53 protein-coding genes and 3 pseudogenes (1 of these 56 only partly in view) are annotated in these 56,190 nt (G+C 58.8%); 32 read left to right on the forward strand and 24 right to left on the reverse strand.

Annotated elements, in window-relative coordinates:
- Positions 1–20 precede the first annotated feature (20 nt).
- Genes phnF through phnP form a run of 10 tightly spaced genes read left to right on the forward strand, consistent with a single transcriptional unit; the run spans position 21 to position 7,733 of the window.
- Entirely contained in the window at positions 21–725 is a 705-nt protein-coding gene (gene phnF / locus AC3IX4_RS14270) for a phosphonate metabolism transcriptional regulator PhnF (RefSeq protein ID WP_489261143.1), read from the forward strand.
- An 11-nt stretch (positions 726–736) separates the two neighbouring features.
- Positions 737–1,186, forward strand: a complete 450-nt coding sequence (gene phnG, locus AC3IX4_RS14275; RefSeq protein ID WP_489261144.1) for a phosphonate C-P lyase system protein PhnG — start codon at positions 737–739, stop codon at positions 1,184–1,186.
- The gene (gene phnH, locus AC3IX4_RS14280) at positions 1,186–1,785 is read left to right on the forward strand and encodes a phosphonate C-P lyase system protein PhnH (protein WP_489261145.1); all 600 of its coding nucleotides are present in this window, start codon (positions 1,186–1,188) and stop codon (positions 1,783–1,785) included. The genes phnG and phnH overlap by 1 nt, the downstream gene beginning before the upstream one ends.
- Positions 1,785–2,873, forward strand: coding sequence for a carbon-phosphorus lyase complex subunit (locus AC3IX4_RS14285; protein WP_489261146.1), 1,089 nt, complete (start codon positions 1,785–1,787; stop codon positions 2,871–2,873). Before phnH ends, AC3IX4_RS14285 begins: the two co-directional genes overlap by 1 nt.
- A complete protein-coding gene (locus tag AC3IX4_RS14290) occupies positions 2,866–3,738 on the forward strand; it encodes an alpha-D-ribose 1-methylphosphonate 5-phosphate C-P-lyase PhnJ (protein ID WP_489261147.1) in 873 nt (290 codons plus the stop codon). Before AC3IX4_RS14285 ends, AC3IX4_RS14290 begins: the two co-directional genes overlap by 8 nt.
- Positions 3,735–4,541 carry a phosphonate C-P lyase system protein PhnK gene (gene phnK / locus AC3IX4_RS14295; RefSeq protein ID WP_489261148.1) on the forward strand — a complete coding sequence of 269 codons (807 nt, stop codon included), beginning with the start codon at positions 3,735–3,737 and terminating at the stop codon, positions 4,539–4,541. Before AC3IX4_RS14290 ends, phnK begins: the two co-directional genes overlap by 4 nt.
- Before the next feature lie 28 nt (positions 4,542–4,569).
- Positions 4,570–5,289, forward strand: a complete 720-nt coding sequence (gene phnL / locus AC3IX4_RS14300; protein ID WP_489261149.1) for a phosphonate C-P lyase system protein PhnL — start codon at positions 4,570–4,572, stop codon at positions 5,287–5,289.
- Entirely contained in the window at positions 5,279–6,424 is a 1,146-nt protein-coding gene (locus tag AC3IX4_RS14305) for an alpha-D-ribose 1-methylphosphonate 5-triphosphate diphosphatase (RefSeq protein WP_489261150.1), read from the forward strand. The genes phnL and AC3IX4_RS14305 overlap by 11 nt, the downstream gene beginning before the upstream one ends.
- Entirely contained in the window at positions 6,424–6,993 is a 570-nt protein-coding gene (phnN, locus tag AC3IX4_RS14310; RefSeq protein WP_489261288.1) for a phosphonate metabolism protein/1,5-bisphosphokinase (PRPP-forming) PhnN, read from the forward strand. Before AC3IX4_RS14305 ends, phnN begins: the two co-directional genes overlap by 1 nt.
- Positions 6,984–7,733: a phosphonate metabolism protein PhnP gene (gene phnP / locus AC3IX4_RS14315; protein WP_489261151.1), complete on the forward strand. Its 750-nt coding sequence runs from the start codon at positions 6,984–6,986 to the stop codon at positions 7,731–7,733. The genes phnN and phnP overlap by 10 nt, the downstream gene beginning before the upstream one ends.
- Before the next feature lie 46 nt (positions 7,734–7,779).
- Here the strand turns inward: phnP and AC3IX4_RS14320 are convergent, their stop codons facing one another.
- The 5 genes and pseudogenes from AC3IX4_RS14320 to AC3IX4_RS14340 all read right to left on the reverse strand — a co-directional run bounded on the left by AC3IX4_RS14320 (position 7,780) and on the right by AC3IX4_RS14340 (position 10,790).
- On the reverse strand, positions 7,780–8,892 hold the full coding sequence (locus tag AC3IX4_RS14320) for a Tn3 family transposase (RefSeq protein ID WP_489261289.1): 1,113 nt from the start codon (positions 8,890–8,892) through the stop codon (positions 7,780–7,782).
- An 11-nt stretch (positions 8,893–8,903) separates the two neighbouring features.
- Positions 8,904–9,101: pseudogene (locus AC3IX4_RS14325) on the reverse strand (DUF4158 domain-containing protein); the annotation flags it as partial.
- A 49-nt stretch (positions 9,102–9,150) separates the two neighbouring features.
- Positions 9,151–9,672, reverse strand: a complete 522-nt coding sequence (locus AC3IX4_RS14330) for a cytochrome b (protein ID WP_489261152.1) — start codon at positions 9,670–9,672, stop codon at positions 9,151–9,153.
- A 20-nt stretch (positions 9,673–9,692) separates the two neighbouring features.
- Positions 9,693–10,061, reverse strand: a complete 369-nt coding sequence (locus AC3IX4_RS14335) for a recombinase family protein (protein ID WP_489261153.1) — start codon at positions 10,059–10,061, stop codon at positions 9,693–9,695.
- Between the two features lie 129 nt (positions 10,062–10,190).
- Entirely contained in the window at positions 10,191–10,790 is a 600-nt protein-coding gene (locus AC3IX4_RS14340) for a recombinase family protein (RefSeq protein ID WP_489261154.1), read from the reverse strand.
- Positions 10,791–11,238: 448 nt separating this feature from the next.
- Between AC3IX4_RS14340 and AC3IX4_RS14345 the strand changes: the two genes are divergently transcribed.
- On the forward strand, positions 11,239–12,045 hold the full coding sequence (locus AC3IX4_RS14345; RefSeq protein ID WP_489261155.1) for a pyrroline-5-carboxylate reductase family protein: 807 nt from the start codon (positions 11,239–11,241) through the stop codon (positions 12,043–12,045).
- A 167-nt stretch (positions 12,046–12,212) separates the two neighbouring features.
- Here the strand turns inward: AC3IX4_RS14345 and AC3IX4_RS14350 are convergent, their stop codons facing one another.
- From AC3IX4_RS14350 to AC3IX4_RS14375, 6 genes are all read right to left on the reverse strand, one after another.
- Positions 12,213–12,410, reverse strand: coding sequence for a hypothetical protein (locus AC3IX4_RS14350; protein ID WP_489261156.1), 198 nt, complete (start codon positions 12,408–12,410; stop codon positions 12,213–12,215).
- A gap of 456 nt (positions 12,411–12,866) precedes the next feature.
- Positions 12,867–13,382 (reverse strand): DUF1097 domain-containing protein, encoded by a 516-nt coding sequence (locus tag AC3IX4_RS14355; protein ID WP_489261157.1) that lies wholly within the window; start codon positions 13,380–13,382, stop codon positions 12,867–12,869.
- Positions 13,383–13,556: 174 nt separating this feature from the next.
- Positions 13,557–14,114, reverse strand: coding sequence for an NADPH-dependent FMN reductase (locus AC3IX4_RS14360; RefSeq protein WP_489261158.1), 558 nt, complete (start codon positions 14,112–14,114; stop codon positions 13,557–13,559).
- A gap of 37 nt (positions 14,115–14,151) precedes the next feature.
- Complete coding sequence (locus AC3IX4_RS14365) at positions 14,152–14,703, reverse strand: cupin domain-containing protein (protein ID WP_489261159.1); 552 nt, start codon at positions 14,701–14,703, stop codon at positions 14,152–14,154.
- A 68-nt stretch (positions 14,704–14,771) separates the two neighbouring features.
- Positions 14,772–15,887 (reverse strand): alcohol dehydrogenase catalytic domain-containing protein, encoded by a 1,116-nt coding sequence (locus tag AC3IX4_RS14370; RefSeq protein ID WP_489261160.1) that lies wholly within the window; start codon positions 15,885–15,887, stop codon positions 14,772–14,774.
- A 70-nt stretch (positions 15,888–15,957) separates the two neighbouring features.
- Positions 15,958–16,539, reverse strand: coding sequence for an amino acid synthesis family protein (locus tag AC3IX4_RS14375; RefSeq protein ID WP_489261161.1), 582 nt, complete (start codon positions 16,537–16,539; stop codon positions 15,958–15,960).
- A gap of 125 nt (positions 16,540–16,664) precedes the next feature.
- On the opposite strand from AC3IX4_RS14375, the gene AC3IX4_RS14380 reads away from it, so the two are divergent.
- From AC3IX4_RS14380 to AC3IX4_RS14390, 3 genes are all read left to right on the forward strand, one after another.
- Entirely contained in the window at positions 16,665–17,516 is an 852-nt protein-coding gene (locus AC3IX4_RS14380) for a fumarylacetoacetate hydrolase family protein (RefSeq protein WP_489261162.1), read from the forward strand.
- Between the two features lie 39 nt (positions 17,517–17,555).
- Positions 17,556–18,116, forward strand: a complete 561-nt coding sequence (locus AC3IX4_RS14385; RefSeq protein ID WP_489261163.1) for a VOC family protein — start codon at positions 17,556–17,558, stop codon at positions 18,114–18,116.
- Positions 18,117–18,237: 121 nt separating this feature from the next.
- On the forward strand, positions 18,238–19,884 hold the full coding sequence (locus AC3IX4_RS14390; RefSeq protein WP_489261164.1) for a bifunctional 3-(3-hydroxy-phenyl)propionate/3-hydroxycinnamic acid hydroxylase: 1,647 nt from the start codon (positions 18,238–18,240) through the stop codon (positions 19,882–19,884).
- Positions 19,885–20,003: 119 nt separating this feature from the next.
- On the opposite strand, the gene AC3IX4_RS14395 is transcribed toward AC3IX4_RS14390, so the two are convergent.
- Positions 20,004–20,690 (reverse strand): GntR family transcriptional regulator, encoded by a 687-nt coding sequence (locus AC3IX4_RS14395; protein WP_489261165.1) that lies wholly within the window; start codon positions 20,688–20,690, stop codon positions 20,004–20,006.
- Positions 20,691–21,124: 434 nt separating this feature from the next.
- On the opposite strand from AC3IX4_RS14395, the gene AC3IX4_RS14400 reads away from it, so the two are divergent.
- The 5 genes from AC3IX4_RS14400 (at position 21,125) to AC3IX4_RS14420 (ending at position 28,287) form a co-directional block, all read left to right on the forward strand.
- Entirely contained in the window at positions 21,125–21,541 is a 417-nt protein-coding gene (locus tag AC3IX4_RS14400) for a GlcG/HbpS family heme-binding protein (RefSeq protein WP_489261166.1), read from the forward strand.
- A gap of 108 nt (positions 21,542–21,649) precedes the next feature.
- Positions 21,650–23,302, forward strand: a complete 1,653-nt coding sequence (locus tag AC3IX4_RS14405; RefSeq protein WP_489261167.1) for a DUF1302 domain-containing protein — start codon at positions 21,650–21,652, stop codon at positions 23,300–23,302.
- 23 nt (positions 23,303–23,325) lie between these two features.
- Positions 23,326–24,678, forward strand: coding sequence for a DUF1329 domain-containing protein (locus AC3IX4_RS14410; RefSeq protein WP_489261168.1), 1,353 nt, complete (start codon positions 23,326–23,328; stop codon positions 24,676–24,678).
- Positions 24,679–24,703: 25 nt separating this feature from the next.
- Positions 24,704–25,888, forward strand: a complete 1,185-nt coding sequence (locus AC3IX4_RS14415) for a WD40/YVTN/BNR-like repeat-containing protein (RefSeq protein WP_489261169.1) — start codon at positions 24,704–24,706, stop codon at positions 25,886–25,888.
- Positions 25,885–28,287, forward strand: a complete 2,403-nt coding sequence (locus tag AC3IX4_RS14420; RefSeq protein ID WP_489261170.1) for an efflux RND transporter permease subunit — start codon at positions 25,885–25,887, stop codon at positions 28,285–28,287. Before AC3IX4_RS14415 ends, AC3IX4_RS14420 begins: the two co-directional genes overlap by 4 nt.
- A 210-nt stretch (positions 28,288–28,497) precedes the next feature.
- Here the strand turns inward: AC3IX4_RS14420 and AC3IX4_RS14425 are convergent, their stop codons facing one another.
- From AC3IX4_RS14425 to AC3IX4_RS14435, 3 genes are read right to left on the reverse strand one after another with little or no spacing between them, the layout of a single operon-like run.
- The gene (locus AC3IX4_RS14425; protein ID WP_489261171.1) at positions 28,498–29,571 is read right to left on the reverse strand and encodes a lipocalin-like domain-containing protein; all 1,074 of its coding nucleotides are present in this window, start codon (positions 29,569–29,571) and stop codon (positions 28,498–28,500) included.
- The gene (locus tag AC3IX4_RS14430) at positions 29,561–32,032 is read right to left on the reverse strand and encodes an ABC transporter permease (protein WP_489261172.1); all 2,472 of its coding nucleotides are present in this window, start codon (positions 32,030–32,032) and stop codon (positions 29,561–29,563) included. The genes AC3IX4_RS14425 and AC3IX4_RS14430 overlap by 11 nt, the downstream gene beginning before the upstream one ends.
- Complete coding sequence (locus AC3IX4_RS14435) at positions 32,029–32,697, reverse strand: ABC transporter ATP-binding protein (RefSeq protein ID WP_489261173.1); 669 nt, start codon at positions 32,695–32,697, stop codon at positions 32,029–32,031. The genes AC3IX4_RS14430 and AC3IX4_RS14435 overlap by 4 nt, the downstream gene beginning before the upstream one ends.
- A gap of 114 nt (positions 32,698–32,811) precedes the next feature.
- Here AC3IX4_RS14435 and AC3IX4_RS14440 point away from each other — a divergent pair, with 114 nt between their 5' ends.
- The gene (locus AC3IX4_RS14440; RefSeq protein WP_489261174.1) at positions 32,812–33,747 is read left to right on the forward strand and encodes a DNA-binding protein; all 936 of its coding nucleotides are present in this window, start codon (positions 32,812–32,814) and stop codon (positions 33,745–33,747) included.
- A 155-nt stretch (positions 33,748–33,902) separates the two neighbouring features.
- On the opposite strand, the gene AC3IX4_RS14445 is transcribed toward AC3IX4_RS14440, so the two are convergent.
- Together AC3IX4_RS14445 and AC3IX4_RS14450 are read right to left on the reverse strand one after the other, a co-directional pair.
- A complete protein-coding gene (locus tag AC3IX4_RS14445; RefSeq protein ID WP_489261175.1) occupies positions 33,903–35,483 on the reverse strand; it encodes an aldehyde dehydrogenase (NADP(+)) in 1,581 nt (526 codons plus the stop codon).
- A 38-nt stretch (positions 35,484–35,521) separates the two neighbouring features.
- Positions 35,522–36,775, reverse strand: a pseudogene (locus AC3IX4_RS14450) (UxaA family hydrolase); the annotation flags it as partial.
- Here AC3IX4_RS14450 and AC3IX4_RS14455 point away from each other — a divergent pair.
- Both AC3IX4_RS14455 and AC3IX4_RS14460 read left to right on the forward strand, forming a co-directional pair.
- Positions 36,747–37,661 (forward strand): LysR family transcriptional regulator, encoded by a 915-nt coding sequence (locus AC3IX4_RS14455; protein ID WP_489261176.1) that lies wholly within the window; start codon positions 36,747–36,749, stop codon positions 37,659–37,661. The pseudogene AC3IX4_RS14450 and the gene AC3IX4_RS14455 sit on opposite strands and share 29 nt — an antisense overlap.
- Before the next feature lie 98 nt (positions 37,662–37,759).
- Positions 37,760–38,233, forward strand: coding sequence for an Xre family toxin-antitoxin system antitoxin (locus tag AC3IX4_RS14460; RefSeq protein ID WP_489261177.1), 474 nt, complete (start codon positions 37,760–37,762; stop codon positions 38,231–38,233).
- A gap of 789 nt (positions 38,234–39,022) precedes the next feature.
- On the opposite strand, the gene AC3IX4_RS14465 is transcribed toward AC3IX4_RS14460, so the two are convergent.
- Positions 39,023–39,649, reverse strand: coding sequence for a recombinase family protein (locus AC3IX4_RS14465; protein ID WP_489256142.1), 627 nt, complete (start codon positions 39,647–39,649; stop codon positions 39,023–39,025).
- Between the two features lie 653 nt (positions 39,650–40,302).
- Between AC3IX4_RS14465 and AC3IX4_RS14470 the strand changes: the two genes are divergently transcribed.
- Genes AC3IX4_RS14470 through AC3IX4_RS14505 form a run of 8 tightly spaced genes read left to right on the forward strand, consistent with a single transcriptional unit; the run spans position 40,303 to position 47,277 of the window.
- On the forward strand, positions 40,303–40,773 hold the full coding sequence (locus AC3IX4_RS14470; protein ID WP_489256143.1) for a hypothetical protein: 471 nt from the start codon (positions 40,303–40,305) through the stop codon (positions 40,771–40,773).
- On the forward strand, positions 40,770–40,943 hold the full coding sequence (locus AC3IX4_RS14475) for a hypothetical protein (protein WP_489256144.1): 174 nt from the start codon (positions 40,770–40,772) through the stop codon (positions 40,941–40,943). The genes AC3IX4_RS14470 and AC3IX4_RS14475 overlap by 4 nt, the downstream gene beginning before the upstream one ends.
- A gap of 27 nt (positions 40,944–40,970) precedes the next feature.
- A complete protein-coding gene (locus AC3IX4_RS14480; protein ID WP_489256145.1) occupies positions 40,971–41,918 on the forward strand; it encodes a hypothetical protein in 948 nt (315 codons plus the stop codon).
- A gap of 2 nt (positions 41,919–41,920) precedes the next feature.
- Positions 41,921–45,262: a mediator complex subunit 15 domain-containing protein gene (locus AC3IX4_RS14485; RefSeq protein ID WP_489256146.1), complete on the forward strand. Its 3,342-nt coding sequence runs from the start codon at positions 41,921–41,923 to the stop codon at positions 45,260–45,262.
- The gene (locus AC3IX4_RS14490) at positions 45,262–45,510 is read left to right on the forward strand and encodes a hypothetical protein (RefSeq protein ID WP_489256147.1); all 249 of its coding nucleotides are present in this window, start codon (positions 45,262–45,264) and stop codon (positions 45,508–45,510) included. Before AC3IX4_RS14485 ends, AC3IX4_RS14490 begins: the two co-directional genes overlap by 1 nt.
- Positions 45,503–46,084, forward strand: coding sequence for a hypothetical protein (locus AC3IX4_RS14495; RefSeq protein WP_489256148.1), 582 nt, complete (start codon positions 45,503–45,505; stop codon positions 46,082–46,084). The genes AC3IX4_RS14490 and AC3IX4_RS14495 overlap by 8 nt, the downstream gene beginning before the upstream one ends.
- Positions 46,085–46,087: 3 nt before the next feature.
- Positions 46,088–47,002, forward strand: a complete 915-nt coding sequence (locus tag AC3IX4_RS14500; protein WP_489256149.1) for a hypothetical protein — start codon at positions 46,088–46,090, stop codon at positions 47,000–47,002.
- Positions 46,999–47,277 carry a hypothetical protein gene (locus AC3IX4_RS14505; RefSeq protein ID WP_489256150.1) on the forward strand — a complete coding sequence of 93 codons (279 nt, stop codon included), beginning with the start codon at positions 46,999–47,001 and terminating at the stop codon, positions 47,275–47,277. The genes AC3IX4_RS14500 and AC3IX4_RS14505 overlap by 4 nt, the downstream gene beginning before the upstream one ends.
- A gap of 51 nt (positions 47,278–47,328) precedes the next feature.
- Here AC3IX4_RS14505 and AC3IX4_RS14510 read toward each other — a convergent pair whose 3' ends face one another.
- From AC3IX4_RS14510 to AC3IX4_RS14530, 5 genes are all read right to left on the reverse strand, one after another.
- Positions 47,329–48,249 carry a hypothetical protein gene (locus AC3IX4_RS14510; RefSeq protein ID WP_489256151.1) on the reverse strand — a complete coding sequence of 307 codons (921 nt, stop codon included), beginning with the start codon at positions 48,247–48,249 and terminating at the stop codon, positions 47,329–47,331.
- Between the two features lie 994 nt (positions 48,250–49,243).
- The gene (locus AC3IX4_RS14515) at positions 49,244–49,573 is read right to left on the reverse strand and encodes a hypothetical protein (RefSeq protein ID WP_489256152.1); all 330 of its coding nucleotides are present in this window, start codon (positions 49,571–49,573) and stop codon (positions 49,244–49,246) included.
- A complete protein-coding gene (locus AC3IX4_RS14520; protein WP_489256153.1) occupies positions 49,560–50,999 on the reverse strand; it encodes a primase-helicase family protein in 1,440 nt (479 codons plus the stop codon). Before AC3IX4_RS14520 ends, AC3IX4_RS14515 begins: the two co-directional genes overlap by 14 nt.
- A 195-nt stretch (positions 51,000–51,194) precedes the next feature.
- Positions 51,195–51,503, reverse strand: a complete 309-nt coding sequence (locus AC3IX4_RS14525) for a helix-turn-helix transcriptional regulator (protein WP_489256154.1) — start codon at positions 51,501–51,503, stop codon at positions 51,195–51,197.
- A 162-nt stretch (positions 51,504–51,665) separates the two neighbouring features.
- The gene (locus tag AC3IX4_RS14530; protein WP_489256155.1) at positions 51,666–52,934 is read right to left on the reverse strand and encodes a tyrosine-type recombinase/integrase; all 1,269 of its coding nucleotides are present in this window, start codon (positions 52,932–52,934) and stop codon (positions 51,666–51,668) included.
- Between the two features lie 185 nt (positions 52,935–53,119).
- Between AC3IX4_RS14530 and AC3IX4_RS14535 the strand changes: the two genes are divergently transcribed.
- Together AC3IX4_RS14535 and AC3IX4_RS14540 are read left to right on the forward strand one after the other, a co-directional pair.
- A complete protein-coding gene (locus AC3IX4_RS14535; RefSeq protein ID WP_489256156.1) occupies positions 53,120–53,614 on the forward strand; it encodes an RES family NAD+ phosphorylase in 495 nt (164 codons plus the stop codon).
- Between the two features lie 1,227 nt (positions 53,615–54,841).
- Positions 54,842–55,666: pseudogene (locus AC3IX4_RS14540) on the forward strand (alpha/beta fold hydrolase); the annotation flags it as partial.
- A gap of 27 nt (positions 55,667–55,693) precedes the next feature.
- On the opposite strand, the gene AC3IX4_RS14545 reads toward AC3IX4_RS14540, so the two are convergent.
- Positions 55,694–56,190, reverse strand: the 3' portion of a protein-coding gene (locus AC3IX4_RS14545; RefSeq protein WP_489256157.1) for a LysR family transcriptional regulator. 403 nt of this gene lie beyond the right edge of the window; 497 of the gene's 900 nt are visible here — the last part of the coding sequence; its start codon lies off the right edge, out of view — the gene reads right to left on this strand; the stop codon is at positions 55,694–55,696.

Here is a 56,190-nt window from a genome sequence, read left to right on the forward strand (position 1 = left end):
GCGGGCGCTTTTTTTAAACCATGCAGTTGTCTAGACAAGATGAGCCGGTGTACCGCGAGCTGGCCGACATCCTGCGTCGTGAACTGGTTGACTACCAGGCCGGGGATTTCCTGCCGGCCGAAGTGCAGTTGGCGGAACGCTTCGGGGTCAACCGCCACACCTTGCGCCGCGCCATTGATGAGCTGGTGTTCGAGGGCAGCCTCCTGCGGCTCCAGGGCAAGGGCACCCAAGTGCTGGAACGGCCGTTGATTTATTCGATGGCCGCCGACAGTGCCTACAGCCAATCGTTATCGGCCCAGGGCCATGGCGTCGAAGCGGTGCTGCTCAAGCGCCGTTACTGCTTCGCCAGCCGTCAGGAAGCGCAACACCTGGGGATTGCCGAGATGGCACCGATGATCGAACTGCAGACCTTGCGCAAGCTCGATCATCAACCGGTCAGCCTGATCCGCCATCGCTACTGCGCCAGCCTCGCGCCGCTGCTGGCGGACTACAACGGCGGCTCCCTGCGTCAGTACCTGAGCGAGCGGGACCTGCCGTTGACCCGCACCCTGAGCCTGATCGGCGCCCGTTTGCCCAACCGTGAAGAAGCCGCGCTGTTGATGATGCCCCGGCATTTGCCGGCGCTGAGTGTGTTCACGCTTTCCCGCGACAGCGATGGCCGTCCAGTGGAGCTCGCCCAGTCCACCAGCCGTTCCGATCGCTTCCAGTACCAGGTGGTCACCTGATGGAGAACTCAATGCACAACCCTGTTTCTCACACCGAACGGCAGCACTGGATCGGCGTGTTGGCCCGCGCGCGTTGCAGCGAATTGCAGCCCTATGAAGCCGCGCTGCGCGATGTCGAGTACCAACTGATTCGCGCTCCTGAAATCGGCATGACCTTGGTCCGTGGCCGCATGGGCGGCAACGGCGCGCCGTTCAACGTCGGCGAAATGAGCGTGACCCGTTGTGTGGTGCGCCTGGCTGATGGTCGCACCGGTTACAGCTACCTCGCAGGGCGCGACAAGCTCCACGCCGAACTGGCGGCCCTGGCCGACGCGCATTTGCAGGGCGCGCAACAACGCCATTGGCTGGATGCCGTGATCATGCCGCTGGCCCAGGCCCAGGCCGAACGCCGGGCGCAAAAAGAGGCGGAGACCGCCGCGACAAAAGTCGAATTCTTCACCCTCGTACGAGGAGAAAACTAATGAGCGCACAGCTGTTGCAACCGGCATTCGCCGACCCGGTGCTGGATGCCCAACGCAGTTTTCGCACTGCACTCAAGGCGTTGGCCGGACCCGGTCTGATCCAGACCCTGCACGCCACGCCGAGCCTCGAAGGACTGGCGCCAGCCACCTACGCGCTGTGTCTGTCCTTGCTGGATGCAGACACACCGCTGTGGCTGGCACCGTCCTTCGACACGCCAGTGATCCGCGCCAACCTGGCATTTCACTGTGGCTGCCCACTCACTGCCAAGCGTGAGGACGCACGGTTTGCCTTGCTCGGCGCTGATGATTTGCTGGACTTGAGCGGCTTTGATCAGGGCAACGACCGATATCCCGATCAGTCCTGCACCTTGCTGGTTCAACTGGCAGATTTGAGCGGCGGGACAAGGTTGGCCTGGCGTGGACCGGGGATCGAGACCGAGCAGGGCGTAGCACTGCCCGTGGCCGACGAGCTCTGGCGTGAACGTGAGCGACGCTGCGAATTTCCCCGGGGCCTGGACCTGTTATTCGCCGCCGGCCATGACGTGATCGGCCTGCCGCGCAGTACGCGGATCAGTCGCAAAGCACAGGAGCGTGTCTGATGTACGTAGCCGTCAAAGGTGGTGAACAGGCCATCGACAATGCTCATCGTTTACTGGCGAAAAAACGCCGGGGCGATACTTCGGTCGCAGAGGTTGGCGTCGAGCAAATCCTTCAGCAACTGCCACTGGCGGTGGCGCGAGTGATGAGCGAAGGCTCGTTGTACGACCAGGAGCTGGCCGCGCTGGCCATCAAGCAAGCGGCGGGCGATCTGGTGGAAGCGATCTTTCTGCTACGTGCTTATCGCACCACGTTACCGCGCTTCAGCCCGAGCTTGCCGATCGATACGCAAGACATGCAGCTCAGCCGACGCTTGTCCGCCACGTTCAAGGACGTGCCGGGCGGGCAACTGCTGGGACCGACCTTCGACTACACCCATCGCCTGCTCGATTTCGCGCTGCTTGCCGAAGGCGAGTATCCGGGGCCGCAGGTCACGCCCGATGCACGCCTTGAACCGTGCCCGCGGGTTCTCGGTTTACTGGCGCAGGAAGGCTTGATCAAGCACGAATCCGACAACGGCGAAAGCGTGGCGGACATCACCCGCGACCCCTTGGAACTGCCGGCCAGACGCGCTCAACGCCTGCAAGCTCTCGCCCGTGGTGACGAAGGTTTCCTGTTGGCGCTGGGTTACTCGACCCAACGCGGTTACGGCCGCAATCACCCGTTTGCCGGGGAAATCCGCATCGGTGAAGTGCAGGTCTGGATCGAGCCCGAAGAGCTGGGGTTTCCAATCAATCTGGGCAGCATCGAAGTCACCGAGTGCGAGATGGTCAACCAGTTCGTCGGGTCCGCTACTGAACTGGCGCAGTTCACTCGCGGTTATGGATTGGCCTTCGGTCATGCCGAGCGCAAAGCCATGGGCATGGCGCTGGTTGACCGCGCATTGCGCGCCGAGGAATACAACGAAGAGATCGTGTCGCCGGCACAGCAGGAAGAATTCGTGCTGATGCACTGCGACAACGTCGAGGCTGCCGGTTTCGTCTCGCACCTCAAATTACCTCACTACGTGGACTTCCAGGCCGAACTGGAACTGATCCGCAAACTGCGCAAGCAACCGCACACACCTGCCGAGGGCAGCCAACATGAATGACCTGACCCAGGCGCCCGAGCGCGATGCGGCGTACAACTTTGCCTATCTGGATGAACAAACCAAACGCATGATCCGCCGCGCCTTGCTCAAAGCGGTTGCGATCCCCGGTTACCAGGTGCCCTTCGGCGGCCGTGAGATGCCATTGCCGTACGGTTGGGGCACCGGCGGCATGCAATTGACCGCGGCGATTCTCGGCGCTGACGACGTGCTCAAGGTTATCGACCAGGGCGCTGACGACACCACCAACGCCGTGTCGATCCGCCGTTTTTTCGCCCGCACCGCCGGCATCGCCACGACCGAAATCACGCCAGACGCAACGGTGATACAGACCCGTCACCGCATCCCGGAAACCCCGCTGCATGCCGATCAGATCATGGTCTATCAGGTGCCTATCCCCGAGCCGCTGCGTTTTATCGAACCGTCGGAAACCGAGACCCGGACCCTGCACGCCCTCAATGATTACGGAGTGATGCACGTCAAGCTTTACGAAGACATCGCCACCTTCGGCCACATCGCGACCGCTTACGCCTACCCGGTCATGGTCGACGAGCGTTACGTGATGGACCCGTCGCCTATCCCCAAATTCGATAACCCGAAACTCGACATGAGCCCGGCGCTGATGCTGTTCGGCGCCGGCCGCGAGAAGCGTCTCTACGCGGTGCCGCCGTACACCAAGGTCACCAGCCTCGACTTCGAGGATCACCCCTTCCAAGCGCAGAAGTGGGACGAGTGCTGCGCGATTTGCGGCAGCCATGACTCGTTCCTCGACGAGTTGATCCTCGACGACGCCGGTACCCAGAGCTTCGTTTGTTCCGACACTTATTACTGCGCCCAGCGCGTCAGCCAGCAGGAGCAGGGCCAATGAACCAGGCGCTGAAAAACGATCTATCGGTCGCCACCGAACCTTTGCTGCGAGGGCGTGACCTGTCGCTGTTGTATGGCGAGGAAAAGGGTTGCCAAGGTGTCAGCTTCGACCTGTACCCCGGTGAAGTGCTGGGGATTGTCGGCGAGTCCGGCTCCGGTAAGTCAACGCTGCTTTCGCTGCTCAGCGGACGCTTGGCGCCGCAACACGGCACGATCGGTTACCGCGACAAACAGGGCCAGTGGCTGGACCTGTACAGCGCCAGCGAAGCCGAGCGGCGCACGTTGCTGCGTACCGAATGGGGCTTCGTCGAACAAAACCCCCGGGACGGTTTGCGCATGGGCGTTTCGGCGGGCGCCAACATTGGCGAACGCCTGATGGCCCAGGGCGTACGCAATTACCAGCAATTGCGCGAGGCGGGGCTCGACTGGCTGAGCCAGGTGGAAATCGACCCACAGCGCATCGATGACTTGCCCCGGACATTCTCCGGCGGCATGCAGCAGCGCCTGCAGATCGCCCGCAATCTGGTGTCGAGCCCGCGCCTGGTGTTCATGGACGAGCCCACCGGTGGCCTCGATGTGTCGGTGCAGGCACGTTTGCTCGATCTGTTGCGCGCACTGGTGCGTGAACTGGACCTGGCGGTGGTGATCGTCACCCACGATCTGGCGGTGGCGCGGCTGCTGGCCGACCGCTTGATGGTGATGCGTCGCTCGCGGGTGGTGGAAACCGGGCTGACCGACCAGATCCTCGACGATCCGCAGCACCCTTATTCGCAACTGCTGGTGTCTTCGGTGTTGCAGCCGTAAAGCCCCGTCCAACTGTGGAAACCGAGCGATGAATACCTTGATCGAGGTCCGTGACCTCTCGAAAACCTTCACGTTGCATCAGCAGAACGGCGTGGTCCTCAATGTGCTACGCGCGGTGGATTTCAGCGTGGCGGCCGGTGAATGCCTGGTACTGCATGGCCAGTCCGGTGCCGGCAAGAGTACGTTGCTGCGCACCCTGTACGGCAACTACTTGCCCGCGGGCGGCAGTATTCGCGTGCAACACGACGGTCAATGGCTGGAGTTGGTGGGCGCCGAGCCCCGCGACATTCTCCAGGTACGCCAGCGCACTTTGGGCTACGTCAGCCAGTTCCTGCGAGTGATCCCGCGGGTAGCGTGCCTGGACGTGGTGATGGAACCGGCGCTGGCCCATGGCTGGTCCAGGCATCTGGCGCAATCGCGCGCCGAATCGTTGCTGGCGCGCCTGAATATCCCGCAGCGCCTGTGGCAACTGGCCCCCGGCACCTTCTCCGGTGGCGAGCAGCAGCGGGTCAACATCGCCCGGGGTTTCATGGTCGCTTGGCCGGTGATGTTGCTCGACGAACCTACCGCCTCGCTGGACGACAACAATCGCCAGGTGGTGCTGGAACTGATGAACGAAGCCAAGGGCGCCGGTGCCGCGCTGATCGGCATCTTCCATGATCGGGTCGCCCGCGAAGCGGTTGCCGATCGCTATCTCGACATGACCCCAGCCGCTGTGAACCCAGAGGAATGCGTCGATGCCCAGTGAACAGATCCTCAGCAACGCCCAACTGGTCACTGCTGACCGCGTGTTCTACGGCACCGTGGTGTTGCGAGATGGCTTGATCGCCGAGGTTGACGAAGGCCCGAGCCGCTTGCCCCAGGCCCAGGACCTCAATGGCGACTATTTGCTGCCCGGCCTGGTAGAGCTGCACACCGACAACCTGGAAAAACACATGACCCCGCGCCCTGGCGTGGACTGGCCGTCACGCTCGGCGGTGCTCAGCCATGATGCGCAGATCATCGCGGCGGGTATCACCACGGTGTTCGACGCCGTGTCCATCGGTGATGTGAATCCCAAAGGCAATCGCCTGCAGAAACTGCCGGCGATGCTCGAAGCCATCGCCAGTGCATCCGACGCTGGCCTGACCCGCGCCGATCATCGCCTGCACCTGCGCTGCGAGTTGTGCCACCCGGACACCCTGAGTGTGTTCCGTGATCTGGTGAGCAATCCGTTGGTGAAACTGGTGTCGGTGATGGATCACTCGCCAGGGCAGCGCCAGTTCGTGCTGGAGTCCAAGTACCGTGAGTACTACATGGGCAAATACCACCTGACGACAACGCAGATGGATGATTTCATCACCCTGCAGGTGGCCAACTCACGCCAATACAGCGATCGTTATCGCGCCGCGATTGTTGAACATTGCCTGGCCCTTGGCTTGTCGGTGGCCAGCCATGACGACGCGACCCTGGCTCACGTCGAGGAGTCGGCGCGTTATGGCATGACCATCGCCGAGTTCCCGACCACCGTCGAAGCGGCACGCAGTTCTCGGGAGCAGGGCATGAGCGTATTGATGGGCGCGCCGAACATCGTGCGTGGCGGTTCGCACTCGGGCAACGTGGCGGCCGCCGACCTGGCCGCAGAAGGATTGCTGGACATCCTCTCCAGTGACTATTACCCGGCAAGCCTGCTGCAAGCGGCGTTTGCACTGGCGGCGCAGAACCACCGGATCGGCCTGGCCGAAGCGGTGGGCATGGTCAGCCTGGCACCGGCCCGGGCCGCCGGTTTGAGCGACCGCGGCGAGATTGCCCCCGGTCTGCGCGCTGACCTGGTGCAAGCGCGCAGCCTGGACGGGTTGCCGATGGTCCAGCAAGTATGGCGTCAAGCGAAGAGGGTGTATTGATGGCCGGTCGGTTGATCTATCTCATCGGGCCTTCAGGGTCGGGCAAGGACAGCTTGCTGGAGGCTGCGCGAGCGCGGTTGGCCCAGCGCGGCTGCCACATCGTGCGGCGGGTCATCACGCGTTCGGCGCAAGCGACGGGGGAGGCGGCGCAAGGTGTGAGCCCGGAACAGTTCGCCGAGATGGAGGCTCAGGGCGCGTTTGCCCTGAGCTGGCACGCCAATGGGCTGGCGTATGGTATCCCGAGGGAGATCGACGATTGGCTCGCGGCCGGGCAGGACGTACTGGTCAATGGTTCTCGTGGACATTTACCGGACACCCGTTTGCGCTATCCAAACGTGCGGGTGCTATTGCTGACGGTGGATCAAGCAGCGCTGCGCCAACGTCTGCTCGCCCGCGGGCGAGAGCCCGTGGTCGAGATCGATCAGCGGCTGGCGCGTAATGGGCAATTCAGTGAGCACGTACTCGCCGACAACGACCCAGCGTTGCATGTGCTGGATAACTCCGGGCCGCTGGAGCACACAGTCGAGCATCTGCTGGCCTGCATCGAGGAGCCCGTCGCATGCGCCTGACGTTGCTGGGCACTGGTGATGCCCGACAAGTGCCGGTGTATGGTTGCGAATGCCCGGCGTGTGTCCGGGCTCACATCGATGAGCGCTGGCAACGACAGCCGTGCTGCGCGCTGATCGAATGTGGCGACCAGCGCTGGCTGATCGACAGCGGCCTGCCGGATCTGACCGAACGATTTGCCCCGCGCAGCTTCAACGGCATTTTCCAGACGCACTACCATGCCGATCACGCCCAGGGTCTGCTGCACTTGCGCTGGGGCCAGGGGCTGGTGATCCCGGTGCACGGCCCGGTGGATCCGCAGGGCCTGGCCGACCTCTATAAGCACCCTGGCATTCTCGACTTCAGCCACCCATTCGAGGCGTTTGAAACCCGCTCCTTCGGCGCGTTGAGTGTCACCGCGTTGCCCCTGCTGCACTCAAGGCCGACCCTCGGTTATTTATTGGAAGGCGAGGGGCGACGCATCGCCTACCTCACCGATACGGTCGGGCTGCCAGCGGACACCACCGCGTGGCTGCAACGTCAGCCGCCAGACCTGCTGGTGCTCGACTGCTCGATGCCCCCGCAACCCCAGGCACCGCGCAATCACAATGATCTGAACCTGGCCTTGCAGTGCATTGAACACTTGCAGCCTGAGTCGGCGGTGTTGACCCATGTGGGGCATACGTTCGATGAGTGGCTGATTAAGCACGGCAGAGATTTACCGGCCAATGTCAGTGTGGGTTTTGACGGGTGTGTCTTGTAACAGGAGCCTAATAGGGGAGCCTACAGAATTCGGAAAAAATCGTACGCTAAGGTTTTACAACTTGCCGTAGCGGCCTGAATTTCCCGTCTTCCAGCTTGCGGCTCTGTCGCCAGACGTAATCGCCGGTCAGGTTGATGTGTTCCCAGCCCAACGGCGACAGGTATTGATACAGGTCGGTATTCACCGGCTTTCCGGCGTCAGTCAGCCCCTGGGTTGTCCGCTCCAGGTAAACCGTGTTCCACAGCACAATAGCGGCGGTCACCAGGTTTAGGCCACTGGCCCGATAGCGCTGCTGCTCGAAGCTTCTATCCCTGATTTCGCCGAGGCGGTTGAAGAACACCGCCCTGGCCAGGGAGTTGCGAGCCTCTCCCTTGTTTAGGCCAGCATGCACACGACGGCGCAGCTCGACACTTTGCAGCCAATCCAAGATGAACAACGTGCGTTCAATCCGGCCCAGCTCCCGCAGAGCGACAGCCAGGCCGTTCTGGCGCGGATAGCTGCCCAGCTTGCGCAGCATCAACGAGGCGGTGACGGTGCCCTGTTTGATCGACGTGGCCAGTCGCAGAATTTCGTCCCAGTGGGCACGGACGTGCTTGATGTTAAGCGTGCCACCAATCATTGGGCGAAGTGTCGGGTAGTCCTGGACACTCTGTGGCACATACAGCTTGGTTTCGCCCAGATCGCGGATGCGCGGAGCAAAACGAAAGCCCAGCAGGTGCATCAGGGCGAAGACGTGGTCGGTGAAGCCAGCCGTGTCGGTGTAGTGCTCCTCGATCCGCAGATCTGACTCGTGATACAGCAGTCCATCGAGCACGTAGGTCGAATCCCGCACACCGACATTAACCACGCGGGTGCTGAACGGTGCGTACTGATCGGAGATGTGGGTATAAAACAGCCGCCCCGGTTCGTTACCGTACTTTGGGTTAACGTGCCCAGTGCTCTCGCCTCGACCGCCTGCACGGAAGCGCTGGCCATCGGAAGATGAGGTGGTGCCGTCTCCCCAGTTGGCCGCGAAGGTATGGTTGAACTGGCTGTTGACCAGTTCGGCCAGGGCCGCCGAATAGGTTTCGTCGCGAATGTGCCAGGCTTGCAGCCAAGACAGTTTGGCGTAGGTACGCTGTCGCTGGCCAGCGCGTATCCGGGGTAGCGCAGCAGGCAGGGCTGCACAGCAAAGCCGAGGCGATTGGCATCACCCCGGCGCTGACGGATCAGCGACAGGTCGGACTCGTTGAAGGTGTAGTAGCGGATCAGGTCGTCCTGGCTTTCCGGCAGCGCAAGCAGCATGTCGGACTGCGACCGTCTGTTCGTCGGACAAGGCTTTTTTGCGACCTCGGTTTGGTTCCGTTGCTCCCCCAACCCCAAGACCATTTAGAGCGCAAGGCTGTCGACGGCTGTGTTTACACACCCCACGGCTGAGCTACAGCATCCGTTGAAGCGTATCGTCGCGTTTGATGAAATGGTGGATCAGGGTGATGCCGATATGTCCGATAGTGAGAACAGCCAACCCCCAGGCCAGCGGTGAGTGGAGGCTGCCGAGGCTCGCGGCCCAAGCGACTTTTTCACCTTCACCAAAGATTTCCAGCCCGAAGACGGTCAGTCCATGGCCTCCGCCCAGCATCACCAATATCCCGGTGACCGGCAGCAGCAACATGCCGGTGTAAAGCAGGCCATGTCCGACTTTTACCAGCACGGCGGTTGCCGGGTTCTCCCGTGGGCGTTGCTGGCGTTGACTTATCGCCCAGAGGATTCGCAGAACGATCAAGCCAAATAACAGGGTTCCGATGGAAATATGCCAGGGAACCATCGTTTGCCCGATCCAATGCTCGCCTTCGGCGATACGGTCACCGAACTTCAGCAATTGCCAACCGATCAGGACCGCCATGAGCCAATGCAGGATTTTACTGACGCTTCCATAACGCTCTTTGGAATCGTTGATCATCGAGACCTCCGCAAGGTAGTTCAGATATTGATGGCGAAGTCTTTGACGCTAGCAGGCCGACAAACACCCCACCAGTAAGAGAGCCGGCCCCGGTTGTTTGAACAGTGGGGTTCGCTTAGATAAGTGGATTCCCAGCGGTTTTCAGGCTGCCATGGGCAACGGCAGTGATGGGAAGTAAGCCTCATCTGGCGTCTTGCGATCAAGGGCGCTGTGCGGTCGGCGTCGCCACGACGTAGAGTCGCCAGCAAGGCGGTCAAACCAATCCGCTCAGCCTTGGCGCCGCTGGCGGTGTTTTCGAAGACTTGCTCGCAGCCAGATTTCTCCAACGCATCTCGTTGCAAATCGAGGAGTTGGTCATCAGTCGAGACGCGGGCGTATCCAATCAACATGGCTTTGTCCAACTATTCAGTGAGAGTCCAGTGTAGTCGGATATTGAAAGCTGGAGACTGTAGCTGGATGCCAGCGATGCGGGTTTGCACGAGGGTTGTGTCATTTTCAGAAGACGACTGCACCATTTATCAGGAGTCGCCTGCACTGCCCCTGCCCAGTTTTTCCCGCACTCGCATGATGGACTGCCGGGTGGTGCCGTAGTCGCGCGCCACCTTCGCAACCGATTCGCCAGCCGCAAGGCGTTGCATGGCTTCGGCCTGCTGCACCTTTGTCAACGCTGGCGGGCGGCCCAATTCCTTGCCTTCCGCGCGCGCACGCGCAATGCCTGCCTGGGTTCGCTCGATCAGCAAGTCGCGTTCAAACTCAGCCACCGCACTCAACACGCTCATGGTCATCTTTCCGGCGGCGCTGGTCAGATCGACCCCGCCGAGCGCCAGGCAGTGGACGCGGACACTATCGGCGGCCAATCGCTCAACCGTTGCGCGGACATCCATGGCATTGCGACCGAGCCGGTCCAGCTTGGTCACGATGAGCACATCACCGGGCTCCAGCCGGTCAAGCAACCGGGCAAACTGAGGACGCTCACTGGCCGCGATGCTACCGCTGATGCTTTCGGTCACGATGCGGCGCTGATTTACTGAGAAGCCTGCGGCTTCAATCTCTCGAATCTGGTTGTCGGTATTCTGGTCAGCCGTGCTGACGCGGCCATAGATGAAGGTGCGTGACATTTTTGGAAACCGCCGACCTGTACGAAATGGGTGTACTTATTATATGCCATGTCCGAAACAATAAAATGCTTATTTAAGTACATGCGGTTCGATAGGTGTCGGTAACCGATCGGTTTCGTACATAGCTGAGGTCGATGCGACGATGGTACAGAGGAGTTTTGAGCAGAGACGAAGATCGTGCACACAACTCAGATCAACAGTCGTGTGCACTACGGCGAATTCCCCCAACGGAGTGGTGCAGTCGTCTTCGGAAAATGACCCAGTGCCCAGGAAGCCGCACGCAAGGGCATGGAATTGCTCGCCCGCACCGTCTTCATGGAAGCGGGGTAGATCGTGGAGCAGGGGCCATCGCTGAAGGTGCTGAACACACCCGAAGCCGAACGCTGCCGCAAGTTTCTCAGGGGCCTGACCGGCCATACAAACACATCAACCCAAGGGGAATTGAAACATGCAAATTGACCATCGTATCGGCATTGTCGGAGGCAACGGTTGGCTGGGGAGTGCCATTGCGCAGGCGGCGTTGGCCGCCAATGTGGTTGCATCATCTAGGCTGCTGTTGTCCGGCCGTTCGCACAAGCCACTTCACGCATCCCTTGCAGACGTTGAAGTGATCAAGGACAACCAGCAACTGGTGGATCGCTCGAATGTCGTCGTGCTGTCGGTGCGTCCAGACCAGTTCGCCGATGTGAACATCGATGCCAGCGGCAAACTGGTGATATCGGTGATGGCCGGTGTGCCGGCGAATTACATCGCTGCCCGTACGGGGGCCAGTGAAGTGGTGCGGGCCATTCCCAATGCCGCCGCCAGCCTGGGGAAATCCTTCACCCCTTGGTATGCCACGGTGCCGGTATCGGCGCAAAGCAAGCAGGTGGTGCAAGCGCTGTTCGACGCCTGTGGCGAGGCTGCAGAGGTCCCCGAAGAGGGCTTCATTGATTACTGCGTGGGCATGACCGGCTCGGGCGCGGCGTTTCCGGCGCTCCTGGCTCAGGCCATGGAGATCCATGCCGTGTCGCAGGGCTTGCCGGCCGATTTTGCCCGCCGTGCAGCCCTCGGGGTGGTGGTTGCCGCCAGTCAGTTGCTCGCCGCACCCGGCAGCAACCCTGCGACCGTGGTGCAGGAAATGATCGATTACAAAGGGACCACGGCCGCCGCCCTGTCCACCATGCTCGATCAAGGCTTCGCCCGTGCTGTGGGCGCGGGGTTGCATGCAGCCTCGGCCAAGGCCAGCGCCATGTCGAAGTTGGTCACCGCCTGATGAGGGATCATGCCGAGAAAGGGGGAAATTCCCCGAGCACACCCGGGATATGCGATGGCCACCTCTCAACCGTGGCCACAAAAAACCCGCCGAAGCGGGTTTGATGGTTTCAACACTTGCAGCACGTTGAAATCTGATGCTGCTGCTGGGCAGTAGTACCGCAGATTTCAAGCAGACGCAGGGCGTTGATTGCACTCGAAGCAAGTGCAGGCCATGCCTTCACTTTTGAGCTGAGCGCTTTTCGCGTAGGCCTCGGTATACACCTGGTAGCTGATCCGGTTTTCAGTGTAGATCCGCATGGCCGTATGGGAGTCGTCGTGATAACCGGCAACAGTGATATGCGCAATCGCGTCTTTTCGTTTCATGAGTTCTCGCCCTACCAAAGAGGGGAGCGGCTTGCCGCTCGCTGGCTTCGTTACTGGTTTTGACGTGAGGCCAGCAGCGCAGGTGCTACAACAGCGATAACCGCTTCATGGTCAGCAACTTTTTCGCCAGCAGCGACAAGTATGTGGTGATGGTCAAAACGCACCAATACTACTGCGCCAATTACCAGATACTGGTGTCAGTTGATGCACGGGAAGCGCAGATTCAGCACTTGCCGGGGGGGGCACGACCTCGTTAGCGGCGCTGAGTAAGCAAGCCGCCGGTATGAATGATGACAGCATGACCTGGTGCCCACGAGAAACACCAACAGCGAACCTGCCGCGGTCAGCGCGCAGAGTGGTAGCAGCGCCATTGAAAAGCTGCCGGTTTAGCGTGTCCGCAAACATGGAAATGCGGAGGGTTGCGGCTGGCAAATGGCCGCACCCGGAGAGATAAAGCTACTCTGCTAACGATACTTGCTCATCGAGATGGTTCCTGTTGGCCTTCCGCCCGCTCCAGCGTCTCTTCACTAGGCTGGCCATTAGCCCGGCGATTACACCTAGCGCCGATGCCGTGGCCAGTTCGACAAAGGTGTCGAGCGCCGGGGGCAGATGCGAGGCGAAGTAGCAGACCAGACCCAAGAAAAAAGCCAGCACATTGTTGATCACGGGCAGCACTTGGAGGGATAACACGATCAGCGTCACCACCAGCACAACCGGTATGATGCTCCAGGCTCCTAGAACGGGCTCCAGTGCTGCACTAGCCCCGCCAGCGGTGATGCCGATGGCCAAGCCAATGAAGACGCAGACCATGTTAATCGCCCCGTCGCGCGCCGTAATTCCGCGGGTAAAAAAGGCAATCCACCCAATGAACATGGCCCAGACAGGAACGTCGATCAGCAGCGCACAGAGGGTAGCGGCGAGGCAGGCCACAACCGACTCCCCGAAAATGGCCTTGAATTGATTCATATTCATAGAATGGCTCATGGCATATTCACCTCGTCGCAGGTTCAAAAGGGACGTAAATTCGGCAATAGCAATCTGGCAAGTAAAGGCGTCAAAATGAGCGCGTAAGCATGTTCCAGATTGAAATGAATACGAGAAAAATGAATGCTTATGTCTGCCTGGAATTTGATGGGTGGCAAACCGCTACGCCAGAAGATTTATTTCGCGTATCAAATCGTCGACGGCGGCGAGCATGAACTCAATCGTTGTTTCGTCGACGAATCTATCGTCCTGCATCTTTTGATTGACGCCGGGAATGACGACTTGGGGACAGTAGATCACCCTGGAAAGCGTTGCAGAGAACGTTTCACGTAGCTGAGACTGGGCGCGCACCCCGCCGAGCACACCGGGCGAAGAGGTCATGATCAGCACGGGTTTATTTTTTAGTGGCGAATTGAAGCCGGGGCGGGAAGCCCAATCCAGCGCATTTTTCAGAACGCCAGAAGTGCCGTAGTTGTATTCAGGCGAGCAGATGATCAAACCATCGGCCTGTGATATTGCTTCTTTCAGCGCGACCACGGATTGCGGCAGCGCCTCTGCTTCGAGATCACCGTTGTATAGGGGAATGTCGTTAAGAGCGAAGAGACTCATTGCAGCCTGATCACCCATTCGCTTGGACAGCGCCTTGAGTACTGCTGTATTCGTTGACTGCAAACGCAGACTGCCTGAGATGCCCAGTAGATTATGAGCTGAAGTGGTCATAAAACTCCTTAAACCAGAGACAAGGTTAATACAAAAACTACAAATCAGGCCTCTCTGGAAGTGGCAAACCGATCATTACAAAAAGTGCCCTGGCAATCCGCGCGCTTTTGTTGCGCCACGCGTGCCGTGTGCCATTTTGAATAACCACGTCGCCCGCCTTGACCAGGCGGCTCTGACCGTTATCCAGCTCCAGCCACATTTCACCTTCCAGAATGATTCCGTAATCGATGGTGGCGGTGGTGTGCATGCCCGGATTTTCCGGCTCGAAAGTTTCGATCAAACCGGGCAGGGCAGCACTCAGCTCGCCAAACGCCTGAACACCATCGATGGGATTTTGCATGACGGTGTCGGGTGGAAAATCGAACATGGCGATGCTGGTGCCTCCTTGAGAAGGGATCAGCGAGGCGCGATCGAGCGTTGGGTCGCGCGATTGTTCGAGGAGCGCCGGATGGGCGGGCGTCGTCCACAGTTGCGCCATGGCGTGCCCCGGTATCGAGGCAAACGACTGGGCTCTTGGGGCAAAGTCATCTGAAACGAACACCGAGTGGCCTTGTTCGTCGTGGCCAGTCACGATTCTTCTTATCTTCATATGGATTACTCAACGGGCAGCCAGAGAGCCAGCTAGGGGAGGGGTACCACTCCCCTAGCCGGGTTCAATCAAGGACAGATGACGTAATTGCTGAAGCCACCATTCCGGTTTTCGATACCGGTTATGGCGCTATTGACGTCCTCCAGGCTGAAGGCGGTGTTTTCGAAGAATGAAAGATCAAGCACTCCGGATTCAACCATGTCCGCCATGGCCTGGCCTTGCCCGGTGGTGAACCAGGCGGAGCCGCTGATCTGGATGTCGTTGTCCATGATCCAGTGCAGGTCGATCGGGACTTCGCCGGCGATGGCGCCAACGTTGACCAGGTGCCCGCCGCGGTGCAGGGATTTCAGGGCCTGGGTCAGGCTCTCGTGTGGGGCGCCCGGGCCAAGCGCATCAATGACCACATCGACCCCTTCGCCATGGGTGACTTCATAGGCCCATTCGTTGGTGGGAATCGTACCCAAGGTATGAATTTCAATCCGACCCGGGGCCGCCAGGTTCTTCACCTTTTGGAACAGCTCCTGGTTTCTGGCGGTGCCGAGGATTTTCCGTACGCCCATGGCCAGCGCCAGGGCGACGGCGCCCAATCCGAGTGTCCCGCTGATCCCGTTGATCAAAACGGTGCTGCCGGGGCCGACGTTGGCCTTGATCAACGCTTTATAGGCCGTGCCCAAATAACCCAGTCGCGCTGCGGTCTCGAAGCTGATGTTGTCCGGCAGTTTGACCAGGCTGTATTGCGGGGCAGGGATGTACTCGCAAAGACCACCGTAGGGATAGTCTTCGAACATGCGCGGGCTTTTCGGCGTGAACCCGAAATAACCGTTAAACGTATAGGCGCTGCAGGCAATGGTGTTGCCTGCGCGGCACGCCCGGCATGAACCGCAGTGTCGGCCCGGGTTGACGTAAACCCGGTCGCCGACCTTGAAGTCGTAGACCTGGGCGCCGACGGCCTCGATGACACCTGAAGGGTCCAGTCCGAAAATCGCAGGGAGTTTCGGCAGCGGGTTATGCGGGAACCATTTGACCCAGTTGGTGAGGATGTTGTGCAGGTTTGGCACGATCCCGCACGCCTTGATCTTGACCAGCACCTCGGTCGGGCGAATCTCGGGTACGGCCACTTGCTCGATGACCATGGGTTTACCGCCTTCATACAGACGTGCGGCGCGCATAGTTTTTGCAGTCATGATGTTCTCCAACACACATATTGTTTTTGTAGTGGTACTTAACCGTGGAGCACGCTTCAAATCTTCGGCATTAACGTAAGCCGTCTTCGCCCTTTATCTTGGCGGCGGCCAGGCCGCCGAGTCGCGCATGAATCCGCCCGCCGGTGGCCATGGCCAGGCCGAAGGCGATTTCGCCGCGACGAGGGCCGTCCCAAACGGTCATTTCAGCCACGCCGAAGTGGCTGCGAACATAGGCCGCCTGGATGTGCCCGAGCGGGATCATCACCCGGCAACCGGGGCCGCCGATGGTCTTCGCCGCCGGCACGATCGCCTTCGGGTTGCCGAGGGCTTCGCGCATGGCCCAGCCACCGGCTTCATGCCAGACCGCACCGTGTTCCAGTTCGCCGTCTTCGCCGACGATGGCACCCTTGCCATAAGCCTGTACATGTCCGGCGCCGCCCAGGGCATGGATCAGTTGCTCGGACAGTTGCGCGCCCAACCCTCTCAATTCCTGCATAAACGGCAGCAGATCCTCAACATATTGACCTGCATAAGGGTTAACGACCACGGCGGTGGCGACCGCAATCCTCAGCGGGACCGACGAGCGCGGCCCGCCTTCGTGGAATACTTCTTCGACGTCCAGTTTGACCTTGCGAACCATTACCAGCGACATGCCTTATCTCCAGAACCGAGAGCCTTATGCAGCTCGTTATTTTTTTGAACCGGTCTTCCGCATTATGCATTTAATGATGTATGGTGCAAGAACTTAGTTTTTATGCACAAAAACAGGAGAGCAACATGAAGCTGATTTCGTACCGCAAAGAAGGGAAGGCGCATTACGGTGCCGTGTCCGGTGACGGGGTGGTCGAACTGACCCGTCGTTTGGCGCAGGCTGCGGATCTCGCATCCTTTCTTGCCGAACCGGCCCTGATGCAGCAAGCACGCCAGATAGTAGAAGCCGCGCAACCCGATTACCCCTTTTCAAGCGTTCAACTGGAAGCGGTCATACCCAATCCCGGCAAGGTGATTTGCGTCGGCATTAACTATGTCGCTCACGCCGAAGAAGCGGGCAGAAAGGTTGGGGAGTTCCCGGTGATTTTTCAGCGTTTCGCCGAAACCCTTCTTCCCCACGGAGAGCCGCTGGTAAGGCCTCACGTGTCAGAGCAATTTGATTTTGAGGCCGAGTTGGCCGTCGTGATCGGGAAAGGTGGCGCGCATATCGATCCGGCGGATGCGATGGATCACGTCGCGGGTTACACCTGTTTCAACGATGCCAGCGTTCGCGATTGGCAGTTCCATACGCACCAGTACGGCATGGGTAAGACCTTCAGAAAAACCGGTGCTCTGGGCCCATGGCTCATTCCAGCGTCGGAAATTTCCGATTACCGTAAGCTAGTGGTGCGGGGTGTGCTCAATGGCGAGCAGTTACAGGAAGGCAGCCTTTCAGAGTTGGCATTCGACATTCCGCATTTGATTTCGTACGTGTCGAAGGCACTTCCATGGAACCCTGGCGACATTCTGGCAACCGGTACGCCGAGCGGGATCGGCTTCAAGAGAAATCCTCCGATTTTCCTGAAACCCGGTGATGTTTTCGAAGTGGTCATCACGGAGATCGGGACGCTATCGAACGGCGTTATTGACGAAGCCTAAGCGTTGTCCTCTACACAATCATAAAACTGGAGGTTCCAAATGCCCGCATTACCTACAATCAATTTCACTCATTCCGGCGTGTTTTGCGCAGACCTCGATCGCATGGTCGATTTTTACTGCAGCGTTCTAGGCTTCATCGTTAGTGACCAAGGCATCGCCTCAACAGGGCATCGGCTGTTTTTCATGACGCAGAACCCTGAACTCCATCATCAAGTCGTGCTCTTTGACGGCAAGCCTGTCGACCTGCCATTCAACCCGATCAATCAGCTTTCGTTTCTGCTGAACTCTCTGGATGACCTGAAGACGTACTATCAATTCGCCAAAAAAAGCGGCATTGAAGGGATTGCTCAGGTGGATCATGGGAACGCCTGGTCGCTGTACTTCAAAGACCCTGAAGGCAATCCCATCGAAATGTATGTCGATGCGCCGTTTTACACCGCACAACCTTGCAAAGAGCCACTCGATCTCGAGCTGCCGACTGAGGTCATCCTTGCCCAGACCGAGGCCATGTGTAAACGCCGTCCTAGTTTCCAGACTCGCGAACAATGGATGGAATCCACTCGGGCGAAGATTGAAGAACAGCGGGTTCGAATCGTTTGACGGCGCAAGGAAGGGCTATATAGCTCGTTCCGATCGGTGGATGTTGAATCCTGGTTGATGGGCGTGCACAAGCCTGTTCATCAACCAGAAGTCGCAATAGATAAAAAAAGCGGAGAAGACGATGGACTACGATGTCATCATTGTTGGAATGGGGCCGGTGGGTGCTCTGTGCGCAAATCTCGCTGGCATGTGGGGGCTGAACGCTCTCGTCGTGGACAAGTCCGAAACGGTGTACACCAATCCAAGGGCCATGGGATTTGACCATGAAGTGATGCGTGTCTTCGGCAATATTGGTTTGGCCGATGACATCGCCGAACATGTCATGCCTTATCGTCCCTCGGAGTACCGCACCACAGGCTCTCAGCTGATCAAGCGCATTGATGCCGCCAAACCTCCCTTTCCACTGGGTTGGGCACCTAACTATGTGTTCTCGCAGCCTCCCGTTGAGCGCGCCCTGCGAAGTAAAATTGCGGACTTGAAGTCCGTCACCGTGGAACTCGGATCAGACGTGCTGTCGGTCAACTCCAACGGCTCGCAAGCTGATGTTCGCATCCAGGCCAAAGACGGAACTGAGCGCACGGTGACTGCGGACTACGTCTTGGCGTGTGATGGCGGAACCAGCCCGATCCGAACCCGCCTGGGGCTGAAGATGGAGGATCTGGCATTCGATGAGCCATGGCTCGTCGTCGACGTGATCCTCAATGAAGGGGCGGGCGAGAATCTTCCAAAGACTAATGTGCAGTTTTGCGAACTGGCCCGACCTTGTACTTTTGTCGTAGGGCCGGGGCAGCATCGTCGCTGGGAATTCATGATCAATCCAGACGAACAGCCGACGGAAATCTCACAGCCCGAAGCGATCAAAAAGCTGATCTCCCGCTGGTTGCCTGAAGGCGACTATCAGCTATGGCGGGCGTCCGCTTATCGATTCCACGCACTGATCCTGGAGCAGTGGCAGGCCGATCGGGTGTTCTTCCTGGGGGACGCGGCGCACATGACACCACCCTTCCTGGCGCAAGGCATGTGCCAGGGGATTCGCGATGCGCTGAATCTGGTCTGGAAGCTCGCGCTGGTGAAAGGAGGGCTGGCCGCCCCGACGTTCCTGAATACCTACCAAACCGAACGTATTCCTCATGTCCGCCAAACCACCATGGCGGCCAAAGAGTTTGGTGGTGTGATTTGCGAACGTGACAGCGAGAAAGCAGCGATCAGGGATGCGCGATTGATCCAGCAGATGACTGAGAACCCAGGAGGCACCATCAGACAATCGCTGATTCCAGGATTGTCTCAAGGGTTTGTCGCAAATGTTCCGCCCGCCGGCGAGCTGTTTCCTCAGCCTATGGTCATCAACCATACGGGTAAGAAGGCGCTTCTGGATGAATTTACCGGCCAGTCCTTTCGAGTGGTCATTGCGCAAGGGTTCGACGCCAGCGCGCTACTGAGATGTCTGCGCAGTAGCCAATCGCTTAAAGGCCTGCCCATCCAGGTCGTGCGGTTGGTCACCCCTCAACAGTCTGGCGCGCGCACAGTTGATGATTACGAAGAGGTCGACGGCGTACTGACGCAATGGCTTGAGCGTCGAGGCTGCAATGTGGTCATTGTGAGGCCGGATCACTACGTTTACGGGGGGGCGGTCACTGTCGCCTGGGCGATGGAGATGCTTGAGGGGATGGAGCTTGCGCTGTGGTGCAAGGAGCCTGAACAGGCTGGACAGAGTAATGGCGGCGCTTGCGATAAGACGATCAGGTTTGCGCAAGCGATAACTCTGTAAGAAGCGGTACGCCCTTTGCTTCGCACTGCCCACGAATGCAGTTGCGAGGCGAGGGGCTTTTTTGCGGAATATCGATTCGTCACTGACTAGGTTCGGTCGTGAGCGGATTACCCATTGAGCTATTGAAGAGTGGCTTGTTGGCGCTCGATAGCTTCGACAGTTCGACCTAGGGTGTTTTGGATGTGATTGCGCAAGAGCGTCACAGCTTTCACGGAGTCACGTGCCAGCGCAGCATCCATCAGCTCTTGATGCTCATTTCCCTTGTGCCTAGGAGTGATTCGCTGCTTGGCTGAAAAGCGTCTGTAGCGCTCGGCTCTGTCGAAAAGGGAGTCCACCATCTTTAGCATCAACGGTGACGGGCACGCCGCGAACAGAGCGAAGTGGAAGGCCTTATGCCGGGTAGACCACTCATCATCAAGCGCGAGCGCACCGCTTCCCAGCTTTCTCTCAATCAAATTCAAGCGGTGAAACGCACCGAGCACATCGGCCTCCCACGTGTCGTCGCCATATTGGATGGCATCGCCTAGTGCTTCGCACTCCAACAGGCAGCGCATCCGCGTAATGTCGCGGAAGTCTGCCGTGGAAATAGGTGCAACCCTGAACCCCTTGTTATCGCTGGCTTCGACGACTCCGTCCTGAGTCAGTCGATTGAGGGCTTCACGAATAGGGGAGCTGCTGAGCCCATAGGTTTTGGACAATTCGGCGACTTTGAGTTTTTCGCCAGGGGCCAACTCGCAACAAACAATCGCTTTTTTCATCTTCGTCAACGCGACATCGATCAGCGGACTGCCGGGTGAGGTGATCATGGTCGGGGTTATCCTAAATTTGCACTAAATCGATTTTATGCGCAAAACATTCTTTAGTGCAAAGGATGAATGCCTGAATTGCGCATAAATTTCCTCGCGCAGCAAGAAGAGAATCGTTGGCTACTTTGTTGAACGCTCTAATTCGCCCTTGAGCCTCTACAGCGCTCACCTGCATCTCTTCCTGATTCACCTCTGCTTACCTTCTGAACGTTCCGCCCTCTGACATCACCCACTCGGTTTGCACTGGATGCCTTATCCGCCTCTCGCCAGGATCCCGCGCAGCGAAATGCTTGCGCTCGAAAATCTTCTTGACTTTAAATTTGTCCAAGACTACGTTTTGTGCACAAAGTTGATTGTGATGCAGCAAATGATTTTTTGCGCATAATAACTCTGAAAGTGCACCGGCCACCAACCGAAGGTTCAAGAGGTGTGTGATGAAGACGAAGCGGGTTCTCGACTTGGCGGATGCCGAACTGATGCTCGTGGCGGCCATGGAAAAAGCCACTCATGAGAGCTGGAAGGTATCCATGGCCGTGGTTGATGAGGCGGGTTGCCTAATGACGTTCAGAAGGCTTGATGGCGCATCCGTCTCGTCTGTCCAAACGGCCATTGATAAAGCCCGCAGCGCCGCGCTCACACGCCGGCCGACCAAGTTTTTCGAGGATATGGTTGCGGTAGGCCGGGTAGGCGCTTCGATGATTCACGGTGTCTTTCCGATCGAAGGCGGGCTTCCGATCCTTGTCGAGGGTTTGGTCGTAGGAGGGTTTGCCGCCAGCGGGTTGAAATCGCAACTGGACATCGTCCTTGTGGAGGCCGGCTTACAAGCGTTGGCCATCCATCAAGAACGATAAGGCGGGGGAAGAAAGGAACTCAGAGCCTTACGCAGCACCCTGATGTATTCGCAGCCAATGCTGCGAGTGGATGACCTTTTAAAAAAACAAAAAAACAGGAACATCTTCATGAAAACAGCCAACCAGCGCCTCTGCCCGTTGCCGGTTTCCAGCATTGCCTGCGCGGTCAGCGCAACGGTATTGCTGAGCCTCTCAACGCAATCGCAAGCCTTCCAGATCGACACCGGTAATCCCGATCTTTCGGCGACTTGGGACAACACGATCAAGTACAGCAACGCGTGGCGCGTGAACAAGCTTGATCACAAGGTCGCGGTCGGCCCAGGCACTTCCAATAGCAATCCTAATTTGGATGACGGCGACCGAAATTTTGATCGTGGGCTCATCTCAAATCGCCTGGATATCTTGTCCGAGTTCGACATCAAGTACAAAGACGTGGGTGCTCGTCTCAGCGCAGCCTCCTGGTACGACGATGTCTACAACCACGACAACGACAACGACTCTCCCGGCACCGCCAACTCGTTGAGTGTCGAGCACGATGAGTTCACCAGCGATACGCGCCGCATCCACGAACAGAAGACTGAAATCATGGATGCCTTCGTCTACGGATCAAAGGAGATCGGTAGTACCTCGTTGTCCGGGCGACTGGGGCAGTTCACGCAAATATATGGCGAAAGTCTTTTCTTTGGTGCCAACGGCATCGCCAATGCTCAGTCCACCGTGGACCTGGTGAAACTCCAGTCCGTACCCAGCTCCCAGTTCAAAGAAATTCTGATGCCCACCCAACAGGTGTCAGGCAACTGGCAGTTGAGCGATACGGTGAGTGTCGGTGCGTACTACCAATTCCAGTGGAACAAGACTCGGTTACCTGCGGCTGGCAGTTACTTCAGCGGTGCGGACTTCGTGGGCGAAGGCGGGGAGCGGGTGTTTTTCCCGACCGGGGAGCTACTCCATGGCAAGGACAAGGAGGCCAGGGATTCCGGCCAGTTCGGAGCTCAACTGAAATTCGCGCTCGATGACTGGGAATTCGGGCTGTACGCCGCTAAATATCACGAAAAGACCCCAGTGTTTTATTTCCGCCCGGCAGCGCTGGTACCCGGAGCAGATGACACGTTCATCAACGTTTATCCGGAGGACGTCAAGGTGTTCGGCGCGAGTTTCAGCACCCTGGTGGGTGAAGCCAACATTGCCGGTGAAACGTCGATACGGGTGGATACGCCTTTGGCGGGTGTGGGCGGCACCATCATCACCGGTCTGGATGCTGACAACGATTCCAACCCGGCGTACCCCATTGGCCGGTCGTGGCATGCCCAGCTGTCAATGGTGAATGTCTATGGCGGTTCAGCGTTCTGGGACGGTGCTTCGTTCGTTGGTGAACTGGCGTTCAACCGGCGGCTGAGTGTGACCAAAAATGCCGATCAGCTGGATCCCAATACCACGCGTGATGCGTTCGCGATGCGCTTTACGTTCGAACCGCAGTACTTCCAGGTCTTTCCCGGGATCGATGTGCAAGCCCCGATCACTATTGGCTACAACCCGTCCGGGCGTTCTTCTGTCACGCCTCAGGCGTTTGGCCCGGAACATGGCGGCGATCTGACGCTGGGCCTCAAGGCCGATTACAAGAAGCAGTGGTACGCCTCGCTGACCTACACCAATTTCTTTGGTGAAGACGGGCCAATCATCAACTCCTCCAATTCGTACACCTATCAGCAAAACATGAAAGACCGAGATTTCGTGGCGTTTTCGATTCAGCGAACCTTTTAAGCAAAGAACAGGCGGGTATGACAATGACAAAAATTAAACTGCTGCTGCTTTCCACCCTGTCGATCTCTATGTGTGCCAGCACCGCCTTCGCTGCGGTGAGCCCCGATGAGGCGGCGAAGCTCAAGACCACGTTGACGCCCCTGGGCGCCGAAAAAGCCGGCAATGCCGATGGCTCCATTCCCGCATGGACGGGTGGGTTGACCAAGGATGTCGCGGGGGCCAAATTTGGCGATGTGCCTGCTGATCCGTTCCCCGGCGAAAAGCCGCTGTTGAAGATCACCGCGAAGAACGCGGCGCAGTACGCGGACAAGTTGAGCGAAGGTACTAAAGCGCTGCTGGCCAAATACCCCGACAGCTTCCATGTAGATGTGTACCCGACCCATCGCTCTGCCGCGGCACCTGACAGCGTTTATCAAAACACTTTCGCCAACGCTACCCGTTGCAAGACGACCAGTAACGGATTGTCGGTGGAGGGATGCTACGGCGGCATTCCATTCCCTATCCCGAAAACTGGTAATGAGGTCATCTGGAATTTTCTGCTGCGGGTAGAGGCGGAATCCATTCAGATGGGGTATTCCAACGTCATTGGCAATGCTGACGGAACCCGAACGCTGGCCAGCCGTGGCGTTGAGAACTGGCAGTACCCGTTCTACTTCAAGGATGGGAGCGTGGATAAATGGTCGGGGCAGTATGCGCTGTTGCGTTTCCTGACTAACGAACCACCGTTCAAGGCCGGGGAGTCGTTGGTTACACACGACAGCATCAACGCGCAACAACCGCGGGATGCCTGGCAATATCTGGTAGGGCAACGTCGCGTGCGTCGCGCGCCCACCGTTGGTTATGACACGCCAGACTTCGTTGCGTCTGGCGCCAACTACTTCGATGAGGTTCATGGCTTCATCGGTCATCCTGATCGCTACGACTGGAAGCTGGTCGGCAAAAAAGAGATGTACATCCCTTACAACGACAACAAATTCAACGCCGAGAAACTAGACGATGCATTTGCGGCTAACCACCTCAATCCGGACAAGGTGCGCTGGGAACTGCATCGTGTCTGGGAGCTTGAGGCCACTGTCGCCCCGGGTAAACGCCATGCAGTGCCCAAGCGCAAATTCTTCATCGATGAAGACAGCTGGACGGTCTCGCTGGTGGATGGTTACGACGCCGAGGGCAAACTGTGGCGCGTTTCCCAAGTGCTTCCATTCGTTGTTCCTTCCATCCCGGCGGTGGTTGTGAAACCAGTGGTGATCTACAACCTGCAAGCCAAGACGTACAGCGTCGTGCAAAGCCTCAACGGCGAAACTTATAGCGTCATACCGCGCAAGCCCGAGAACTTCTTTACCGGTAACTCGGTAGCGTCCGGGTCAGTGCGCTGAGCCTCGCAACAACTTATTCAAACTTGTGTTCCATGGGCGCCGTGCCACTGACGCGGCGTCCATTGAACCGCATCATCGAGGCTCGCAAATGCGTATTCAAACACTCAGGCATTTACATAAACATCCATTCAAGGCGTTCATGCTGAGCGTGTCGATCGTGACGGCGCTCGCCGGCACGACAGCGGCACAAACAGATGGATTGCCGGTGCAGCCATCGATCACCAGTGCCATGGCGACCCAATCGGTCATGTTGAGCGTTGCGCGTGCAGGGCACCGACTGGTGGCCGTCGGCGAAAGAGGGTTCATCATTGTCTCGGACGACAATGGTGATACCTGGAGGCAAGTCAGTTCCCCCGTCAGCATGACGCTGGTCAAGGTTCGCTTCATTGATGACCTCCAAGGCTGGGCGGTCGGGCATGCCGGGGTCGTCTTGCACAGCCAGGATGGTGGACTGAGCTGGAACAGGCAGCTCGATGGCTTCCAGGCGGCCGAGATCGATTTGCAGGAAGCCAGGCGCGCCATGGAAAACCCTGAGGATGCAGACAAGGCCCGGGAGCGTCTGTCTCAAGCACAACAGCTGGTGGACGATGGCCCCGACAAACCGCTGCTCGATCTGCTGTTCCTCGACGCCAGAAATGGGCTGGTGGTCGGCGCTTACGGTCTGGCGTTTATTACCCATGATGGCGGGCACAGCTGGCAATCGATCCGTTCGCGTATCGATAACCCCAATGGCTTGCACCTCTACAGCATCGAGCGGGCAGGGGCGGATCTGTTCGTCGCCGGCGAACAGGGCACACTGCTGCGCTCCAGTGACGAAGGCCAGACCTTCGAGTCGCTGACGTCCCCCTATGAGGGCACGACCTTCGGGCTCCAGGCGACCAGCAGCGGTTCGATACTGGCGTTCGGGCTGCGTGGCAAAGCCTTCGAATCCAGGGATCGCGGTGAGACCTGGCAGCGCCTCGACACCTTGCAACCCGTCACCCTGACCAGTGGCCTGCGGCTTGACGATGGCTCGGTGCTGCTCACGGACGAGTCAGGCCGAGTGCTGCGGTTTACCGACGGCAATAGCACAGCGTCAGTCCTTCCCGTGACTCAACCCGGTTACTTCACCGGCATGGCGCAAGCCGCAAACGGCGACCTGATCATCAGCAGTGCACGGGGCATGCTGTCGTCTGTGGTTGCAGTGGAATCGTCGGAGCACGATCAATGAACAGTTTTACCCGTACTGCCGAGCCTCAAACCGTCCCTGATACCCACACTTTCGATCCCGCTTCCGGCACCCTGGTTGAACGGCTGCTGTTCAATCACCGGCGCATCATTCTGGGCATCTGTGTCTTGCTTAGCTTGATGCTCGGTTATCAGGCCCTGGGGCTGAAGCTCAATGCCGCCTTCGAAAAAATGATCCCGACGGATCATCCTTATGTGCAGAACTACCTGAAAAACCGCGGCCAGTTGGGGGAGGGCGGCAATACCTTGCGGATTGCAGTCGAGGCCAAACAGGGGAGCATTTTTGATGCCGCCTACCTGGAAACGGTAAAGAAAATCAACGACGAGGTATTTTTGCTCCCCGGCGTCGACCGCTCATATATGAAGTCCTTGTGGACGCCGGCGACTCGCTGGATCGGCGTGACGGAAGAGGGCTTCGATGGCGGCCCGGTCATCCCTGACAACTACGATGGCTCGGTCGGCAGCCTGGAGCAGGTACGACAGAACGTCGAACGTTCGGGCGAAGTAGGCCGACTGGTTGCCTCTAACTTCAAGTCCAGCATCGTGCTATTGCCGCTACAGGAAACCACGTCCGACGACGGTCAACCCCTAGACTACAACGCACTCTCCAGCCAGCTCGAACAGATTCGGGCCAAGTACGAAACCGACAACATCAAAATCCACATCACCGGTTTTGCCAAGGTGGTGGGCGATCTGATCGACGGCATGCGCCAGATGCAACTGTTCTTCGCCGCGACTCTTGTGATCTGCGGCATCGTGTTGTTCTGGTACACCCGCTGCGTTCGCAGCACGCTGTTGGTGCTGCTGTGTTCGATCGTCGCCGTGGTTTGGTTGCTGGGATTGCTGCCGACTCTGGGGTTTGATCTCGATCCGTATTCGATCCTGGTGCCGTTCCTGGTGTTTGCCATCGGCTTGAGCCATGGCGCGCAGAAAATGAACGGCATCATGCAGGACATCGGACGCGGAGCCGACAAGCTGGTGGCGGCACGCTTCACCTTTCGCCGGCTGTTCTTGACCGGGCTGATGGCGTTGGTGGCCGACGCCGTGGGTTTCGCGGTGTTGATGATCATCAAGATCCCGGTCATCCAGGACCTGGCCGTCGCCGCGACGCTGGGCGTGCTGACCCTGATTTTCACCAACCTGATTCTGTTGCCGATCCTGTTGTCGTACACCGGTGTCAGCAAAGCGGCGGCGCAACGTGAAGCGGCCAACGACAAGTTCTCGCAGCTGGACGCGCAACATGCCCGGCACCCGTTCTGGGCTTTTCTCGATCGCTTCACCGAACGCAAATGGGCGAGCGGTGCAATCATCATCGCCGTGATCCTGGGGGTGGCAGGATTTGCCGTCAGCCTTCATGTGAAGATTGGTGACTTGAATCCCGGGGCACCGGAACTGCGTCCTGAATCGCGCTATAACAGCGATAACCGCTTCATGGTCAGCAACTTTTCCGCCAGCAGTGATAAGTATGTGGTGATGGTGAAAACGCCCCAATACTACTGCGCCAATTACCAGACCCTGGTGACAGTCGATGCATTGGAAGCCCGGCTTCAGCAGTTGCCGGGGGTGGTTTCGACGACGTCTTTAGCGGCGCTGAGCAAGCAGGCCGCTGCGGGCATGAATGAAGGCAGCATGACCTGGTACGAGATACCCCGTAACCAGGGGCTATTGAATGCGATCATCACCCGCGCGCCGCGAGAGCTGTTCAACCAGAACTGTGATCTGCTGACGGTGTATGTCTACCTCACGGATCACAAGGCTGACACGCTCACCCGTGTGGCTCAGACCGTCGAGCAGTTTGCGGCGACCCACAACACCGATCAGATCCAGTTTCTGAATGCGGCAGGTAACGCCGGTATCGAAGCGGCAACCAATATCGTCGTGAAGCGTTCGAACGTTCAGATGCTGTTCATGGTGTACGCGGCCGTCATCGCGCTTTGCTTCATTACCTTCAGATCTTGGCGTGCGGTCGTGTGTACGGTGCTACCGTTGATGCTGACCTCTATTTTGTGCGAAGCCTTGATGGTGGGGCTCAACATCGGCATCAAGGTGGCGACGCTTCCGGTAATTGCGTTGGGGGTGGGCATCGGTGTGGATTACGCGCTGTATATCCTCAGCGTGACTCTCACTAACCTGCGAAACGGCTCAAGCCTTTCTGACGCTTACTACCTTGCGCTGCTTTCTACCGGCAAGGTCGTGGTGATGACGGGGATTACGCTGGGCATTGCAGTGCTCACCTGGGTGCTATCGCCCATCAAGTTCCAAGCTGACATGGGCATCTTGCTCGGGTTCATGTTCATCTGGAACATGGTGGGGGCCTTGATACTGGTTCCGGCACTCGGGCACTTTCTGCTCAAGCCAAAGCCATTGCCTGTGAGCGCGTAATTTCTGACCACAAGTGCGGATTCGGGAGAGCTGGATCCGCTTTTCGTGGTGCATCTCAAACTGACAAACGACGCGCTTAACGTACGATCTTTGCCGAATTCTGCGGGCTCCCCATCCTGGCCGAAACTCGCGTTGATTGCAGGTCGGGACGTTTTCGTTTGCAGGTCGCTACACCTAGCGTGCGATTTTTTCCAAATTCTGCGGCCCCCCCTAATACCCCGTCATTTCAAGATATCCGCGCCCACCCAGGGTACCGGTCAGTCGAACCGGTCCCTCCCAATACGGATAGCTCGTGTCCATCCAGGCTTGGCTGATCACCGCCTCGACCTGCACATCCAATTCATGATCCGGAACCTGTACGCGCCAGCGGGTGGGCACCTTGCGGCCGTTGCTCTGGGTCGTCCAGGCCAATTCGGTGAGTTGGATCTGCTCACCTTGCAGCGGTTGGGTCTCTCCCTGGGCGTTGATCCAGGTCCCGGCGCGGTAGGGCTGGCCAGCGGTTTCGCGTACGCGAAACAGCATCACCTTCGAGCCGTCGTCGAGGTGCAGCGAAAACCAGTCCCAGCCCGATTGCCCAGCGGCCAATGGCTGGCTGCTCCATTCCCGGTCAAGCCAGGCCTGGCCGGTGACTTCTACACGCTGACCATTGTTGTGGACTTCGCCCTTGACCCGATAAAACGGTTGGCTGAAATAGTAGGAAGCCTGCCCCTGGCCTGACTTTTCGCTGTAGCCTTGCTGGCCGTGGAGCACCAGTGGGCCTTCACTGTCCAACTGCAAGCGGTAGCTAAAATGCTTGCCTGTGGCGTGCATCTGCAAATGGGCGATGCCATCGGTGCCGGTACTGTGCAGCGACCAATCATTGATCCAGGCACGGAAGGGTTGCGGCTCGACTCCGGCCTGGCCAATGCCGCCGCGCGCCAGGGTCTCGCTGGAGCGATGGCCCTGGGGGCTGGTCAATGCCGCATGGCCCATCCACAGGTTCGGGCTGCTCCAGCCAGGGGTCTCTTCGCCAGGGCGCAGCGCAGAACGGAATAAGGTCCATTGCACGCCCCAATCCTGGCCTTGATTGTCCTTGAGGTTGGCCGTGACGTACCACCATTCGATCCGAAATCCATGATGGGGGCCGTGGTCGACGGGAAACGCCAACGGGTGCTCGCGCTCGACCTGCTTGAAGGCCGACGCGTCCTGGCCAAGGCTGGCAAAGCTCTGTGGCGCCGATGTGGGTTGATCACAGCCAATGATGAGCAATAACAGGGTCAACCACCCCAGGCACTCACGCTTCATCGGCAAATGTCCTTAATAGCTCTGCCGGCTGGCGCCGCGCCAATTGCCAGAGTGGCCAGGCGGCGGCCAGCAAACTGGTGAGCAATCCCAGAAGCGCCAGTTGCACCAACTGGCCAGGAAATACGTACAGTGGCAAGCGCCAGCCGAATGCCTGCACATTGACCACGGCCACCAGGCACCACGCCAGCAGTAGCCCCAATGGCATTGCCAGCACTACCGTCAGGCTACTGAGCATCAGCGTTTGCCAGAGCGACAGCCACGCCAATTGGGAGCGCGGTACGCCCAGCGCCCAGAGCGGAGCGATCTGCCCCAGGCGACTCTGGCTCAAGGTCAGCAAACTGATGAACAGCGCCACGGCGGCCACCCCCAAGGTCAAGCTGTTCAGCGCGGCGGTGGCGGCAAACGTACGGTCGAAGACTTCGGTTGACCAGCGTTTCAAGGTCGATTGATCCATCAGACGGCTTTCATTCAGCGCGAAGCGTTGTTGCAACTCGGCGGTAAGTGCAGGCGCTTGCCCGGGTTCAAGTTGAACGCCTAGAGTCGTGAGCCTTGCATCGGGTCTGTACCTGCGCAGCCAATCGGCGCTCACCAGCACATGCCCCTTGGGGTTGCCGTAATCGGCATAAACACCCACGAGCCGCAAAGGCTGTGAATGCCCTGCCGGCAGTTGCAGCCGCTCGCCCAACTTCAGGTTCAATCGACGAGCCAATTGTTCGCTCAACATCAAGCCCTGGCCGTTCGCCAATTGCGGCCAGGCCTGGGGCACTTGATTGAGCAGCGGCCAGTGCAGACGGTAGTAGGGCTGATCGACGATGCCCTGGACTTGCACCGGCCAGCCCCGCAATCGCATCTCCAGGCGCCAATTGGGAAAGACGGCCTTTACGCCAGGCTGATCGTTCAACCAATGACTGATTTGCAAGGCCTGGGGGGTATCGGTCGGCGTCAGGTAAAGGTCGGCTGCCAGGCGTTGGTCCAGCCAGCCAATGAAGGTCTTGCGAAAACCTTCAGTCATGCTGCCCACGCCGACGCTGGCGGCCAGCGCAAGCAACAAGGCCATCAGCGCCAGGCTCAGGGCCGGTAACTGCTGACGGCTGTCGGCGATAAACCAGCTGGACAACGGCCCTTGGCAGCGGCGAGCGAATACAGACAGCAGTCCCTCAAGCAGCGGCGGCAGCGACAAGGCGGCAGCCAGCAACAGGGCGGCGACCATCGCAAAGGCGCTCACCAGACTGTCGCCCAAACGCCAGCAGGCAATGGCCACCAGCAACAATGCCGCCGCTATCAGGGCCTGGCGCTTTAGCCAGGGGCCTTGGGCCATTCGCCAGGCCTGTGGTTGTGCCAAGGCCAATAGCGGCAGGCGGGCAGCGCGCAACAGACTGTTGATGCCGGCCAGTAATGCGCCGAGCAGGCTGACAGACAGGCCAGCCAGCCACCACTGAGTTGGCAGGCTCAGTTGGCCGGCCAGTTGGGCGCCATACAGCCCTCGCAAGCTGGCGGCAACATCGGGCAGCAACAGGCTTGCCAGCCCATAACCGCTGGCAACGCCAGCGAGCCCGCCCAGCACGGCGAACATTCCCAGCTCCAACGCCAGTGCGGCCAGCACGCAATAGAGACTGATGCCGCAGGCGCGCAGGGTTCGAATCAGGCTCCGACGCTGTTCCAGGGCCAGACCGACGGCGGCATGGACGATGAATAGTCCGACCATAAAGGCCAGCATCCCGAGTGCAGTAAGGTTCAGGTGAAAGCTGTCGGTCAGGCGCTGCAAATCGCCGTCGTCGCTGTACGGCTGCAGTTGCAGGTGCTTGGCGACGATGTCAGGTACTGGGTGCTGTTGGACGAAATCGGCCGGCATCAGCAGGCGCGAGAGTTGCCCCGGTGCCTGCAGTAACGCCTGGGCATGGCCGATGTCCATCACCACAATGCCGGGCGGCAGTTGCGCTTTGAGCACCAAGGGCGGCAGCACGCGACCTTCGCTGTCGATGGCTTGTTCACCGGGCACTAATCCCAGCTGTGCCAAGGTATCGGGCCCCGCCCAGGTTTGCCCAGGTGTGCCGATAAAGGCTTGCAGGTCGAATGCCTCACCAGGCTCCACTGCGATAACAGCGCCGGGCGGTTGGCTGAGCGGTTCGATACCGATCAGCCGCAGGGTAAACGCTTTTTCGCCGCCAAACCGCAATCGACCTTCGAGCACTGGGGTGACCGGCCAACCCGCCAGGCGCAATTGCAGGTACAGGGACTGATCGAAACGTTCGCCGCTGCGCGGTATCCACTGGGCTTGCGCCGGGCCTGCCAAGACCGCGCTGGCCCGAGCGTAATCCGAGCGCGCCTGCGTATTGAGTGCCTGAACCCCGGTCCACAATGCAGTGCCGAGCCAGAGGCCAGTGAGGATGCTGAAAAACTGCAAGCGATGACGCCGCCAATGGCTCAACAGGGTTAGCAAGGCAATTGGCAACGTCTTCATGCTGGCGTCCCGCAATTGACACGACCGCCATGCAGCAAGCACTGCCGGTCGAACTGAATCGCCAGACGCCGACTGTGGGTGACCATCAATACACTGCTGCCGGCCTCGCCGACCAATTGCAGCAGCAAGGCCATGACTTCGTCGCTGCTGGCTTCATCCAGGCTGCCAGTGGGTTCGTCGGCCAGCAGCAATGGCGGCCTGGCCGCCAGTGCGCGACCAATCGCCAATCGTTGTTGCTGGCCACCGGACAGTTGTTCAGGATAACGCTGCAGCAGTTGCGCCAGGCCCAGGCGCTGCGCCAGATAGTCAAGCCATTGTCGGTCGTGACGACCTGCCAGCCGCGCCTGGAAGGCCAGGTTGGCCGCCACATCCAGGCTGCTGATTAGGTTGTACTGCTGGAACACCAAGCCAATACCTTCGCGTCGCCATTGCGCGAGTGAGGCTTCCGAGCGGCCGTCCAGCGGCCTGTCATCGATCAGGATGTGCCCGCTATCGGCCCGATCCAGGCCGGCGATCAGGTGCAGGAGTGTGCTTTTACCACTGCCCGACTCACCCATTAGCGCCAGGCTGCTGCCGCGTTGCAGCTGTAGATCGACCCCTTGCAACACCGGCAAGCGCCCTTGGGCCGTCATGAAGGACTTGCGCAGGTCTTGGACCACCAGCATCACCGCCACTCCCATTGTTCAACGCCCCTGCAACGACCATAGCATTGTGCGAGCGAAGCCATTAGGCTATGCCGCAACGGTATGTACAACAGTACGAAATAAACAGGAGTGAGCATGGCCCGAGGTGGCATCAACAAAGCCGTGGTGCAGAGGGCGCGGCAAGCCTTGCTGGCGCGCGGCGAGCATCCGAGCATCGACGCGGTACGTATCGAAATGGGTAATACCGGTTCGAAAACCACCATCCACCGATACTTGAAGGAGCTCGACGACGGCCTACAACCGCGGGACCTGCAGGCACCTGCGTTGAGTGAAGAGCTGGCGCAACTGGTAGCCGGCCTGGCTCAACGCATGGAAGAAGAGGCCCAGGCCCCGCTTGAGCACGCGCGGGCCGAATTTGCCAGTAAAGAAGCCTCCCGCCAGGAGGAACTGAGCCAAAGCCGTGATGCCCTGGCGCAATTGCAGCAACAGCACACTATCCAGCGCCAGGCTCTGGAGCACACCAGCGAACAGTTATCGACCACCCAGAGCACCCTGCAAGCCGAACAAACCACCAATGCCCGTCTGAGCCAGACCTGCGATGACCAGTTGGTGCGCCTCAATGAAAAGGCCGAGAACATTCGCTCGTTGGAGGAAAAACACCAACACGCCCGCGATGCACTCGAGCACTACCGCAACGCCATCAAGGAACAACGCGACCAGGAGCAGCGTCGCCACGAGAGCCAATTGCAGCAACTGCAGATGGAGGTTCGGCAGTTGCAACAGACCCTGATCGTCAAGCAAGACGAGTTGACGCGCTTGAACCGAGACAACGAGCGGTTGTTGGTCGAAGCCCGGCAAGCGCGCCAGGAACAAGAGCAGCAACGCCGCCTGAGCGAACAACGCAGCGCGGAAGTAGACGGTTTGAAAACCCTGGTGGCCCAGGCCGAAGGCGGACGCCAGGCGTTGCTGGGGCAGATCGAGGAAATGAAAAAAGAGATGGCGCAACTGGCCAAGGTTGCGCTGCGCCGCGTGCACAAACGCCGCAGCGTTGACACGCCGGTTCTGGAATAGAGGTTTAGTGGGCTGCGCTACGGATGGGTGACGTGGGGGAGCGGCGGCGTGGCCATCGCGGGTAAACCCGGCTCCTACAGGTCCTTGTAGGAGCCGGGTTTACCCGCGATGAACCCGGCGCCGTACATCAGGCGAACCGCGCAGCTGACAAAACATTACACCGGATCGGAACTGGCCACGCCATTCACCAACCGCACAATCCCCAGTGGATTGGCATTTTTCAAGGCTTCAGGCAGCAGCGCATCCGGGTAATTCTGATAACACACCGGCCGCAGGAAGCGGTCTATCGCCAATGACCCCACTGAGGTGCCGCGCGCATCGGAAGTGGCCGGGTAGGGACCCCCATGGACCATGGCATCACAGACCTCGACACCGGTCGGGTAGCCGTTAAGCAGCAAGCGCCCGGCTTTTTGCTCCAGCAACGGCACCAACGAGGCGAATTGCTCAAGGTCGGCAGGCTCGGCAATCAAAGTGGCAGTCAGTTGCCCGTTAAGGCTGGACAATGCCTGCTCCAGCTCAGCCTTGTCGCGCACCTGGACCACGACCGTGGTCGGGCCAAAGACTTCCTCTTGCAATAACTCACTACCCTCAAGCAATAGGGCCACATCCGCCTGGTAAAGCTGCGCACTGGCCTGATTGCCACTTTGTTCGCGCCCCGCTATATGCGTGATGCCTTCAGCAGCATCCAGCGCAGCCAAGCCACGGCAGTAGCTGCGCAAACCCCCTGTATTGAGCAATGTCTGCGCCGGTTGCGCGTCGAAAAATTGCCCCAGCTTGCCCAGGAACGCTGAAAGTTCAGGCGAAGCGATACCCAGCACCAGCCCAGGGTTAGTGCAGAACTGGCCAGCCCCCAACACCACAGAAGCGCCCAGTTCCGTGGCGATCTTTTCACCTCGCTCGACCAGCGCCTGAGGCAGCAGGATCATCGGGTTGATGCTCGACATCTCAGCGAATACCGGGATGGGCTGTGGGCGAGCAGCGGCCATGTCGCACAAGGCTCGGCCACCCGCCAGCGAGCCGGTAAAACCCACTGCGCAAATAGCGGGGTGCTTGACCAGCCGTGCCCCGACACCACCGCCATAGATCATGTTGAACACGCCCGCAGGCATGCCAGTGGTAACTGCCGCCCGGCGGATGGCCTGCGCAACCAGGTCTGCTGTGGCCATATGGCCGCTGTGGGCCTTGAATACCACAGGGCAACCGGCAGCCAGGGCCGCCGCGGTATCACCCCCGGCGGTGGAAAATGCCAAAGGAAAATTACTGGCACCCAATACCGCTACCGGGCCAATACCCATGCGGACCTGACGAAGATCCGGGCGCGGTAGCGGTGTGCGCTCAGGCAAGGCCAGGTCGATGCGGGCTCCATGAAAATCACCACGGCGCAGTACGTGGGCGAACAAGCGCAGTTGGCCGCTGGTGCGCGCGCGCTCACCTTGGATACGCGCGGACGGCAAGGCCGTTTCGCGGCAAACGATGGCCACGAAATCATCGTCCAAGGCATCGATCTGGTCGGCAATGGCTTCCAGAAACTCGGCACGGCGCCCGCTAGAGAGTTGGCGATACACCGGATACGCCTGCGCGGCGGCCTGGGCGGCAGCATCAGCCTCGGCATCGGTGGCCTGGTAGAAGGTGCAGGGCAGCGACTCGCCGGTATGCGCATCGCGGCTCTGCAACGTAACGTCACCTGAGGCACTACGACCACCAGCAATGAATTGTTGACCCAAAATGTCGATCATCTGCGGTTCCTGTACAGAAAAGGGGGAGGGTGCGGGCATCAGGTAATGGCGCCGATCTGCCATGGCACGAATTCGTTCTGCCCGTAGCCATGAGCTTCACTTTTGCTGCGCTCGCCAGAGGCAACGCGCAGCATCATCTGGTAGATATGCTCACCGCGTTCTTCAATGGTCATGGAACCGTCGGCAATGCCGCCGCAGTTCACATCCATATCGTCTTCCTGGGTTTCCCACAGGCGGGTGTTGGTGGCGAGCTTGATCGAAGGCGAGGGCGCGCAGCCGTAGGCCGAACCTCGGCCGGTGGTGAAGGCAATCAGGTTGGCGCCACCGGCCACTTGGCCCGTGGCGGAAATCGGGTCATAGCCCGGCGTGTCCATGAACACCAAGCCATGGGCGCGCACGGCCTCGGCGTATTCGTAGACATCGACCAGATCGCTGGAGCCCGCCTTGGCGACGGCGCCCAGGGATTTTTCAAGGATGGTGGTCAGGCCACCGGCTTTATTACCAGCCGATGGATTGTTGTTGAGCTCGGCGTTCATGCGAGCACAGTAGGCTTCCCACCATTTGATCCGGGCGATGAGCTTTTCACCGACTTCGCGGCTTACAGCTCGGCGCGTCAACAAGTGTTCGGCCCCGTAGATTTCTGGGGTTTCGGAGAGGATTGCCGTGCCACCTGCAGCCACCAGACGATCCACGGCATTGCCCAACGCTGGGTTGGCGGTGATGCCGGAATAACCATCCGAGCCACCACACTGCAGGCCGACGATCAGGTGCCGAGCGCTGACCGGCTGACGTCCAATCTGGTTGGCCTTGGCCAGCAGGCTTTTCACCTGGGCGATGGTTTTGGTGGTGCCGCCCGTTTCCTGGATGGTGAACGTACGCAGTTGCTCGCCCGCCGACAGCCCCTGGGCTGCCAACAAATCGGGGATCTGGTTGGTTTCGCAGCCAAGGCCGATCATCAGCACGGCAGCGAAGTTGGGGTGGATCGCATAGCCGCCCAGGGTACGGCGCAGCATGCCCAGCGCTTCGCCACCCGGATCGACTGCGCAGCCGACGCCGTGGGTGAGGGCGACTACACCATCGACGTTGGGGAAGTCGGCCAGCGCCTGCGGGTGAATATCGCGGCGAAAGTAGTCAGCGATGGCCCTGGCCACGGTGGCCGAGCAGTTGACCGAGGTGAGGATGCCGATGTAGTTGCGGGTCGCCACCCGACCGTCCGGGCGCTCGATGCCCATGAAGGTGTCACCGTTAGGCGCGGACTGGCCCTTGGCGTCGACACCAATCGTTTCCCGCCTGCGCCTTAAACAGTTGCGTCTGTTGATTGCCCTGGATGAGCACGGCTCGGTACGCAAGGCCTCCGATGCCATGGCCTTGTCACAACCGGGGGCGACCAAGGCGCTGCACGAAATCGAAGCGATTTTTGGCTCAAGCCTGTTCGAGCGGTCCAGCAAGGGACTGGAAGCCAATGACCTGGGGCGCTGCGTGATTCGCTATGCGCGGTTGATCCATACCGATCTTGAGCATTTACGCGAGGAAATGGTCGGCATTCTCCAAGGCCATGGCGGGCGTCTGGCGGTCGGGACGATCATGGGCGCAGTGCCGGCGCTGGTGGACAGCCTTGCACGGTTGCGCGAAAAGCAGCCGGAGTTGTCGGTGGCGATTGTCGAGGACACCAGCGCACGCCTGTTGAGCTTGCTGGATCAGGGTCGACTGGACGTCGCCATTTGTCGCACCAGCGTCAGCCAGAGGCCAACGGCTTACCAGACTCGCTCGCGGGCTCAGGAGCCGCTGGTGGTGGTGGCCAATCCTTCCCACGCATTGGCGGGCACGACCGGCTTACAGCTAGGGGACCTGATGGCCAGCCGTTGGGTGGTGTTCCCGGTCAACATGCCTATGCGCCTGACCCTGGAGCGGGAATTTCGCCAATTGGACTTGAGCTTTCCGCTCTATGCGATTGAAACCTCATCGACTTTCACCACGTTGTCGTTGCTGTTGCAGGATCGCCATCTGGTAGCCGTCATGCCCGCGGATGTCGCCCAGATGGCGCTGGACCACGGCATGTTGGTCAAATTGGACCTGACCCTTCAATCGGCCAGCGAGCCCTATGAAATCGTCACCCGAGCGGATGTCGAGATGACTGCACCGATGGTGATGCTCATTGATGAACTGTTGATGGTGTGAGCGCTCGGCATGTGGGGGCGGTGGTCTGGCATTAGCACTCGCAGAATTCGTCATATGGCGGTAAACTTCAGCCATATGGCAATAAATGGAGGCGCCCGATGATCAGCAGCGTTGCCGAAAGCCGGCAGGCTTATCTGCAGGACCCTAACAAACCGCTTCAATTACTGTTTGGCAGCAGCAGCCCACAAGCGCGCAATGCTTTCGATATCCATGAGCTGATCGAGCGCGGCTTCCCGTCTGAAGCGGTGATTGCCTTCGTGCAATCGGTCAATCAATTCAAGGACAAACAGGTGTTCGTCAGGATAATCGGCCTGTCCGAGCGCACCCTGCATCGACGCATCAAGCACCCCGAACCCCTCACCGCTGAGCAAAGCAGCAGCGCCTGGCGTTTGGCCAAAGTGCTGAGCAAGGCGCAAGACGTGCTGGGCGAGCACCAGGAGGCGGTGAAATGGATGATTACCCCGGCGCTGGGCTTGGAGGGCAGGGTGCCATTGGACTTGCTCACCACCCAGGTCGGCTTCGAGCTGGTCGATGACCTGCTCACACGTATGGATTACGGGGTCTACAACTAGGAAGGCTCTATTACGGGGCCTGTATGGCACACTATTTCAGCATGCCCCCAAGTTTGCCCCTATTTGGAAGTGCTAGAAGCTGTGGCCTGGGCGGGTAGGGCGTGGATGTTGATCGGATCTACCAACGCTGGAAGGGTGCGAGGTGAGCAGCTGCCAGCACAGGTTGAGGCGATCCTGGGTCGATGGCAATGATGGCACATTTACGCTTGTTGACTTGTGGGTCAGTATTTTAATTGGTTTTAAGTAATTTTAACGATGGCTTAACGCGGCCCCTTAAAATTTTATCTGGGTGTTTTGGTTATAGGGCTTAGACGATTTTAGCTTAAGGCACTGTGCCTTTAAGGCTGCACAGGGGTGGTAAAGGAGCACATCGGCTGAATTTGTTCCTACGTTCCGGGGTTCGTTCCGGGGTTTCTGAAAAACATAGGAACACGCGCAGAGGCTCTAGCACAGCCTTCTTAAGGGCTTGTTCCTATGTTCCTATGTTTTTTCTAATTGAGAGAGAAAGAAAGAAATAGAGTATATGCTCTAAATGTGTGTGCTGTGTGCTGTGCTGTGGGGCGTAGTAGTGACCAAAACATAGGAACATAGGAACAAGCACCCTGAGACCCTTGTGCTAGAGCCTCGCGCTCGTGTTCCTATGTTTTCGAGACGCAGGAGCAAACCCCGGAACAACTGCGGAACAATCCTCTGTAACTACCGTGCTAGAGCCTCGCGTTCGTGTTCCTATGTTTTCAGAGCATAGGAACCCGCCTCATCACCTGTGCCATCATGGCCACTAAATAGCCATCACGCCTTCACTGCTCGTTGAACGGTGCTCAATGCGCAGCCTACGGTCTTGGCAGTCTCTCTTAGGCTCATGCCTTTGCCCCGGCATGTCTTGATCCGCTTGTGCAAGTCAGCGTCCACTGGTCGGCCCTTGTACTTCTCTGCAGCCTTGGCCCCCGCCCTTGCACTGGCAATGCCTTCGGCCTGGCGACGACGACGGTCCTCGTAGTCTTTGCGTGCTACCGCGACCAGCATATCGAGCATCATGTTGTTCACCGCAATGAGAATCGCCCTGGTGAAGTCTTCCATGCCCTTCTTGACTGGCTCCAGCGCCATATAGCTGGTGGGTAGATCCAGTGATACCACTGTGAGCCCCTGTGCTGCGATCTGAGCCTTCAGCTTGGCCCAGTCGCCCTGTGACAGCCGGGATAGCCTGTCGACCTGCTCTATCAGCATCACGTCGCCTTCCTGGCTGTCCTCTATCAACCTGAGCAGCTCAGGCCGGTCGAGCTTGGTGCCTGATTCGTTCTCTGTGTAGAACGCTGCGATCTTGTGGCCATGTTCCTTGGCGAACTGCTTCAGGGCTCCCTTTGCCCGGCTGGCGTCCTGGTCGTCAGTGCTTGCACGTAAGTAAGCGCGGATGAACATGGCGATGCTCCTGTACCGATTTGGATGTACCTAATATAGGTGTGCTCCTTTAGGTATGGAAAGAGGTATTTAGGTACAGGGTAATCTGTCCGATAGGCGGTACTCGCTGATGTATACCCATATCGGTACTGGCATGGCCCCAGGAAAATACCCCTTGCCCCGGAAATCATTGACGGTCGACACAAAGAACTGTTGAAGAAGCGGCCAAGGTCCGGGGGCGCCAGGGCTCCCAGGAAAGCCCCCCAGGGGCCAGAATATCGACCCCCGTGGGTACCCCCTTCGTCCTTCTCGATCCACGCAAATACATACTTGGGTCGTAGATTTCCGCGCCAATTTTTTAAAAACCCAGCCCCTAATTCCCTAATCCGTGGCTTAAACCCCCGCCATAAAATCAAGAGCTGTGCCAATTCCCTAATCCGTGACTTAAAACTTAGCGCTCCTAAATTTTCCCAGAAAAATCAGCGAGTTGTGCCAGCCATCAGCCCCTAAACCGTGACTTAAAATCAAGCACTGTGCTTAATCCCACGGCTAACAGATTCGAGGCAATTAACACAGTTCCATATAAATTGCAATAAAAATAGACGAACGGGCCTATTCATCGCTGTATGCAATGTTATTATGTACGCATGCGACAAATTCCAGCCGGGGGCGGAATGATGAAACCGACCAGTGCCAGCATCACGACAGCGATCAGCCTCAGCCAATTAGCGGCCTGGTTAGGCGTTGACCTTTCGAACGCCAGCCGCAAAGTGCAGCAACTTCCAGCCCACGAAGTGCGTACCGGCAAGACCGGCCGGCCACAGCAGTGCATCTCCCTGGCCGATCTGGCCGAACTCATTCAAGCCAGAACTGGAAACCTGTCCGCCATCGAATGCCGTTTGAGGCTCGCGTTTATGAGCAAGTGTGCTCCTGCAAAAAGTTCTGATCGTGCCTGGCGGCATGGGACTTTCCGGCTCGTCGAGCAGCCCGATGGCAGCTTCTACGTGGTGCCGACCGGCGTCGACTTGAGCACCTTGCCGCTCGACGTCCGCGCCGCGGTCGAGGAAGCCACTGCCAAGCACAACGCCGAATGCAGAGCGCGCCATGAAGCACGCAGGCGGACCCGAACGCAGGTGCAGTCATGACCGTGCCTGGCGGCATGGGTTGGCACCTGTGCCAGTCGCCCCTGAGCCCGACTGCCCCATGGCTTCCTTACGGGTTGTTTGCTCGAGCAACTACTGCCGTACAGCTCGAGCAACTACTGATCGACCTCGCCGTCGCCGAACTGGCGACCGGGCGATTCACTGTGCATTAGCAGGCACTGCCTGCAGGAGCAAAAATCATGGCCGATCAAGGCTTTATGGAACTGTTGAACCAAGGCTTGGGCAACGTGACCAGTACGCCGCTGGGGCAGTTGGGCATGGGCCTTTTGATGGCCAGTGGCCATCAGAAAGGCAACCCGGGTTTTGGCAGCCGTCTTGGCCAGGCCTTTGGCAGCATGTCCGACATGCAACGTGCCCAGGCCCTGCAGGAATATCGTCGACAGATGATCGCCTCGCAGCAGGCCGACCTGCAGATGCGCCAGCAATCCGCACAGACCAAGGCCGATCAGGCCCAGCGCCAGCAACAGGCGTTCCAGAACCCTGATGTGCTAAGCCAGCTTGGCCCGCTGAGCCAGGCACTTGCCAAGCTTGGCGTAGACCCCAGTGCGATCTTGCGAGCCAACGCTGGCGACAACTTGGCAGCCCACAGGCAAGCGGCTCTGGCTCAACAGCAAGGTCAGTTCGACACGCGCCAAGCGCACATCGGTAGTGGCGGTGGTGGACATGTGCAAGGGCCGAGAACGCCGATGCCAAGGCAGTTTGTCGACCGCCCGCTTGAAAACGGGATGATGCAGCGCCTCCAGTACAACCCTGAATCGCAGGGCTATGACGTTTTTGGCGAACCGTTCAGCCCCCACTCGACGCGGGGCAAATCCTCCAAGTCTGCCAGCCCATTGGAAGCGGTGGTTGACCAGCTAACGCCCGCCGCGCCAGCAGCTGCAGCCCCTGGACTGGAAAGTCTGCCAGGTACTGGCTCACTGCAGTCCTACGCACCGTCGCAGAAACCCCAAGGCATCGTCGCCGCTGGATCTGTGCCGACGGCACCCAAAGCCAGCAGTGCTGCACCGTCCGGTGATCTGGCCGCTGCCAGGGATGCCATCGTCGCCGGCAAGTCACGCCAGGCCGTGGTTAACCGCTTGCGCCAGGCTGGCTACAGCGACGCGCAGATTCGGCAGGCGGGGATCTGATCATGGCCCTGTCCTTTGACGACCTGCCCGATGAAGCGCCTGCTGTGCCGACCACGAAGGCCGCGCCACAAGCGGCTGGGCTGAGCTTCGACGACTTGCCGGACGAATCACCCAACCGCACAGCGGGTCAGTGGGCGACCGACATCGGCGGCAACATCGGTCGCGGTGCTTACAACCTGTTCGATAGCATCGCCGGGTTGGGCGATGTCGCAACCGGTGGCGAGGCCACGCCGTGGCTTGCCCAGCATGGCCTGGATTCCAAGGCTGCCCGTGCCAACCTCGATGCAGAAATGTCGCCCCAAGCCAGAGCCCAGCAGCAGGAAGTCGCTGGCGCCCAAGGGTTTCTGCCAACCATCAATGCCGCGCTGCGCAACCCCGCGTACATGGCTGGGCAAATCATCGAGTCGTTGCCGACGATGGTCGTCGGTGGCGTAGCAGGTAAAGGCGCTGCACTCGGTGCCAGGGCACTGGGATTAAATGCAGGGCGCGCCGCGCTTGTCGGCGCAGGTGCCGGCGAAGGACTTGCTACTGCCGGGGGCCAAGCGGCTCAGACGGTGCAGCAGACTGGCGACCTGACGTTGGGGCAGACCGCTGCTGCACTCGGTTCAGGCGCGCTTACCGGCCTTATCGGTGCCGGATCCGCTGGTCTGGGTAGTCGCTTTGGTGCGGCCGATGTCGATGCCATCTTGAGTGGTGCAGCTGGACCCTCGGCAGGCCGTGGCATGTTCGGGCGGATGGGTATCGGTGCTGGTTTAGAGACCAGCGAAGAGGCGCTGCAATCCAGTCAGGAACAAGCCGCGCAGAATATGGCACTCGGTAATCCGCTGAGCCAGGGTGTTGGTAATGCTGCAGGCCAAGGCGCTTTGCTGGGTGGGCTGATGGGCGCCGCCAGCGGTTTGCGCCGCCCCGCAGTGAGTGCGCCCCAGTCAATGCCTGCGCAGCAACAGCAGGGCCAAGCCGTACCAGTATTCAACCCACAAGGCATGGCAATCCCTACCCCAGCCCCCAGCGCGTCCCCAATCGCGCCACAGCCTGCCACGGTGCCGGCCCAGCCGCTGCCACAACCTGTGCCGTTCGCTGGTAGCCAAGACATCGCGCCGTTGCTGCGGAATATCGGCATGGACGAGACCCGCACTCAGCAGACACTGGATCTACTCCGCCCCGTCGAGGCTGATATCGAAGCCCAGCGCCGTGGTGTTTTGCCGGTTGCAGAGCAGCAACGCCTGGCCAGCCTGATCGGCCTCAAAGGTGACAAGGCCAATGCCTTCGCCCGTCAGGTGGGGGAAACTTGGGCACCGGAAACGATCATCGCGGCGACCAACAATGTCGCGAGCCAGTACAAAGATGTGCTCACGCTGCAACAGAAAATTGCCAGCGGCCAGGCCAGCGACATCGATCGCGCCGAGTTCGTGCAGCGCCTTGGTGAAATGCGCCAGTCCTTCGGCAACCTCGCAGGCGCCAGGGCCGAGGCGGGCCGTAGCATGGCGGCGTTTAGGGGCAGTAACTTCGACTTCAACCGCACCAAAAACATCCTTGAAAGCTTGGGCACCGACGGTGCTGACGACCTGGCCAAAGCATTCGGGGCAGCGGTCAAAGCGGGTGGTATCGGGAATACAGCGCGGTTGATTAACCAACCCGACACACTCATGCAAAAACTGTTTGGATACTATTACCGCAGTGCCTTGATTTCCAACCCCGCGACAACGGTAGCGAACGTGATCGGCAACGCGGGGATGCTCGCAAAGCGCTCAGCAGACCGTGCTGGCGCCGCTGTGGTGAGCACCGCAAAAAATGTGCTTGGCGGTAAGGGCGAAACGGTCTGGCGTGAACCGGTCGCACTGCTCAGGGGCAACGCGGCCAACCTGCTCAATGCAACCCGTGCAGCAGGGCAAGCTTTCATCGAAGGGGATAATGCGGCCACTGGTATTAACGCGGTGGAAGCCACCGGCAACATGAACGCTCCAGGCGGCGTACTGCACAATGTGGCAAGCCTGCCTTTTCGGGGCCTTGCAGCAGGTGATTCATTTTTTCAGACCGTCCATATGGGCGGCGAACTGCGTGCCTTGGCTACTCGACAAGCGAGCGACGAGAAACGCAACGGGAGACTCCCGGCGGGCATCACCCTGTCACAGCGCGTTGACCAGATCGTTGCTGACCCCAGCCCGCAGATGATCGAAGCTGCTGGCGACTATTCCCGGCACGCGACCTTCAATCAAACAGCGGGTCCGCTGGTAAAAGGTGTGCTCGCACTCAAGCGTAAGTTACCGATTTTACAGGTAATTTTACCTTTTTTGCGCACGCCAAGTAACATTGCAAAGGAGGTTATCGGCAGCACTCCGCTGGCCGGACTGACCCCGAAGTTTTGGGAAGATGTGCGCCAGGGTGGGGCGACCCAAGAACAGGCGCTCGGAAAAGTGCTGGCTGGTTCGGCGTTCATTACTGCTGCGTTGCTCGCTGCCAGCGAAGGGGCAATCACGGGCAGCGGTGTGAATGACAAGGAGCGCAGGGCCAAACAGGCCACGGGCTGGCAACCTTACTCCATCCTTGTGGACGGGAAATATCATTCTATCCAACGGTTGGACCCCTTCTCGTCCATGTTGGCGTTGGCCGCAGACCTTGCCGCCATGAAGCCCGGATCGGATAGCGCGACCAAGCTGGCGGGTGATTTGCTCGGTTCGTTCGTCGCCAACATCGTGGACAAAACCTCGCTCGCTGGTCTGAAAAACGCTGCTGAATTTCTCAGTGACCCAGCTGGTCGGGGTGCGTGGTATCTGAAAAACACCCTTGGCACACTGGCGCAGCCGCTCACTGTGCTCAGTACGCTGGCGTCCAGTACCGACCCCTATGCCCGTGAGTCGGCCACTGTGCTGGACCAGATCAAGTACCGCACGCCAGGGCTGCGCGATGACTTGCCCGTCAAGCTGGATAACTGGGGCGATCCGGTGGAGAACACCCGCCAGGGCTTGTCCATGTTGGCGGTTCCGTCTACGACCAGCGCCGAGACGACTGACCCTGTACGCCTGGAGGCTGCGCGTCTTGGCTGGACGCCACCAGCGTTCCAGAAAGCGCTGACCCTCAAAGGCAAGCAGACCCCGTTCACGACTGAGCAGCACCACGAGCTCGTCCAACTGGCAGGGCAGCTGACGCACCGTGGCGCTCAACGCCTAATGCAGTCGCCTGCCTGGAAAAAGCTCGACGACGACCAGAAGCGCGATGCCTTGGAGGCAGTGGCCAAGAAGGCCAGGGCAGCTGTGCGGATGGCTGCTATTCCCTACATCCACGCAGGCAATCGATCCGCACTCGACCGCCTGCGCAGTTCCGTCAACCAACGAGGCAATCAGTGATGAACATCGAACAAGCCACCGAAGCTGTGCAACAGGCCCAGGTGAGGCTCGACGGATTGCGCCAGGTCGAGGAAATGTTGCGGCGTGAACTGCCAATTGCCGAGCAGGCGCTTGATGCGGCACGCGCCAGGTTGTGCCGCATCAAACGGCAAAACGGTGTCGTCGCCCGCAGTCGTAAGGATGAACTCGCCGCGATCCGTCGGCAGATCGCAGCCCTCGAAGCCCAAGAGGATTCCAGCCATGTATGACAATGACTCGCGTCAACATTTTGAAGTCGAACAGGTCCAGCACCTTCGCGAAGAAGCGAAGCTGTACAACCTTGATTTCGCCCGCGCCAGGATCAGCCTGCAAGGCGATCAACACACCGTCGTCTTCGACAAGCCGGTCGTACCAATCGACAAGTTCCTGGGCTATGCACCACCCGCCCGGTTCAGCCACCCCAGCGCCCTGCAGGTCGAAGGCACCATGCTTGATGGCCTGATTCGAATCCAGCGCGCTGAACGCCAAGCGGTGCGCTGTGGCGTAGTGTTCGGCTGGTCTGGTGAACAGATCAACCGTCGCCCTTTGACCGCTGAAGAGCTCGCCGAATACAAATCGCGCACCAGCCACGCGGTGCAGGTCGCCAAGCTGCAGGCAGAGCTGCAGGAGGCAATCCAGAACCAAGCGCGGCGCGCCCAGAAGGTGCGGGAGTCGGTTGATCTTTCCGCGCGCTACAGCGTCGCCGCTGGAACCGACCCGCTGATGAGTACCGACGAAATCGACATGCTCATCAGCGCCACGCCTACCAAACCACGCCGCGCCAAAAGCGCCAGGAGTCTGTGAGCCATGAATGACCAAGAACTTGCAGGTTGGGCCGCTGAACTGACTGGCAGCACCGGTGTGCCAGACGATCAGGACGACGGTTATACATCGGAGTCGGAAACCCTGGACGACGACGGTGCTGTTGCCGAGTTCGAAGACTACGCTCGTGACCGCGACGAGCGCCTGGGGCTCAATGACCTGGAACATGGTGATCAGCAGGACGACGGCCATGTAGACGACGGCGAGCCCGCCAAAGGCCGCCAGAAGCGGGTGCCGCTCTCTGTGCTGCAGCAAGAGCGTGCCAAGAAGCAAGCGGTGCAGGCGCAACTGCAGTCACAGTACGACGAGGTACAGCGGCTGTCTGCGCAGCTGCAGCACCTGCAACAGCAGGCTGCGATCCCTGCGTTCGAGGAAGATCCGCAAGCCCACGTCGAGGCGCGCTTTCAACAGCTGGAACAGCGTCAGCAGGTCGAGGCCCACCAGCGGCAGGTCACTGCCCAAGTCGACATGATCGAGCGCGAGATAGCCGTAACCGCGCCGGAAGTGGTGCGCGTCGAAGCCGAGTTCGCAGAGCAGCACACCGACTACCACGACGCGTTTGCGCATCTCAACGCCGAGCTGGATGCTCGGGTTCGGCAACAGCACCCAGGGGCCAGTGAGGCGCAACATGCCATGGCCAAGCGGTGCGCCATGTTGATGTTCGCCAAAGACTGCCAGGCCAAAGGCCTCAATCCTGCAGGGCTGATCTATGCCAAGGCGCAGGAGTTGGGCTTCCAGGCGCGGCACAGTGCGCCCGCAACTGGCAACAGTGGTCAGCGTGGGCCAGGTGGCGTCAGTGCCGGCAGACTGGCCAGCATGACGGACGACGAGTTCAACCAGTTGTACGCGGACATGCAGAGCAAAGCCCTTGTGCGTCCGTCGTTCGGGGGTGGGCAATGACGGAAGCACGTCCTGGCAGGCTCACACGCGGTATGCGCATCGAACGCGTGCTGGCCGACCTGCAACGCGACATCGAGTGCCGAGGCAGCCTGGAAGAAAAGCGCCAGCGTCGCGCGATCCTGAGGGGTCTGCGCCTGGCGGCGTGGGTGCTTGAGGACCGACCGCCAGTCAAGGAAGTGGCTCGGGAGTTTCGCGCTGAGTTGTTTGGCTACGCACTGCCAGTTGTAGACGATGGACTGTGCCAACCCGGCACCGATGAGGTGGAAGACGGGTGAGGTGTGCAGCACAATCGGTAAGGGCGCCCATGAAGTGCCCTTATGCTGTGCTCATGTACTGTTCTTTTTGGTTCGATGCCACCAGCGCGGTTTTACCTCCTGCTCTTGGGGCGGAAACGCCGTGCTCATGCTTCCATACTGCTTCCCGTCTGGAAACCAACCGTCCTGTTTGGCCTCATCAAAAATGACTTGTCCCACTCTAGGGGCATACCCCTCCAGCATTTTCTTGTTTCTTTCCACGATAAGCAGTCCATGACTCCGTAGGTCAGCGCAAAGTAGGTCGCCCAGAAATATGATGTCATCAGTGCAGGAGTAGATCGCTTGGATCGTGTCGCCGTACTCTTGATTGATAGACCCTTGAGCGTTTGGTGTGCCGAAATACATGTTTTCAAGCGCCATCCCGTTAGGGAATTTTTCTTCGCTGAAAGTGGCGATAAGGGCATTTCTTCTTGCAATTGCAATGTTCAGATTCATGACGCTTTGCGCAATGGTCGCCACAAGGGATGCAGGGCGACCTGCAACGGTTAAGCGGCCAAGCACAATATCTTGAAGGTGGGCGATTGGCAGGGATAATTCAGGCAAGCTCCGCATGTCAATAATGGGCTTGGAAGTGGCTTTTACTTTTCCTGATGATGCGTCTGCTAAGTGTGCTTGGCGATCTTTGAGCACGCCGTCGTAGGTGGTTTTCAGAGTTTTGACATGCTGTTGTTTGAGTATCAGAGCGCCGTTGGTTATGTTGAACGCGAGTGTTATTGCGGTATTGGTAGCACGAAGTTCGCCCACCAGCGTCTCGCGTAGCTTGCCCCGTTCAGCGATGCGTTGCGCAGCCCATGCGCCTGCGAAGGCCCCCGCCAAGGCGGCAGTGAATCCCGAATTTGCAAAGTCTTTAATGCCCTCCCAGGCTTGGATTAGCGCCGCCCTGGAAGGAAGTTCTGCTACCAGGCTGCACAGTGCTGCTGCGAATTCGTCCACTTGCGAACCCCTGTTCCGAATTGGGCAGTGTGCCGATGTTCAAAGCGCTGCACGGGCGGCACACTGGCCAAGTATCGCCCATGCAATCAAGACGGCCATGATGTTGTCGCGTGATGCTTCGCCAGGCTTCTGAGCCTGGCATTGGGCAACATCTTTGTCACTTCGTATAGCCGTCCAGATCGTTCGATATCCGACTATGCTTCTATCCAACTGTACAGCGTCGATCAGCTAACCTCCCGTTCTGTTGATGGAGTAAGGACCCATGAGACTGAGCCTTGCTTTGCTAGGCGCCGCAGTGATCCTCAGCGGCTGTACTCTGGCATCCAAAACCTACACCTCCGACGGTCGAGAAGGGTACAGCCTCAACTGTTCAGGCACAGCGTTGAGCTGGGGAGGATGCCTTGAAAAGGCCGGATCCTTGTGCGGTGCTCGCGGGTACGATGTACTGGAGCGCTCGGGGGATACCGGGAGCGTGGCGGGGGGTGGCGGGTACAGTATGTTTGCTGGATCTGTCATCACCAGAACCATGCTGATTGCGTGCAAATAAGTTCGCGGAGAATCGAAGGTCATGAAGATGAGCCAGACAGCGTTCTTCAGATACCTTGGCGCCCCGCTTGCCAACTTTCGCTGGTCGTGGGGTGGGGTGCGTGCGAAAGACGGTGCTGTATTCTTGCGGGTGTGGAAAGACCGTGAGCGGCTTTCCGGCGTGCGTCGCTTAATGATGGTTCTCCATCAAACAAAGTATGCTGGTGATGAAAAGCCTGGCTACAGGGAGAGGAGGAGGCACATTGCTCTAATCCGTCAGGGGGCACCCTGCTACATGGTGGTGTGCCGTGCCAAAGACGAAATCAGCGACCCTCGTAGAATCAAGTGTGTCAACGCTGATGAAGTGCTTGTTGGCGGGGAGGTCGTTGAGTGCGACGGGGACACGTGGATCGAAGTAGTCTCGAGCGCACCCGTCGCATCAGTGTTGTGATCCACTATGTGCACCGATTTATTCCCCACGCTGCCAGCGAGCCAGGTCGCCGAGGCGTTCGGCCTCCCTGAGAAGGATGTCCACCCCGTGCAGGACGTTCTGTGGCGTCGGCCCGCTGGCACAGTTGCAGGCCATGTCCGTGGCCGTGATGAGGGTGGCGAACTGGACCCGCCTCGGCAGGCTGGTGAAGGTTTGATCCAGCCAGTGCAGGTCGAGAACGGCCAGTGTCGGGTCAGCTTCAGCAGCCTTGAGCAGCGGGGCGGATGCTGCCAGTTCGACCACTTCCCTGGCGTCGAGCCGTGCCTTCAAGCGCTTGAAGGCGAAAGCGTTGAGGTCATGAATGCTCATGGTCAACGGCCTCCTGCACAGAGAACAGGCTTTGAGCATTGGGCTGCTTGAGGTACGCCCCGCGTTGCTCGGGAGTCGCCAGTGCCCACTGCGCGGCGTTGCGCCAGCAGGTGATGTGCAAGTTCTTGTTCTCGCTGCCCACTTGCACGCGCGTTTTCTTCGATTCGCAGCCACGGGCGTTGAGTACTTTGCCGAGGGTGGTGCGGTTCACGTCCCTCGACAGCTGCCCTCGCAGCGCACCATTGACATTGATGGTCACACAAAGCTCGCCAACAACTCCAAAGTCCTTGTCGAAGGGCGTGCGGTGCTCTTCGATCAGATCGTCTATTAACGTGGCAAGCTCGCTTCGTGCCGCTAGCTGCATGGCCCTTGACCCTTCAGTCTGAGGTACAGGGGCGAAGGCGTCCCAATCTTTGGAGAACACCCAATTGTGCAGCACGCCTGCCAGCAGTGCTGGGCCAACCCCGTCGATCCATTCACCGAATGCCTTGTAGTAGGCATCGTCCTTGCGCTCTTCCAAGCAGCGCATGACCAGCACACGGCCGTCGTTTTCCATCAGCGGCAAGGCGTCTTCGTTGTTCGTGGTGATGATGTAGTGCGCGATGTTCATGATCTCTTTGGCAGCGCGGCCCTTACCCTCGAAGGTCACTACCGGCTCGCTCACCATGTTCTTGAACTTCTCGTAGCCGTCCTGCTTGTCACTGCGCGCCATCTCGTTGATGACCACGATGCGCTTGTGCTCGACCACGTCATCGAAACTCTTGTTGATCGCGGCACCCGTTGTGCTGGCCACCATGGTTGGGCCAAAGATCTTGGCGATCAGCCGGTGCAGCATGGACTTGCCCACCCGCCCATACTTGGAGTACATCAGCACCGCTGTGGGCATCTTGGCCCCAGGGTGCTGGTACAGCCAAGCCAGCCAGTTCAGGAAGAACATCACCGCGACGGCATCACCGCCAGCGATGTACATCAGGTGGTTCAGCAGGATCATGATGTCTTCATGGGTGGCGTTGTGGTCCGGGGCCGCCATCGTTTCCTTGAGCTTGTGCCAGCGGTTGTAGACGTCCGGCGCTGCGTCGATCTCCTCTCGTTCGCTTTTTTCAGTTGGCTCCATGACGACTCGGCGCACCACGCGGCGTTCTTCTGCGCTCCAGTCCCACCAGACGATGCCGGCGTCCTTCACCGTTTCTTTACCCTCGTCGTCAACGAAAACCACGCGGCCATAGTGCTTGGAGCAATACTGCCTGAAACTCTCCTTGCACATCCTGTCGCCGCTGGCTTTGTGGTATGCCTCCGGGGTCTTGCCTGAGAGGAAGATAAAGTCTTCGGAGATGTACCGCAGGATCTCGTGGGACTCTTTGTCGATTTTCGGCCCCCCGCCTTCGGGCTTAGTGTCGTTGCCTGATGTTTCGCTAGTCTGACTCATGTGTTACCCCCTCCAGGTGGCGCGCAGGGCGTCCTCCCGGGCATTCTGTTGCTCAGTGTTTGGTTTACAGTGCCTAGGAGCCTAAGTTCAGACGTTCAGATGGCTGCGCTCTAACGGCGCGGCTCATTTCATGCGGAATACAGCGCTTACGACTTCGGAAGTTATGCACTTGCCGGGGTTTTTTATACTCGAGAGTTATGCGGGTTGTTTGGCGTTACGAGTGTGTCTTGCAGCGCGATAAACCACACGTTGCTCGGCGTTCTTTTCCTTGATCCAAGCCATGACTTCTTCCCGAGGCCATGCAACACGGGCCGGGCGTCCACTAGAACGCATCATGCCTAACTGAACTGGGGCGGGGAAATATCCAAGGTGGCACCAGTCTTCCAGAGTTGTGTCGCTGATCCCTAGTGTTTGACGAACTTCAGGTCTGAACATATAAACGCATTGAATCTCTACTGCGTCCCGCGTAATTGGGTAGACTGGTTCTTCGCTTGGTACATTCATCACATTCACCTCTATTTGCCGCCCGGTGTTTGGTGTTGCCGCTGACTTCTATGTTAATGCGGTATCGGGAATGAGTAATGGTTTGGGCACTAGTTTCGCCCATACCGTTCGTCAGAAACGGCGCCAGCCCACGAGATACGCGGACTTGGCGACACGCAATTTTTATTGCGGGTCTGTACCTGCTCGAAGTTTGTCGAGGTAATTCGCCCACGCCTGCATGGCCGCTGTCCGCCCCTTGAGTAACTGTGCCCGTGCATAGGCCGCCCCTAAGCCAGACGCGAGTGGCTGGGTGTGGCTTAAGCACATCTCAAGCACCAGCGGGTCAAGGTCTAGGACTTCATGACCCAAGGTGCGGAACTGGCTACGGAAGCCATGGGCAGTAATCTCGCCACGCGTGTAACCCAACCCATTGATCAGGCGGCTGAGCAACGAGTCCACCGTTATCGGTTTGTTCTTGCCATATTTTGAAGGGAACACCCAGTCGGAAACCTTTGCCTGAACCCTGCGTTCTTCCAGGATGGCAAGCGCCTGAACGGGCAGGGGCACAATGTGGCCCTTGCCTGTCTTGGAGACAGTGAACTCCCAGCGTGCCACGGCCACGGCCATGTCCAGCTGATCCCAGCGCATGAGCGTGATCTCCACCGGTCGCACCGCCAGCATCACCAGCAGCCGCAATGCCGCGCCAACGCTGTCATGGGCGCCGTGGTGTGCATCCAGCTTGCGCAGCAACTCACCCAGTTTGATCGGGTCGAGAATCGCCGGGTGCTCTTTCGCCTTGTGTTTCGGTCGCAGGTCGCTACGGTTGGCCGCAACGTTGCGCTCCACCAGACCCTCACCCTCGGCGAAATCCAACACACGTTTAATCAAGCCGAGCGTGTGAATCGCCGTCACCTTGGATTCCACCTTGAGCGTATTAACCAGTGCCTTGACCTGGTTATACTTCAAGTCTGCGACGGGTATCGCACCGATGTGGGGGTTGGCGTGCTTACGCAACCTGCTTTCATAGCTGTCCAGGGTGGCGTCGGTCAGCCTTTCGTCATCAGTCAGAGAACGCTTATGCTCCATGAACATCGCCGCCACCCGCTCAAAGGTATTCACTACCCTGGCGGCTTGCACTGCGGCTGCGGCTCTCTCGGCAGCGACTGCAGCCCGTCCGACCTCGACCGGGTCAACCCCCTGTTTGATCATCCTCTTGGCTCCTTCCGCCTTGGCGCGGGCATCACGCAAACCAACCTCGGGATAGACACCAAGCGCCAGCCTTCGCTCCTTGCCGTCCAATCTGAACTTGAGCCGCCAGAGCTTCGAACCGGACGGCGTCACCTCCAGGTACAGGCCAGGCGTGTTAGCACCGTCGCTGAGTTTGACGGACTTTTCGGGGGTCTTATGGGCTCTGATTTCGGTGTCGCTGAGTTCTTTCTTGACGCGCTTCATGGTGCCGGTCGACCTTCAAAAATAGGGGCATCGCCTAAAAATTGTGCCCCTAATTTGGTCGGGAGACAACACGTAACCTCGGGCAACAATACCCAACACCGGAACCGCAAGCCCCGTGTTTACTGGTCATTGCACATGGCGAGCCGCGACGTAGACGGTTCGTCGTTGAACGGGGTCTACAACTGATGGCGAGCATTCCAGGGAATGGAGAGATTTACCTCTGGCGGTTGGACCGCAAGGAACATGCACCGACCTGGTTCAGCGGGATCGGTGCCGAGCTTGGCGGTGGACGCTGGAATTCAAAAGGGGTCAAGGCCGTGTATGCCTCGGCCGATCCATCTACGGCCATTCTTGAAGTGGCCGTTCACAAGGGCTTTCGGGCTTTGGACAGCGTCGCTCATGTATTGACCGGTGCACGGGTGACTGACCGCAAACAGGTTCACCTGCTCTACCCGGACGCACTGCCCAATGCCAACTGGCTGGTGCCGGGCACTCCGGGTATTGGCCAGCAGCAGTTCGGTAATCAATTGCTGGCCCGGCATCCGTTTATCCTGATTCCTTCCACCGTTTCACGACATAGCTGGAACGTGCTGATGAATCCAGACTTGGCGGATGGCTTGTTCGAGGTGATCAGCCAGGAACACTTTGCTCTTGATACACGTTTGAACCCGCCGCTTTAGCACTCTGACTGGGGGAGGGGGCTGGGATTGGTTTGCTGCCTGCAATATCTGCAATATCTGCAATATCTGACGCAGGTATGATTCAAAAACGCACAAGGCAAGTGAATGGACCGATACGCCCCGCGCCAGTGGCTACCCCACGAAAAGCCTTCACTGCCAGGTTCACCCTCGACGCCCCTGCATTCCAATCGCAAGCGCCTAACGCATCCCCGTTCCGTGCGCATCACGGTAGACCCGGACCAGCCGCAAGTGCAGCGGCTTCGGCCGGGGATGTCGGTGGTGGTCCGCATTGATACTGATTTTGTGGGAGAGGGGGATCGGGGAGTAAAAGACGTCCTACCCACACAGAATTAAAATGCGCGATGGCATGAGTATTCAGGGGTGAGTACAAATGTACTCCTGAGTGCGGCAGCCCACTCTGTCTGCCTATGATGGGCAGGGTACAGCGATTTTTCTTAGCACAGAATGTTATAACTCAACTAAATAGACATTTAGTTGAGTTATAACATTCTATGCTTTCTACAGCCGAATAGGGCTTGTATTGCGTCGAGCTCTTCCAGCGCCAACACCCTTATTTAGGGGCTGTTCGACAGATTTTCCATCGACTTGGACAAACTCCATTCACTCGTAAAACAGAGCATTCCAGGTAATTCCGCAAAGGTCGTAAGGCTCAGTTGCACAGACGGCTCGACGATATGCAGGCCCGAGCCATGGGAATTCACGTAGACAAATCCAATCGGACAATCCGTTTCAGTAACGAACGGCGCCCCAGCATTACTGCTTGGATAGCTTCATCGATCACAAAACGCGTCGCTAAGGCACTGCAAAGCTTCGTCCGCTGCGAGTCACGGTGCGGCCGAACGCTCGAATCCAGGTGGCACTGAAGCATCGGTGAAATTCCAAACCGGATGGTTGCTGACATGATTGAGCGCGCGTTGAAGAGTTGGCGTGTGCAGGCTGGAAGCGAGTGTCGAGGCGTAGCTGCCAAGGTTGCTGAGATCAGGCCTGTGGGGTTGATGGCTGTGTTGAAAACCAGCCTCCACTGACCCTGACACACATAGATACAATTACGCATAATGTATATTATGTTAAATTGTGTATTGGGTGGCGGGTGCTGATGTCTGTTTCCACTAACTTGCGACTCCGCCAATTTGAAACTTTTCGTCCTGAATTCGCTCTCTGCTCACCCCTTTGTAATGCAAATTTGAAACTCAAGCGGATGGCGTCACCAGCGACGGGGTCAACCTCGCCTATTGGGAAGCCGGTACGGGCACGCCGTTGATTTTCATCCAGGGCTGGTCAGCCAATGGCGCGTTGTATTTTCACCTCATGCACATCCTCAGCCAGCATTATCACGTGTACGTGCTGGATGTCAGAAACCAGGGACTCTCTGAAAAGGTAGCCTTTGGCACCCGGATTTCCCGATATGCCATGGACGTGAAACAGTTTGCAGATCACCTGGGCGTGTCCCAAGCGGATTACTGCGGTTGGTCGATGGGCGCGGCGATCCTGTGGGCCTACATCGACCTGTTCGGTACACAAGGCATGCGCACGCTGAGCATCATTGACCAGGCGCCCTCGGTTTATTGTCATGAAGACTGGACCGAACAGGAGCGACTGCAAGCCGGGGCGTTCACCACCTCGCCAGAGCGCATGATTGCGTCCTACGCCAAGGGAGCGCCCACCAACCAACTGATCAGCGCGACTCGGGTGCTGGAACGGGCCATTGCCCTGGACTCACCCTACTTACACAACGCAATTAGCCTCGCTCAGGCCGTTGTAGAGGACGACATGGCGTTTATGGAGCGCGTGCTGTTCGATCACGTCACCAACGATTGGCGGGATGTCATCCAGACGAAAATCGATGTTCCAACCGCCATTTTCACCGGCGAATACAGCGACTGGCTGGGCAGCCAACGCTGGATGCATTCAGTCATCGCGGGATCTGCACTGCATGTGTACACCAAGCCCGAACAGGGCGATCACTTCCTGGCGTTGAAGAATCCGGAAAAGTTCGCGACCGACCTGCGAGGCTTTCTGGATAAGTGCTAAGTCAGCGCCTGTCCGGAGAAATCCTTTCTACTGCTCCCATTGAGGATGGGCAAATCGCTCAGCGAGAAAATTGATCAGCACCCGGACTTTGGTCGCCAAGTGCTTGCGGGTGGGATAGACCACGTAGATACCCAGTTCGACGGACTGGTACTCAGGCAGGATCTCAACCAGGTCCCCTGTCCGTAAATCCTTGGCCACCATGAAGCTGGGTTGCAAGGCAATACCGCCCCCCGCCAAGGCGATACTGCGACAGGTATCGCCATTGTTGCAGCGAACAATCGAGCGGGTGCGCACACTTTCACTGCCATCGGGGCCCAAGAACTGCCATTCATTGCCGCTCGCGAAGTTGGTATACGCAATCACTCCGTGCTCTGCCAGGTCTGCCAACGTGCGCACTTGAGCATGGCTCGCCAGATAGCCGGGTGAAGCGCACAGGCACATCCGCGTGCCCGCGAGCCGACGCCCTATCAGTGAAGAGCTTTCCATGCGAGCAATACGCACAGCGGCATCGAAGCCCTCCTCCA

Source organism: Pseudomonas sp. KH_021 (genome assembly GCF_057838865.1).

Bases quoted from the DNA above. Each gene is read 5' to 3' on its own strand.
- phnF (WP_489261143.1), top strand. From the start codon at position 21: ATGCAGTTGTCTAGACAAGATGAGCCGGTGTACCGCGAGCTGGCCGAC.
- phnG (WP_489261144.1), top strand. From the start codon at position 737: ATGCACAACCCTGTTTCTCACACCGAACGGCAGCACTGGATCGGCGTG.
- phnH (WP_489261145.1), top strand. From the start codon at position 1,186: ATGAGCGCACAGCTGTTGCAACCGGCATTCGCCGACCCGGTGCTGGAT.
- AC3IX4_RS14285 (WP_489261146.1), top strand. From the start codon at position 1,785: ATGTACGTAGCCGTCAAAGGTGGTGAACAGGCCATCGACAATGCTCAT.
- AC3IX4_RS14290 (WP_489261147.1), top strand. From the start codon at position 2,866: ATGAATGACCTGACCCAGGCGCCCGAGCGCGATGCGGCGTACAACTTT.
- phnK (WP_489261148.1), top strand. From the start codon at position 3,735: ATGAACCAGGCGCTGAAAAACGATCTATCGGTCGCCACCGAACCTTTG.
- phnL (WP_489261149.1), top strand. From the start codon at position 4,570: ATGAATACCTTGATCGAGGTCCGTGACCTCTCGAAAACCTTCACGTTG.
- AC3IX4_RS14305 (WP_489261150.1), top strand. From the start codon at position 5,279: ATGCCCAGTGAACAGATCCTCAGCAACGCCCAACTGGTCACTGCTGAC.
- phnN (WP_489261288.1), top strand. From the start codon at position 6,424: ATGGCCGGTCGGTTGATCTATCTCATCGGGCCTTCAGGGTCGGGCAAG.
- phnP (WP_489261151.1), top strand. From the start codon at position 6,984: ATGCGCCTGACGTTGCTGGGCACTGGTGATGCCCGACAAGTGCCGGTG.
- AC3IX4_RS14330 (WP_489261152.1), bottom strand. From the start codon at position 9,672: ATGATCAACGATTCCAAAGAGCGTTATGGAAGCGTCAGTAAAATCCTG.
- AC3IX4_RS14335 (WP_489261153.1), bottom strand. From the start codon at position 10,061: ATGTTGATTGGATACGCCCGCGTCTCGACTGATGACCAACTCCTCGAT.
- AC3IX4_RS14340 (WP_489261154.1), bottom strand. From the start codon at position 10,790: ATGTCACGCACCTTCATCTATGGCCGCGTCAGCACGGCTGACCAGAAT.
- AC3IX4_RS14345 (WP_489261155.1), top strand. From the start codon at position 11,239: ATGCAAATTGACCATCGTATCGGCATTGTCGGAGGCAACGGTTGGCTG.
- AC3IX4_RS14350 (WP_489261156.1), bottom strand. From the start codon at position 12,410: ATGAAACGAAAAGACGCGATTGCGCATATCACTGTTGCCGGTTATCAC.
- AC3IX4_RS14355 (WP_489261157.1), bottom strand. From the start codon at position 13,382: ATGAATATGAATCAATTCAAGGCCATTTTCGGGGAGTCGGTTGTGGCC.
- AC3IX4_RS14360 (WP_489261158.1), bottom strand. From the start codon at position 14,114: ATGACCACTTCAGCTCATAATCTACTGGGCATCTCAGGCAGTCTGCGT.
- AC3IX4_RS14365 (WP_489261159.1), bottom strand. From the start codon at position 14,703: ATGAAGATAAGAAGAATCGTGACTGGCCACGACGAACAAGGCCACTCG.
- AC3IX4_RS14370 (WP_489261160.1), bottom strand. From the start codon at position 15,887: ATGACTGCAAAAACTATGCGCGCCGCACGTCTGTATGAAGGCGGTAAA.
- AC3IX4_RS14375 (WP_489261161.1), bottom strand. From the start codon at position 16,539: ATGTCGCTGGTAATGGTTCGCAAGGTCAAACTGGACGTCGAAGAAGTA.
- AC3IX4_RS14380 (WP_489261162.1), top strand. From the start codon at position 16,665: ATGAAGCTGATTTCGTACCGCAAAGAAGGGAAGGCGCATTACGGTGCC.
- AC3IX4_RS14385 (WP_489261163.1), top strand. From the start codon at position 17,556: ATGCCCGCATTACCTACAATCAATTTCACTCATTCCGGCGTGTTTTGC.
- AC3IX4_RS14390 (WP_489261164.1), top strand. From the start codon at position 18,238: ATGGACTACGATGTCATCATTGTTGGAATGGGGCCGGTGGGTGCTCTG.
- AC3IX4_RS14395 (WP_489261165.1), bottom strand. From the start codon at position 20,690: ATGATCACCTCACCCGGCAGTCCGCTGATCGATGTCGCGTTGACGAAG.
- AC3IX4_RS14400 (WP_489261166.1), top strand. From the start codon at position 21,125: ATGAAGACGAAGCGGGTTCTCGACTTGGCGGATGCCGAACTGATGCTC.
- AC3IX4_RS14405 (WP_489261167.1), top strand. From the start codon at position 21,650: ATGAAAACAGCCAACCAGCGCCTCTGCCCGTTGCCGGTTTCCAGCATT.
- AC3IX4_RS14410 (WP_489261168.1), top strand. From the start codon at position 23,326: ATGACAAAAATTAAACTGCTGCTGCTTTCCACCCTGTCGATCTCTATG.
- AC3IX4_RS14420 (WP_489261170.1), top strand. From the start codon at position 25,885: ATGAACAGTTTTACCCGTACTGCCGAGCCTCAAACCGTCCCTGATACC.
- AC3IX4_RS14425 (WP_489261171.1), bottom strand. From the start codon at position 29,571: ATGAAGCGTGAGTGCCTGGGGTGGTTGACCCTGTTATTGCTCATCATT.
- AC3IX4_RS14430 (WP_489261172.1), bottom strand. From the start codon at position 32,032: ATGAAGACGTTGCCAATTGCCTTGCTAACCCTGTTGAGCCATTGGCGG.
- AC3IX4_RS14435 (WP_489261173.1), bottom strand. From the start codon at position 32,697: ATGCTGGTGGTCCAAGACCTGCGCAAGTCCTTCATGACGGCCCAAGGG.
- AC3IX4_RS14440 (WP_489261174.1), top strand. From the start codon at position 32,812: ATGGCCCGAGGTGGCATCAACAAAGCCGTGGTGCAGAGGGCGCGGCAA.
- AC3IX4_RS14445 (WP_489261175.1), bottom strand. From the start codon at position 35,483: ATGATCGACATTTTGGGTCAACAATTCATTGCTGGTGGTCGTAGTGCC.
- AC3IX4_RS14460 (WP_489261177.1), top strand. From the start codon at position 37,760: ATGATCAGCAGCGTTGCCGAAAGCCGGCAGGCTTATCTGCAGGACCCT.
- AC3IX4_RS14465 (WP_489256142.1), bottom strand. From the start codon at position 39,649: ATGTTCATCCGCGCTTACTTACGTGCAAGCACTGACGACCAGGACGCC.
- AC3IX4_RS14470 (WP_489256143.1), top strand. From the start codon at position 40,303: ATGATGAAACCGACCAGTGCCAGCATCACGACAGCGATCAGCCTCAGC.
- AC3IX4_RS14475 (WP_489256144.1), top strand. From the start codon at position 40,770: ATGACCGTGCCTGGCGGCATGGGTTGGCACCTGTGCCAGTCGCCCCTG.
- AC3IX4_RS14480 (WP_489256145.1), top strand. From the start codon at position 40,971: ATGGCCGATCAAGGCTTTATGGAACTGTTGAACCAAGGCTTGGGCAAC.
- AC3IX4_RS14485 (WP_489256146.1), top strand. From the start codon at position 41,921: ATGGCCCTGTCCTTTGACGACCTGCCCGATGAAGCGCCTGCTGTGCCG.
- AC3IX4_RS14490 (WP_489256147.1), top strand. From the start codon at position 45,262: ATGAACATCGAACAAGCCACCGAAGCTGTGCAACAGGCCCAGGTGAGG.
- AC3IX4_RS14495 (WP_489256148.1), top strand. From the start codon at position 45,503: ATGTATGACAATGACTCGCGTCAACATTTTGAAGTCGAACAGGTCCAG.
- AC3IX4_RS14500 (WP_489256149.1), top strand. From the start codon at position 46,088: ATGAATGACCAAGAACTTGCAGGTTGGGCCGCTGAACTGACTGGCAGC.
- AC3IX4_RS14505 (WP_489256150.1), top strand. From the start codon at position 46,999: ATGACGGAAGCACGTCCTGGCAGGCTCACACGCGGTATGCGCATCGAA.
- AC3IX4_RS14515 (WP_489256152.1), bottom strand. From the start codon at position 49,573: ATGAGCATTCATGACCTCAACGCTTTCGCCTTCAAGCGCTTGAAGGCA.
- AC3IX4_RS14520 (WP_489256153.1), bottom strand. From the start codon at position 50,999: ATGAGTCAGACTAGCGAAACATCAGGCAACGACACTAAGCCCGAAGGC.
- AC3IX4_RS14525 (WP_489256154.1), bottom strand. From the start codon at position 51,503: ATGAATGTACCAAGCGAAGAACCAGTCTACCCAATTACGCGGGACGCA.
- AC3IX4_RS14530 (WP_489256155.1), bottom strand. From the start codon at position 52,934: ATGAAGCGCGTCAAGAAAGAACTCAGCGACACCGAAATCAGAGCCCAT.
- AC3IX4_RS14535 (WP_489256156.1), top strand. From the start codon at position 53,120: ATGGCGAGCATTCCAGGGAATGGAGAGATTTACCTCTGGCGGTTGGAC.